This is a genomic window from Mesorhizobium sp. CA7 (genome assembly GCF_020165015.1).
Lineage (GTDB): Bacteria > Pseudomonadota > Alphaproteobacteria > Rhizobiales > Rhizobiaceae > Mesorhizobium.
Genome location: NZ_JAIUHH010000021.1, coordinates 1 through 56,907 on the forward strand (window position 1 = coordinate 1; position 56,907 = coordinate 56,907).

The window sequence follows — 56,907 nt, forward strand, 5'->3', positions numbered from 1 at the left end:
GGCGCCTTTCCTCTACCCCGTCGATCGGGGGAGAGGTGGCTCGGCGAAGCCGAGACGGAGTGGGGGTCGACCAGCGCATGCGAGGAACCCAAGCAAACTCTCACATCCCCGTAAGGTCGCTCATCAGGCCCGATGCCACCGACAGTCGCGACACGGTGATGTCGCCGCCTTCGGTCAGCGCCTGCAGCCGCTCGCGGATGCGCGCGACGCGGTCGCCGCCGGCTTCCAGCCAAGCCGCGACCGGATCCGCCGCCGTGCCGTGCGCGGTGAGCGCCGCCACCGCGATGCCGCGCCGCGCCACGCCGATCGTGTCGGCCGCGCGCGACAGCGCCAACTGGTCGTAATAGTCCGGCGGCATGATCGAGCGTGCGGCTTCCTCGACGCGCGGGATGCGGAAGGCATCGCTGACGGCGAAGAAGGCCTTGGCCGCGCTGACGATGTCGGCATTGGCCGTGCGCGCGGTGAGCGCGACGTCGGGGATCAGTTCGGCCACTTCGGCCAGAGCGAGCTGCCCGGCGAGCTTCTCCGGCGCGCCGCTCTTCGACAGGCCGTGCCGCCGTTCCTCGACGCGCTCGCGCGAGAAGGCCGGCAGCAGCGAGAGAAGCTTCGGTTCAAGCGCCTTGCGCGCCTCCTGCAATTCGGCGATGCGCTGGCCCAGCGGCGCGGAGCCGGCTTCGTGCTTCAGGTACCAGCCGCTGGTCACAAAGATAAGCCGGCTGATCGCTTGATAGAGATCGAGCTGGACCTGCCCGTCGATATGGTTGTCGAGCCCGTCGATCTCGCGATAGAGCGCGGGCAGCGCGAAGCCGTCGCGGACCATGGCGAAGATGCGCACCACATCGGCCGCCGTGCGGCCTGTGGCTTCCTGCAGCCGGTTGGCGAAGGACGGTCCGCCGCGATTGACCAGGTCGTTGGCGAGCACGCGCGCGATGATCTCGCGCCGCAGCCGGTGTTCGCGGATCTCACCGGCGAATTTCCTCGCCATGCGTTCCGGGAAATAGCCCATCAGGTCGCGGTCGAAATGCTGATCGTCGGGCACGTCGCTGGCGACGATATCGGAGAACAGCACGATCTTGGCATAGGCGAGCAGCACGCCAAGCTCGGCCCGGGTCAGCGGCTCGCCGCGCGCCTCGCGTTCGGCAAGCGCCGCCGGCGAAGGCAGCGTCTCGACCGCCCGGTCGAGCAGGCCGCGCGCTTCCAGCGCCGACATGAAGCGCGCCTGGTGCGCGATGTCGGCGAGCCCCCGCTTGCGCGCCAGCGAAAGCGCCAGCGTCTGCTGATAGTTGTTGGCGAGCACCAGCGCGCCCACCTCGTCGGTCATCTCGGCGAGTAGCTTGTTGCGCGCCGGCCTCGCCAGCGAGCCTTTGCGCATCGCCGACGCCAGCGCGATCTTGATGTTGACCTCGACGTCGGAACAGTTGACGCCACCCGAATTGTCGATGGCATCCGAGTTGCAGCGGCCGCCATTCATGCCGAACTCGATGCGCGCCCGTTGCGTGACGCCGAGATTGGCGCCCTCGCCGATGACTTTGGCCCGGACATCAAGCGCCGTGACGCGGACGGCGTCGTTGGCGCGGTCGCCAACATCGGCGTTGCTTTCGCCTGAAGCCCGCACATAAGTGCCGATGCCGCCGAACCACAAAAGGTCGACCGGCGCCTTGAGGATGGCGTTCATGATCTCGACCGGCGTAGCCGTGGTCTTGGCGAGGCCGATCGCGGTGGCCGCGGCCTGCGGCAGCGTGATCGATTTCTGGTTGCGCGAGACGATGACGCCGCCTTCCGACAGTTTCGACTTGTCATAGTCCTGCCAGGACGAGCGCGGCAGCGCGAACATGCGCTGCCGCTCGGCCATCGAGGCGGCCATGTCTGGATCGGGATCGATGAAGATGTCGCGATGGTCGAAGGCGGCGATCAGCCTGGTGGCCGGCGACAACAGCATGCCGTTGCCGAACACGTCGCCCGACATGTCGCCGACGCCGACCACGGTGAAGGGCGAGGTCTGGATGTCGCGGTTCATCTCGCGGAAATGCCGCTTCACCGCTTCCCAGGCGCCCTTGGCGGTGATGCCCATCTTCTTGTGGTCGTAGCCGGCCGAGCCGCCGCTGGCGAAGGCGTCGTCCAGCCAGAAATGGTGTTTTTCGGAAATGGCATTCGCGGTGTCTGAGAAGGTCGCCGTGCCCTTGTCGGCGGCGACGACGAAATAGGGATCGTCCTGGTCGCGCCGCACCACGCCGGCCGGCGGGATAACGCCGTCGACGCCGATATTGTCGGTGATCGAAAGCAGGCTGGAGACGAAGTTCTTGTAGGCCGAGGTGCCTGCTTCGAAGATGGCATCGCGCCCGGCGCTCATCGGCAGCTTCTTGGGATAGAAGCCGCCCTTGGCGCCGACCGGCACGATGACGGCGTTCTTGACCTGCTGCGCCTTGACCAGCCCCAGCACCTCGGTGCGGTAATCCTGGGCGCGGTCCGACCAGCGCAGGCCGCCGCGCGCCACCGGGCCGAAGCGCAGATGCACGCCTTCCACCTCGGATCCGTAGACGAAGATCTCGCGCCATGGCCTCGGCGCCGGCAGTCCCTCGACCGCCTGCGAATCGAGCTTGATCGCCAGCGACTGCCCTTTTTGTTTCGTATCGGTTACGAAATGATTGGTGCGAAGCGAGGCTTCGATGAGGTTGAGATAGCGGCGGATGATGGTGTCGTCGTCGATATTGGGCACCTCCTCCAGCGCGTCCTTGATCTTGGCCTTGAGGTGCTTGGCCGCAACCGCGCCTTCGCCTTCGGCCGCCGGGCCGAGCCGGGCGACGAACAGCGCGTGCAGGCCGCGCGCGATCTCGGGATAGCGATTGAGTGCGGCGGCGATGAAATCCTGGCTCTGCGGAATGCCGGCCTGCTGCAGATAGCGGCCATAGGCGCGCAGGATGGCGATCTCGCCAGACCACAGGCCGGCGGTCTGGGCCAGGCCGTTATAGCTGTCATTGTCGACATCGCCGCGCCAGACCGACAGGAAGGCGTCTTCGAACAACGCGCCGCCATCGGAGATGTCTATACGCGCGCCATAGCTGTTCTCCAGCTCCATGTCGTGGATGAAGACTTTGCCGGAGCCGGTGTCGGCGACCTCGAAGGTGCGCTCGCTAATGACGCGGAAGCCGATATTTTCGAGCACCGGCACGCGCCGCGACAGCGCGACAGGGCTGCCGAAATGATAGATCTTCAAAGCCGCCTGGTGCGGCTTCTGGTCGGCATGGCGGTAATAGTCGATGGCGATCGGATTGTCGGCCCCGATCTTCGCGATGCGGCCGGCGTCGGCCAGCGCCACGGCGGCCGAGAAGCTGTCGCGATAGCTTTCGGGGAAACGCGCCGCGATCGCCTTCAGCGCCGGGTCGCTGCCGGCGGCTTCCGCGGCTTCGGCGAGCGCGTCCTCCCAAGTGCGCACGATGTCGCGAATCGCCGCCTCGATCGCCGATTGCTCGACCTTCGGGGTCTTGCCGCCGGAACGGCCGATGATGAAATGCACGCGCGCCAGCCCGCCTTCCGGGAAGGCCGGGTAATAGGCCGACAGACGGCCCTCGAACACCGTCTTGAGATAGGTGCCGACCTTCTCGCGCACGACGCTGTCGTAGCGGTCGCGCGGTACGAAGACGATGATCGAGACGAAGCGGTCGAACTGGTCGACGCGTACCAGCGCCCGCACGCGCGGCCGCTCGATCAGCCCGAGTATGGCGCTGGCGTGCTTGCGCAGGATGGGAATGGGAACCTGGAACAGCTCGTCGCGCGGATAGCTTTCCAGGATGTTGATCAGCGCCTTGCCGGAATGATCGTGCGGATCGAAGCCGGATTTCGAGATCACGGTCTCGGCCTTGGAGCGCAGATAGGGGATCTTCATCACCGAGCGCGTGTAGGCGGTCGAGGTGAACAGGCCGACGATGCGCAGCTCGCCCGCGAGCGCCCCCTTCGACGTGTAGGTCTTGATGCCGATGTAATCGAGATAGATGCGGCGATGCACCGACGACTTGGCATTGGCCTTGGTGACGATCAGCGGCTCCGGCCCGTGCAGGAAGGCGCGGATTTCCGGCGTCGTCGTCACCGCCTCGGTGCCGCGCCTCAACACCAGCACATCCGGATCCGACAGGATGCCCAGGCCGGGTTTGTCGGCGCGCTCCAGCGAGCCGCTTTCCTCGCCGCCGGTATATTTGAACTCGCGCATGCCGAGGAAGGTGAAATTGTCGTCGCGCAGCCATTCGAGGAAGGCAATCGCCTCGGCGACGCTCTTCTTGTCGAGCGGCACCGCCGAATAGCGGAATTCGGAAATCGCCTGGTCGAGGCGGGCGAGCATCCGCTTCCAGTCGACGACGGCCGCCCGGACCTGCGAAAGCACCTTGTGCAGCCGCCCGGTGAGGCTCTTGGCCTGCTCGGCGGTCAGCCGCGGGATATGCACATGGACGACGCTCAGCCGGTCGTCATCCTCCTTGCCGCCGTCGCCAAGCACCTCGACCACACCGGTCTTGCCGTGGCGGACGGTGACGATCGGATGGGTGACCAAGGTCGGCTCACCGCTTGTCTCGGTGATTTCGCCGAGGATGGAATCGAACAGGAACGGCATGTTGTCGTTGACGACGGTGATGACCGTGACCGGCCGGCCGTCGCACGCAACGCCTGAATCGGCTTCGACGGCAACGACGCTTTCACCTTTCCTGTGGCTGGCGACCGCTTGGGCGGCGAGCTCGCCGGCGCGCTCGAGGTCGGCCGCGTCATAGGCCGCGATATCCTCGGCGGGCGCACGTGCCAGCAGATAGTCGGCAAGCCTTGCAGGTTTCTCCTCCGCTTTCGCGGCGGCTTTCTTCCTCGGCTTGGATTTCACGCTGGCCATGACGCTTAGTCCCTCCCGTTATATGCTTTTGCGACTATGGTAGCCAGATGAGCGCTGTTTGGCGACAAAGGTTTGACGACGCTTTAAAAAATTCGAACCGACGCCATCACAGCGCGAGGAGAACAACCATGACCGGCAAAGTAACCGCGCTCGACCTTGTCCAGGCGGAGCTCGGCGAGGCGACAAAAGCCTATTTCGCCAAATGCGAGGAGAAGCTCGGCCTCGTGCCCAACGTGCTTCTCGCCTACGCCTTCGACGAGAAGAAGCTGCGCGCCTTCACCGACATGTATAACGACCTGATGCTGGGCGAGTCCGGTCTGTCGAAGCTCGAGCGCGAGATGATCGCCGTGGTCGTCTCCTCGATCAACCACTGCTTCTATTGCCTGACCGCGCATGGCGCGGCGGTACGCCAGCTGTCGGGCGAACCGGCCTTCGGCGAGATGATGGTGATGAATTTTCGCGCCGCCGATCTGTCGGACCGGCAGCGCGCCATGCTCGAATTCGCTGTGAAGCTGACCGAGGAGCCGGCTAAAATCGTCGAGGCCGATCGCGCCGCCTTGCGCCAGGCCGGCTTCACCGACCACGACATCTGGGACATCGCCTCGACCGCCGCCTTCTTCAACATGTCGAACCGGGTGGCAGCAGCAGTCGACATGCGGCCCAACCCCGAATACCACGCCATGGCAAGGTGAGCTCGTTACAGTAGACTCAACTTAACATCGATTGCCTGTTTTTCGTTTTGGTCCGATGATCAGGATTGCGGCAAGGCCGCATATCGGATTGCAGCATCACTGCATATCGCAAGCGGCGTGGCCGCATGCCGGTTCGACGCCGCCGACAAGGGAGGAGAACATGGCGAAATTTCTCTATGTCTATCACGGTTCCGGCAAGATGCCGACCGACGACGCCGAACGCAAAGCGGCTATGGATGCCTGGACGGGCTGGTACGACAAGCTCGGCTCGGCCGTGGTCGACGGCGGCAATCCGGTTGGCATGTCGAAGACGGTGCTGCCCGGCGGCAAGATCGAGAACAATGGCGGCAGCAATCCGACCGCCGGCTACACCATCGTCGAAGCCAAGGATATCGACGATGCCGTCGCCAAAGCCAAGGACTGCCCGATCCTGATGGACCCGGCTTTCACCGTCGAGATCGCGCCGATCATTGAAATGATGTGAGGCCGGCGCTCTATCGCGCGGCGATAGCGGCGGCGGCGCCCGCCATCGTCGTCGCGCTGACGCGGTTGGCGATCTTCATGGCGCGCTTGCTCTTCAGCAGCCGGCGCGCCTGGGAGGCGGCCAACACCCAGGCGAGATCGATGACGATCAACACGAGCGCCATGGTCAGCGTCAGCTCGACCCAGCCGACAACGCTGACCGAGGCAAGATCGATGATGGTCGGCAGCAGCGCCAGATAGAACATCATGATCTTGGGATTGCCGAGCGTCACCGCCATGCCGGCAAGGAAAAGTTTCAGGGGCGAGTCCTCGCGCGGCATCTCGCCCTCCTTCGCCTCGACCGGCGCCGTCCACATCTTGAACGCGAGATAAGCAAGGTAGGCGACGCCAACCCATTTCACGACGACGAAGGCGTAATGGAAGGTCTGCGCCACGACGGCAAGCCCGAACACCGCCAGCGAAAGCCAGATGGCCTCGCCGATCCACATCGCCAGCAGGAAGGGAAAGACGTCGCGGAACCCTTTCGAGATCACCCGCGCCACCAAGGCTGCGATCGACGGGCCGGGCGAGCCGGCGGCAACGAAGAGCGCGGCGGCGAAGATCAGCAACGAGGCGAGATGCATGGGGTCGCTCCCTATAAGAGATAAAGAACGATACCCGATCGTACTAGATTTGGCACGCCCAACAAGGCGCGAACGTTGATCAAGGCGACAACAACTGCCAGCGCCGGCGCCGCCCCTCATCTGGCTGCCGCCATCTTCTCCCCGTTGAACGGGGCGAACGGGCTGTCGTCGCCGATTTCGCCTCACCAACATTGCAGAAAGAGCGCCGGAGTTCGCGCGAGATTCCCTTCTCCCCGTTCACGGGGAGAAGGTGCCGGCAGGCGGATGAGGGGCAGCGCCGACGCCTAAATTGAAACGAAAGCAGCCGCCTGCCGCTGAAACAAAAGAGGGAGCACCCGCTCCCTCTTGTACCTTCTCTGAAAATTTACGCCGCGCCCATCACCTTGGCGGCCTTCTCGAAACGCTTGCGCTCGTTCGGGTCGAGATGGAGCTTGCGCAGGCGGATGGTCTTCGGCGTCACCTCGACCAGCTCGTCGTCCTGGATCCAGGCAAGTGCCCGCTCCAGGGTCATGCGGATCGGCGGCGTCAGCTTCACCGCTTCGTCCTTGCCGGCGGCGCGGATGTTGGTGAGTTTCTTGCCCTTGAGCACGTTCACTTCGAGGTCGTTGTCGCGCGAATGGACGCCGATGATCATGCCTTGGTAGACCTTGACGCCCGGATCGATGATCATCGGGCCGCGGTCTTCCAGGTTCCACATCGCATAGGCGACCGATTCGCCCTGCTCGTTGGAGATCAGCACGCCATTGGTGCGGCCGGGCAGCTCGCCCTTATACGGCTCATAGGCAAAGAACAGCCGGTTCATCACGGCGGTGCCGCGCGTGTCGGTCAACAATTCGGACTGATAGCCGATCAGGCCGCGCGTCGGGGCATGGAAAACCAGGCGCTGGCGGTTACCGCCGGACGGACGCAGCTCGACCATCTCGGCCTTGCGCTCCGACATCTTCTGCACGACGACGCCGGCATGCTCCTCGTCGACGTCGATGACAACTTCCTCGACCGGCTCCAGCAGTTGGCCGTCCTCGCCCTTCTGCATGACGACGCGCGGACGCGACACGGCAAGCTCGAAACCTTCGCGGCGCATCGTCTCGATCAGCACGGCGAGCTGCAATTCGCCGCGGCCGGACACGAAGAAGGAATCCTTCTCCGCCGATTCCTCGATCTTCAGCGCGACATTGCCTTCGGCCTCGCGCAGCAGCCGGTCGCGGATGACGCGGCTGGTAACCTTGTCACCCTCCGTGCCGGCAAGCGGCGAGTCGTTGACGAGGAAGGACATGGTCACGGTCGGCGGGTCGATCGGCTGCGCATGCAGCGGCTCGCTCACCGCCGGATCGCAGAAGGTGTCGGCGACGGTGCCTTTCGACAGGCCGGCGATGGCCACGATGTCGCCCGCCTGCGCTTCCTCGATCGGCTGGCGCTCGAGGCCGCGGAAGGCGAGGATCTTGGAAACGCGGCCGGTCTCGATCTGCGTGCCGTCATGGTGCAGCACCTTGACCGCCTGGTTGGCCTTCAGCGTGCCGGACTCGATGCGGCCCGTGATGATGCGGCCGAGGAACGGGTTGGCCTCGAGGATAGTGCCGATCATGCGGAACGGGCCGGGATGCACCGTCGGCGCCGGCACGTGTTTGACGACGAGATCGAACAGCGGGGCGAGACCCTGGTCCTTCGGACCCTCGGGGTTTTCCGAAACCCAGCCGTCGCGGCCCGAACCGTAGAGGATCGGGAAGTCGAGCTGCTCGTCGGTGGCGTCGAGCGCGGCGAACAGGTCGAACACCTCGTTGACCACTTCGATATGGCGGGCATCCGGACGGTCGATCTTGTTGATGACCACGATTGGGCGCAAGCCGACCTTGAGCGCCTTGCCGACGACGAATTTGGTCTGCGGCATCGGCCCTTCGGCGGCGTCGACGAGCACGATCGCCGAATCCACCATCGACAGGATGCGCTCGACCTCGCCGCCAAAATCGGCGTGTCCAGGCGTGTCGACGATGTTGATGCGGGTGCCATGCCAGTCGACCGAGGTCGCCTTGGCCAGGATGGTGATACCGCGTTCCTTTTCGAGGTCGTTGGAATCCATGGCGCGCTCGGCGACGCGCTGGTTGTCGCGGAAGGCGCCGGACTGTTTCAGGAGTTGGTCGACGAGGGTGGTCTTGCCATGGTCGACATGCGCGATAATCGCGATATTGCGGAGGTTCATTGTCTGGTCTCGGGAGCGTTGCAGGCAGCAGGCCCAGAGGCGCCGCCTTTTTCGGTTGCGCGGCTCATACAAGGTTTTTCGCAATTGCGAAAGGGGAGGCCCGACCCCAAATACATGGTCACTGATTCTTAAACGTCTTGGTGTGAAATGATTCCGTTAACCAAGGCGGAACCTTTGAGGGGCCGGACAGTTCCATGTTCATGACCGATCAGATGTCCAGATTGCGTCCGGTTTTCGTGTGGGCGGCGCTTGGCGTGCTCGTCGCGGCCGGTGCCGCGCAGTCGGCGGCTGCGCTTCGGCAGGCCGACCCGATCGTACCGCCCGACGCCAGGACCGCGCAGCAGATGTTCGCCGACGCCCCCGACGGCGTCGACCCGATCGTCACCGGCCCGGTCAGCGCCGCCTTCAAGCAGCGCCAGAAGGATGCCAACTGCGACACCGCAGTCTGGCCCAACGTTCCCCGGGCTTGCTATCCGGATTGACGGTCGCGGCAGCAATACGACAAGCGTAGCGTTCCGGCACACCCCTCTCTGCCCTGCCGGGCATCTCCCCCGCAAGGGGGGAGATCGGATGTCGTGTCGGCTTTCGCCAACCTCCAGCGCTGAAAGACGAGCAGCAGGGTCGAAGCTGCCAATCTCCCCCCTTGCGGGGGAGATGTCCGGCAGGACAGAGGGGGGTGCCTCGCGCCGACCTTACGCCGACCGGACCGGATCCAACGTAACCTTGTAAAGCTCGTTGTCGTCGCGATCCATCAGGCGCACGGTGAGCTGTTCGGTCGCGCCGGAAATGTCGACCAGACCGAAGAACTGCAGCCCGGCCGACGGCGGCAGGTTCTGACCCTGTTCGGCGGTTGGCGCCTTGATGAACTTCAGCTCCGGCCCGAAGGTCATGTCGAGGTCGTTGGGGCCGAAGGTGCCGGCGTGGATCGGGCCGGAGACGAATTCCCAGAACGGATTGAAATCTTGGAACTGCGCCTTGTCGGGATTGTAGTAATGCGCCGCGGTGTAGTGGACGTCGGCGGTCAGCCACACCGTGTTGGTGATGCCGGCATTCTTGATGAAGCGCAGCACGTCGGCGAATTCCAGCTCGCGGCCCTTCGGCGCGCCATTGTCGCCGTTGGCGACCGCCTCGGCACCGGCCTTCTTCGCCGCGTCGTTCCAGACGACTAGGCCAAGCGGCATGTCGGCGGCGATGACCTTCCACGTTGCCTTGGAATTCGCCAGCTCGCGCTTCAGCCACTTGGACTGCTCCTCGCCGATCATGCGCGACTTCGGCGTCAGCGTCTCTTCCATGTCGGGACCGTTCGGGCCGCGATAGGAACGCATGTCGAGGAAGAACACGTCGAGCAGCGGCCCATGCGAGACCTTGCGATAGACGCGGCCCGGCTCCGACGGCTCGTAGCGGATGGTCGTCATTTCATGGAAGGCGCGAGCCGCCCTGGCCGCCAGCACATGGATCGACTTTTCCTTGTAGCGGTCGTCGGCGGTCAGGTCCTTCGAATCCGACCAATTGTTGAGCACCTCGTGGTCGTCCCACTGGTAGAAGGTCGGGCAGATGGCCGACAGGCCAAGCACGTGGTTGTCCATCATGTTGTACTTCCACTGGTCGCGGTATTCGTCCAGAGTCTCGGCGACCTTGCGCTTGCCGTTGATCATGACGACGTTCTTCCACTTGCCGCCGCCGGGCAGGTCGACCTCGTCCTTCATGGCGCCGTCGGCATAGATGGTGTCGCCGGAATGAAGGAAGAAGTCCGGCGTGTGCTTGGCGATGGTCGAATAGGTCTTCATGCCGGTCTCGTCGATGCCCCAGCCCTGGCCGGCGGTGTCGCCCGACCAGGCGAAGCGCACGTCGCGCTTGGACGACGGCGCGGTACGGAAACGGCCGACGATCGGCTCGGACACGGCATTGATGTCGGAAAGATCGGCAGCGACCATGCGGTAGAAGATGTCCTGGTCCGAGGCGAGATCGGTGAGCAGCCGTTTCACCGTGTAGTCGCTGGCCGGCGAGGTATCGAGCGCAGCCAGCCGCGTCGCATTGGCGAAGCTTTCGGTCGTCGACACTTCATACATCACGCGCGCCGGTCGGTCGGTGCGGGTCCAGACCACGCCCGAGGTGGCATCGACATCGCCGGACTGGACGCCATGCGTGAAGGCCGGACGCTGGCTGGCGCGGGAATAATAGGGCAGCGCCAGACCGGAGGCGCCGACAAGGCCGAAGGCGCTGGCCGAAGTGACGAAAGCGCGGCGGGTGAGCGAAAGCTTGTTCATGGCTGTCTCCGGGATGGCATTGAGCGGGACCGCCAAGCTCTCGCTTCAATGTTTCAGGCGCATATCGGAACCATGAAGTTTTGATAACAGTCGACATCTTCCTTCTCCCCTTGTGGGAGAAGGTGGATCGGCGCGATAGCGCCGAGACGGATGAGGGGTGTTCCAGCGGAGTGAGGCGTCGGTGTTCCCTGGAGCACCCCTCATCCGGCCGCTTCGCGGCCACCTTCTCCCACAAGGGGAGAAGGGAAAGTCGCGCCTAAGCCGCCTGCGGCTCCGGCCCGAAGGCCGGCCTGCTCGTGTTGATCAACAGCGAGATACAAGCCGCCGCGATGCCGGTCATCCCCGCGATCAGGAAGGCCAGCTCGTAATTGCCCTGCAGCTCGCGCATCGTGCCGCCGAAGGCCGCGGCCGCGGCGGCGCCCACCTGGTGGCCGGCGACGATCCAGCCAAACACGATCGGTCCGCTGCGGTCGCCGAACGCCTCGTTGGCAAGCCTCAGCGTCGGCGGCACGGTGGCGATCCAGTCGAGTCCGTAGAGCACGGCGAAGATGACCAGGCTGGTCGCCGAGAAGCCGGAATAGGGCAGGTAGATCAGCGACAGACCGCGCACCGCGTAATAGACGCCGAGCAGCTTGCGCGGATCGAAACGGTCGGTGAGCCAGCCGGAGAGCGTGGTGCCGATCAGATCGAAAATGCCCATCATCGACAACAGCCCGGCCGCCTGCACCTCGCCGATGCCCATATCGCCGCAGAAGGCGATGAGATGCGTGCCGACGAGGCCATTGGTGGTGAAGCCGCAGACGAAGAAGGTGGCGAACAGATACCAGAACACCCGCGTGCCCGCCGCGCGGCGCAGCGTGTTCAGCGTATGTGCCAGGAAGTTGCCCTGCGATGCCGGCGACACCGGCGGCACGTCGTCGGCATCGGCGCCGTAACGAACCTGGCCGATCGAAGCGGGACGCTCCGGCACCAGCAGCAAGACGAAAGGTATCAGCGCGGCGGTGGCCAGCGCCACGGCGATCGCCACCGGCTTCCAGCCGCCGCTCTGCGCCAGCGAGGCGATGAGCGGCAGGAAGACCAGCATGCCGGTGGCGCTTGAGGCCGACATCAGCCCCATCATCAGGCCGCGATTGGTCTTGAACCAGCGGTTGACGATAGTGGCGCCGAGCACGCTCGCCACCGCGCCCGAACCGATGCCGGAAAACACGCCCCAGGTGATGAAAAGATGCCAGGGCTCGGTCATGAACAGGCTGAGCGCAGTCGATCCCGACATCACCGCCAGCGCGCCGAGCAGCGTGCGGCGCAACCCGATGCGTTCCATCAGCGCGGCGGCGAACGGTCCGGTCAAGCCGTAGAGCAGGATGCCGACGCTGGCGGCCCAGGACGTTACGTCGCGATGCCAGCCGAAGCTTTCCTCCAGCGGCACCATCATCACCGAGGGCGCCGAACGGAGCCCGGCCGCGATCAGCAGGCACAGGAAAATGACGGCAACGACGACGAATGCGTAGCGCTGGCCAAACGGACGGGACTGGATTATCATGTTACTGACCGGTACGTTGAAATGGAGTGAGGTCATACATACGTACCGGTCAGTAACATTGTCAAGCGAGTTGTTTGAATGCCATCCGACAATAAAATTGAAGCGTCGGTCAGCGAGCCCCCTGCTCCGAGGGCGGCGGACAAGATCCTGGACGTGGCGCGCGACCTCTTTTACCGCGAGGGCATAAGGGCGATCGGCGTCGACGAGATCGTCAGGCGCGCCGGCGTCACAAAGCCGAGCCTGTACCGCAGCTTCCCATCCAAGGATGAGCTTGCCGCCTCCTATCTGCGCAAATACGACCTCGAATTCTGGGAACGCTTCGACGAAGCGGTCGACGCGCATCCGGGCGATCCGCGCGCCCAGATCATCGCCTTCCTAACCCGCGTAGGCAAACGCACGCAAAAGCCGGACTATCGCGGCTGCGGCATGACCAACGCTGCGGTGGAATATCCCGAGCGCGGCCATCCCGCACGGGTGGTGAGCGAGAACAACAAAGTCGAATTGCGCCGCCGCCTGCGCGCCATGGCCGCCGCAATGGGCGCCGCCGATTCCGATACGCTGGGTGACGGCCTGCTGCTGCTCATCGAAGGCGCTTATATCAGCGGTCAGCTGTTTGGCGTTGGCGGACCGGCAGCGGCGGTTGCCCGCAACGCCGACCTCTTGATCGAAGCCAGTTTGAAGAAATAGCGATTGACGTTACGCTCGGGCAGCTCGAACGGAGTTGTCAGCGATGCGCGCTCTTCTGGTCCCGCTTGCCCTCGCCGGTTTCTGCCAGGCGGCCCAGGCCGGCGACATCTCCAGCGCCTATACCGAGCTCGACTCGAAGAAGGACTGCGTGACCTATGCGCAGGCCGCGGAAGGCGACGGCGACTGGGCGAGCTTCGCTTGCTCCGGCTACCGCGGCTACCCGGTGCTGATCAGCTACGACGACGCGCGCGAATCCGTCTATTACGGCTTTCCGTCCGACGACATGACCGCGGTCTGGGAGAGCTTCACCGCCTTCAACGGCTCCGGACCGAAGGTGGAATGGCGCATCGAGACCAATGGCGACGTCGCAATCCCCTTCGCCGCCATCCACCGCCGCTCCGTCAGCAACCCTGAGGACGAAAAGAAATCGACCGAGGTGCTGGTCGTCGCCAAGGTCGCGCAACCGGAAGAGCACCAAGGCTGCACGATCGGCCTGGTATTAGCCACCGGCAACCCGCAGGCCAACGACCAGGCGCGCAAGCTCGCCGACGACAAGGCAAAGACCTTCGCCTGCGGCAAGGACAAGCGCGAGGTGATCGGCGACGTGCCGCCCTTCGGCCGCGTGGACAACTAACCGGGCCTCGCCAACAATTGGGCCAGGGCCGGATCGGGTTCCCATTCACCTCGCTGCCTAGTAAACCCTTGCGCGGTTGCAGCCGGTCTCGGGAGGTTCCGCTTGTCCAGTTCTGTCAGCGTCACGAACGAGAACGGCGTGGCGGTGGTCACCATCGACAACCCGCCGGTCAATGCGCTGAGCTTTCATGTCCGCAAGCCGCTTTACGAGGCGCTCACCGCTTTGCGCGACGATCCCGCCGCGAAGACGATCGTCATCGCCTGCGCCGGCCGCACCTTTGTCGCCGGCGCCGACATCACCGAATTCGGCAAGCCGGTCGAGCAACCGGAACTGCGCGCCATCGTTGCCTTGCTGGAAACCATCGCCAAGCCGACGGTGGCCGCCATCCATGGCACGGCGCTCGGCGGCGGGCTGGAACTGGCGTTGGGTTGCCATTTTCGCGTCGCGGACGCCGGCGCCAAGCTCGGCCTGCCGGAGGTAAAGCTCGGCCTGCTGCCGGGCGGCGGCGGGACCGTACGTTTGCCACGCCTGGTCGGCGCCGCGAAAGCGCTCGGCATGATCGTCTCGGGCAGCCCGATCTCGGCCGGCGAGGCGAAGGCCGTCGGTCTTGCCGATGCGGTTGTCGACACCGATCTATTGGCAGATGCGGTTCGTTTCGCCCGCGAAATGGTTTATCGAGGCGGACCGTTCGTGCCGGTGCGTGACCGCAACAACCGCCTTGCCGGAACCGATCTCGGTGCCTTCGACCGCCAAGCCGCCGATCTGGCCAAGAAAGCCCGCGGACTGGACGCGCCGCTTGCCTGCGCCGAAGCCGTGCGTAACGCGATCACCTTGCCGTTCGACGCGGCGCTCGCGGCCGAGCGGGAGCTTTTCCAGCAACTCGTTTCCGGCGACCAGTCGCGCGCGCAGCGGCATTTGTTCTTTGCCGAGCGCGAGGCGGCGAAGGTGCCGGGCAAGGATTTGCGGAAGCGCCGGATCGAACGCGTCGGCATCATCGGCGCCGGCACGATGGGCGGCGGCATCGCCATGGCCTTTGCCAATGGCGGTCTGCCGGTGACTTTGCTCGAGACAAGCGAGGAAGCGCTGCGGCGCGGTCTGGCGACGATCGAGAAGAACTACACCGTCTCCGTCAGCCGCGGCTCGTTGAGCGAAGAGGCGAAGCAGAAGCGGCTCGGACTTTTCAAGGGCAGCACCGACTACGCCGATCTCGTCGATTGCGATTTGATCATCGAGGCCGTGTTCGAGGACATGGCGGTGAAGAAGGACGTGTTCGGCAGGCTCGATGCGGTCGCTAGGCCCGGCGCCATCCTCGCCACCAACACCTCCTATCTCGACGTGAACGAAATCGCCGCCTCTACGTCGCGGCCGCAAGACGTGCTCGGCATGCATTTCTTTTCGCCGGCAAACGTCATGAAGCTCCTTGAGATCGTGCGCGCCGAAAAGACCGCGCCTGAGGTTCTGGCGACGGTCACCGACCTTGCGCGGCGCATCGGAAAGATCGCGGTCGTCGTCGGCGTCTGCCACGGTTTCGTCGGCAACCGCATGCTGTCCGCAAGGGGCGCCGAGAATGAAGCGCTGTTGCTTGAAGGTGCAACGCCAAGTCAGGTCGACAAGGCATTCACCGATTTCGGCTGGCCGATGGGGCCGTTCCAGATGGGCGATCTCGCCGGCCTTGACATCGGCTGGCACAACCGCAAGGCCCGCGGCCAGACAGCGGTGATTGCCGATACGCTGTGCGAGCAGGGCCATTTCGGCCAGAAGACCGGGCGCGGCTGGTACCACTATGAGGCTGGCTCGCGTGAGCCGATTGCCGATCCGGAAATCGAGGCGCTGATCCGGGCGAAGGCGGCGGAGCTTGGAATTGCGCGGCGCGAGATCGGCGCCGAGGAGATTCTCGAACGCACGCTTTATCCCTTGGTCAACGAGGGTGCGAAGATATTCGAGGAAGGCATCGCCGCGCGCGCGTCCGATATCGACGTCGTCTGGGTCAATGGCTACGGCTTCCCGATCGGCAAGGGCGGGCCGATGTTCTGGGCCGGGCTTGAAGGTGCGACGAAGATCGTCGGGCGGCTGGAGCATTGGCACCGGCAGACCGGCCGGCCGATATTCGAGCCGGCGCCGGCGTTGAGGCGGTTTGCCGAGACGGGCGCTTGGGAAGTGGGCGACGCCCGGTAATTCGTCATTCCAGGGCGAAGCGAAGCGTAGACCCTGGAATCCATGCCGTTCGATCAGACGAAGATGCCACGGTCCAGAACAGGCATTGGCGCAGCCGTCGCTGGTTCTGCGCCGTTGAGCAGCGTCGAGGTCACGGCATGGATCCTCGGGTCTGCGCTGCGTCGCTAGGCTCCTTGCTCCGCCCCCGTGGATGACGAACGCACAGGCGTCCCCACCAAATTTGACCATGTGGACAAATCTCAGGCGCCGTTCCATAGTCCTGGGCGTCTGACATTCATGGAACGGCCGGCTCGACACGGCTGTCGAACAGAGGGGCACTTCAATGGAAAACGAACGTAGCAAAACGCAACGCGCCGGCCTGTCGCGGCGCAACGTGCTGGAACTCGGCGCACTCGGCCTAGCGGCGGCTGCACTGCCCGGCGCGGCCTTCGCCAAGGACAAGAAGCTGAAGGTGGCGGCGATCTTCGCCACGCCGATCGAGGAGCCATGGGACAACCAGATCCATGTCGCCCTGCAGAAAGCCGAGAAGGAACTGGGCATCGAATACAAATGGTCGGAAAAGGTGCAGACCGCCGACTTCAGCCGCGTGATGCGCGAATATGCTCAAGGGGGTTATCAGCTGGTGCTGGGCGACGCCTTCGCCGCCGAGCGCGAGTCGCGCCGCACGGCCAAACAATTCCCGAAGACCGCGTGGCTGTTCGGCTCCGGCGCCGGTCCGGCCGAGCCCAATTTCGGTGTCTTCGACAACTGGATTCACGAGCCCGCCTATCTCTCCGGCATGATCGCCGGAAAGATGTCGAAATCGGGCACGGTCGGCGCCGTCGCGGCGATGGGCATTCCGGAGGTCAACCGGCTGGTCAATGCCTTCTTTGCCGGTGCCAAGGAGGTCAACCCGAACGTCAAGAAGAAGGTCGCCTTCATCGGCTCCTTCTTCGATCCGCCCAAGGCCAAGGAAGCGGCCGTGGCGCAGATCGATGCCGGCGTCGATGTCATCTATGCCGAGCGGTTCGGCGTCATCGAAGCGGCGGTCGAGAAGAAGATTTTTGCCATCTCCAACATGTCCGACCAGTCCAGCCTCGGGCCGGATACGGTCATCACCGGCCCGGTGTGGGACATGTACCCGACGGTCGAGCAGGCGATTAAGCTGGTCAAGGCCGGCGTCTTCACCGCGCAGGACTATGGCGATTTCTCGCGCATGGCCAAGGGCGGCTCCTATCTGGCGCCTTACCACAAGTTCGACAAGACGCTGCCGGCGGACGTCAAGGACCTGGTCGAGAAGAAGAAGGCCGAGATCCTCGAAGGCAATTTCCGCGTCGACGTCGACGAGAACACGCCGGTTTCGGATTGACGCCAGGGGCGGCGCGAGGCCCCCCTCTCTGTCTGCCCATCCTTCGCAGCAGCTGCGCTGCAGCTCCGGAGGGTGGACCGGATATCTCCCCCTCAAGGGGGGAGATTGGCAGTTCCGTCGACGGTGTTCGATGCTTTCAACGTTGAAAGTTGGCGAAGGCCGCCGTGACATCTGATCTCCCCCCCTTGAGGGGGAGATGGCCGGCAGGCCAGAGGGGGGTGCGCCGGGCACGCCCTTTCAAGTTAAGCCAATCCCGCAGGAGCACCCTTGTCCGCCCCACTCATCGAAATGCGCGGCATCACCAAGAGCTTCGGCGCCGTCAAGGCGAACGAGGCCGTCGACCTCAGCGTCGCGCCCGGCGAGATTCTCGGCCTGCTCGGTGAGAACGGCGCCGGCAAGACGACGCTGATGAACGTGCTGTTCGGCGCCTATGCGCCGGACGCCGGCGAGATCCTGGTCGAAGGCAGGCCGGTCGCCATCCACAATTCCGCCGACGCCTTGGCCGCCGGCATCGGCATGGTGCACCAGCATTTTCACCTCGCGCCGCGCCTTACGGTGCTGGAAAACCTTTTGATCGGCATTGCCGGCAAGTCCGGTCGCATCGACCGTGCTCGCGGGCTTGCCCGCCTGGACGAAATCAGCCGGCAATATGGGCTGAGCCTCGATCCGAACCTGCCGGTGTCGGCGCTGTCCGTCGGCGAGCAGCAGCGGCTGGAAATCATCAAGGCGCTGTTTCGCGGCGCCAGGCTTTTGATCCTCGATGAGCCGACGGCGGTGCTGGCGCCGAGCGAAGTGGACGGCCTGTTCGCCGCCCTGCGCTCGATGGCGGCGCAAGGGCTCGGCATCATCTTCATCTCGCACAAGCTCAACGAAGTCAGGGCGCTCACCCATCGCTGCGTCGTGCTGCGCCACGGCAAGGTCGCCGGCCGCGTCGACGATCCGGCAAGCACCACGTCGGCGGAAATGGCCAAGCTGATGTGCGGCCACGAAATCGTCCCGCCGGTCAAGCAGGCTTCGACGCCCGGCGCCGCCGTGCTGACGCTCGACGGCATATCCACTTCCGCTCATGCCGGCACGCCGCTGCGCGACGTCTCCCTTTTCGTCCGCGCAGGCGAGATCCTCGGGATCGCCGGCGTCTCCGGCAACGGCCAGCGGGCGCTCGCCGACGTCATTTCCGGCATGCTGCCGCCGAAGGCTGGCACCATGATGATAGCCGGCAAAGCGGTGATGCAATTTTCGCCGCGCGAGCTGCAGGCGCTCGGCCTCGGCCGCATCCCGGAAGACCGGATGACCACCGGCCTCGTCACAAACCTGCCTTTAGCCGATTCCATGGTGCTGCCGCGTATCGGCACCGAGGCCTTCAGCCGCAAGGGCCTGCTCAACCCGGCCGCCATCCGCGCCTTCGCCGAGCAACAGATCAAGGCCTATGACATACGCTGCCCCGGACCGATGGTGCGCGCCGGAGCGTTGTCCGGCGGCAATCTGCAGAAGGCGCTTCTTGCGCGCGAGCTCGCCTTCGACCCCAAGGTGCTGATCGTCTCGCAGCCGACGCGCGGCCTCGACATCGGCGCTGCCCGCTTCATCCACGAGAAATTCCTCGCCATGCGCGCCAGGGGCTGCGGCATCATCGTCATCGGCGAGGACCTCGAGGAATTGCTGATGCTCTCGGACCGCATAGCCGTGATGTATGAGGGCCGCATCGCAGGCACGCTTCCCAGCGCGGATGCCACCGTCGCAAGGCTCGGCCTGATGATGACCGGCGCGGAGGGGCACGCCTGATGTTCCGCCTCGAAGCCCGCACCTCGACGCCCGCATGGTTCAACCTCGCGCTGCCGCTGGTCGCCATCGCCGCCACACTGATCCTGTGCAGCGGCCTGATCGCGATTGCAGGCGCCGGCGTCGTCGAGGCCTATGGCGTGATGCTGTCTGCATCCCTCGGCGACAGCTACGCCATCACCGAGACGCTGGTGCGGGCCGCCCCGATGATCTTCACCGGCCTTGCGGTGGCAATCGCCTTCCGCGCCAAATTCTGGAACATCGGCGCCGAGGGCCAGCTGCTCGCTGGCGCGGTGGCAAGCTGCTTTGTCGGCGCCATCCCGATGCCGGGCTATCTCGCTATGCTGCTGATGGCTCTTGTAGGCGCGGCTGCGGGCGCTCTCGTCGCGTTGGTGCCGGCGACATTGCGCGTCAAATTCAAGGTCGACGACGTGGTCAGCTCGCTGCTGCTCAACTCGGTCATCTATTACGCGCTGATGGCGCTGATCGAGGGGCCGTGGAAGGACACCTTCTCCGGCTACCCGATCTCCCCGCCGATCGAGGATTCGGCCAATTTCCCGGTGCTGATCGAAGGCACAAGGCTGCATCTCGGCGTCGTCGTGGCGCTGATCGCAGCACCCCTTTGCTGGTTCCTGATCGCGCGCACCACGCTCGGCTTTAGGATCCGCGTCACCGGCGAGAACCCGGAAGCCGCCCGCTATGGCGGCATCAACGTGCAGCGCGTGCTGCTTTCCACCGCGCTGCTCTCCGGCGCGCTGGCCGGTCTCGCCGGCGTCGGCGAGGTAGGCGGCGTCCACTTCCAGGTGATGAGCGACATCTCGCCGGGCTATGGTTATTCGGGCATCGTCGTCGCCATGCTCGCCCGGCTCAACCCGCTCGGCGTGGTACCGGCGGCGATCTTCCTGGCCGCCGTCATGACCGGCGCCGAGGCGATGTCGCGCGCGACCGGCGTGCCGGCTTTCTTAAGCGATGTCATCCAGGGCACGGCGCTGCTGGCCATGCTGGTGGCGCTGCTTTTCACCGCCTACCGCATCCGCCGCGTGGGAGCGCCATCATGAGCGTGGTGTTCGAGCAGATCTTCCAGGTCGGCTTCCTCGCCGCCATCATCCGCATCGCCACGCCGCTTGCTTTCGCCACGCTTGGCGAAATGTTTTCCGAGCGCGCCGGCGTGCTCAATCTCGGCATAGAAGGCATCATGCTGCTGTCGGCGATGGCCGGATTCACCGCGGCGAGCCTTAGCGGCAATCTGTGGCTGGGCGTACTGGTGGCCGTGCTGGTCGGGGCGCTGATGGGCGCGCTGCATGCGCTGTTCACCGTGGCACTGGGCCTCAGCCAACATGTCTGCGGCATCGGCGTGACGCTGTTCTCATCCGGCCTTGCCTATTTCCTCTACCGGCTGATCTTCGGCCAGCAATCGGTGCCGCCGAGCATCGACGGCTTCAAGCCGGTGCCGATCCCGCTGCTTTCGGACATCCCGATCCTCGGCCCGGCGGTATTCAGCCAGTTCACGCTGGTTTATCTGGCGATCATCGCCATCCCGCTCGCCGCCTTCGTGCTCTACCGCACGCCCTGGGGGCTGTCGGTGCGCATGGTCGGCGAGAATCCGCGCGCGGCGGACTCGGCCGGCGTCAGCGTGATTGCCACGCGCTTCCAGGCGGTGATCCTCGGCGGCGCGCTGATGGGCCTTGCCGGCGCCTTCCTCACCATGGCGCAGTTCAACGCCTTCACCTTTGGCGTCGTATCCGGGCGCGGCTGGGTGGCGATCGCGCTGGTCGTGTTCGGCCGCTGGGATCCCTGGCGCTCGGCGGGCGCGGCGCTGCTCTTCGCCTTCGTCGACGCGCTGCAGCTCAGGATGCAGGCGAGCGGCCTCGGCCACATCCCTTACGAAGCCTTCCTGATGCTGCCCTTCATCTTCACCATCGTCGCCATGGCTTTCATGTCGCGCAACGCGGTCGCGCCATCGGCGCTGCTGAAGCCGTTTCGAAGGGAAGAGCGGTAGGCGGGTGGCGCCCTTTCCTCTCCCTCCGGAGGGAGGAGAGGTGGCGCTGCGAAGCAGCGACGGAGTGGGGGAACCATCTCGCAACCGCCGCAAGCGAAAGGGCACTCGGCGCACAAAACGCGCCAAGGGTCGACCCCCACTCCGTCGAGCGCCTGGCCGTTCTGGAACGAAGAACCTGGAACCGGGTATGCCGCTACCGGGCGAGAATGAAAAACCACAGATTGCATCCTCCCCAAAAATTTGTTCCAGAAACCGCCCAAAAATAACAATCGACAAAGTCTACTAGTTTTATAGATTAACGGTCGCGACGGAGGATCGACCATGTCCTATATTCAGAACGCCCAACGCAAAGGCCAGAGGCTTGCCGCCGACCAGAGCTGGAGGCCCGCCTATGGCGGCACCTTCGCCTATCTCGTCTTCGCGCTTGCCTTCGTGTTCACCGGCGCCGTCATTTTCGGGATCATCCCCTGACTGAGCCGGGGCCAGAGCAATTCCGTCCGGAATTGCGTAAAACAAAGGCCCCGCCCTCCAAAAATCTGAGTTGAGTAATCGGAGCTGAAGAAGGCCGGCGCGCTGTCGCGCGCCGACGAGATGGATTTGACTCGGGGGTTCGGAGCGGGGCGACCCAACGTGATGGAGGAGATGGCAATGCCGATCGAGTTCACGCATGTTCCAGACAAGCCTGCCAATGGCAGCTTTTTCTATGATTTCGCCGAGACGGCGACCAAATTGTCGCTGATCGAGGATTCCGGTTTCCGCAAGCTGGTGGTGGACGATCCGGCCGGCCTGCTCACCAACATGGACATCGCCGCGCAGACACTCGACCGCACCGGCTCGCTGGAGGTGGTGCTGACGCATTGGGCCGGCGTTATCGAGCCGACGGTGGCGGCAGGGCAGCTCGCAGCGCTCGACCGCAGAGGCGGGGGGCGTCTGTCGCTTCGCATGCTGAGCGAGCCGCTTGAAGACAGCGATGCCGAGGCGCGACCGGTCGGCCACAGCGTCGTGTGGCAGCGCATCGACGAATATCTGGTGCTGCTGAAGCGGCTGTGGTCGAACGACAGGCCGTTCGACCATGAGGGCGCCTTCTACAGCGTGCGCGACGGCTTCGTGCCCCGCAAGGGTCCGCACGGCGCCGATCTCGTCATCCGGCTCGGCGGTCAGTCGGGCACCGCGCTGAAGGTCGCCGGCAAGCATGCCGATGTCTTCGAGCTGGCCGCCGGTTCGCCCGACGAGGTGAGGCAATTGATGGAGCGCGCGCGCAGCGCCGCCGCCGAGCACGGCCGCGGCGGCAGGCTGCGCTTCGCGCTTCCGGTGCGCATCCGCCCGGACGGCTGGACGGGCGCCTCGGATCACAAGGCGGTCGAGATTGCCGGGCCGCCGGCGCGGCTCGCCTTGGCGCTGTTGCCCTATGCGGCGCTGGGCGTCGAGGAGTTCATGATCGGCGGCATCGACCGCCTGGGCGAGATCGCCCGCATCGGGCGCGAGACGATCGCGCTGGTCGCGAATTCGCTGGCGCGACGCGAGACGGAGGTCCCGCAGCCGGGCGCGTTTGCCTCGCACCCTTTTCCGCAACGCTGCGCGTCCTAGACTAAGGTCGCTCCGCGTCGGAATAGTCCAGGCCGTCCATCACGTAATCCGCGAACAGGAAGTCGCGGATGCCGGCGATCCGGCCGTTCTCCCAATCGATGAGGATGAAATAGCGCGGCGGTCCGTCCGGACGCTCCGGGCTGGTGACCAGGATAGCGGGCCGGCCTTCGACGAGGCCGGCCGTGAAATGCCAATGCGTCTCGTCGGCATAGCGGCCGAAATAATTGCCGACATATTCCTTGCCGTCGGCTCGCAGGCGGTTGACCAGCTCCAGCTTGACGTCCTCGGCCAGCAGGCCGCGCAAGGTATCGAAGTCCCTGGCGTTGAAGGCGGCCACATAATTGCCGAGGCGCCGCATGTCGTGTTGGTCGAGCGCCGGGCGGGGCGGCGCGATGCGCGGCGCGGCCGCCAGCTTGCGCAGGCTCTCGCGACCCCGCTGCAGCGCGCCCTTGATCGCGGTCTCGGAAGTTTCGAGGATTTCGCCGATCTCTTCCAGGCTGTGTCCAAGCACATCCTTCAGCACGACCGTGCATCGTTGCGCCGGCGGCAGTTGCATCAGTTCGGCCAGGCTCGCCTCGGCGGCAATTCGGGCATCCAGCGCCGAGTTCTGGTCGGCGATCGTGTCGAGCTCGACTTCGCTTTCGCGCCCCCGCAAGCGGGCCCGCTTGCGCAGGAAATCGAGGGCGGCGTTATGCGCGATGCGAAACAACCAAGGCTCGGTCTTGTCGGGCATGTCGCCATTCCTGATCGCCACGAAGCCTTTGGCCAAGGCCTCCTGCACGATGTCTTCGCCGTCGATGACCGATCCGACCATGCGCGACGCGTAGCGGTGCAGCTTGGCTCTCAGCGAAGCGGCCTCGCGCTCGAAGGCGCGAAGCCTGGTTTCGGTTGCCGCAACGGACTGATCGTGCGAACCGGTCACGCGTGCTCAACCTCTTTGTTTGACGCAATTCCGGACAGAAGGTCGGCGAAGGCGCCGAACCTAACCGTTTCACACTTTTCCTGGAATTGCTTCAGTTCTCCACTCCGCCCGTATGGGAATAGGTCGTGTGGCCCATCATGGTCTCGCCGGAGGCGAGCTCGACGATGCTCTTCATGTATTCGCCGAAGCGGGGATCGCCGCGGAAGGCCGCGATGTCGTCCGCCGAACGCCATTGCGAGATGTTGGCCACCTTGCTGCCGTCGACGCCGATCACCACGGATGACGACAGCGAGCCCGGCTGCTTGCTGAAGAAACTCTTCGTGCCCTCGGCAAGCGTGTTGGCGAGTTCCTGCTGCTTGCCCGGCTTGGCGGTGAAGACGTTGATCAAGGTCACTGTGGTCGACATGGCTTGGCTCCGTTTGTCCTGATGGCGGAGGCCGTCTTGGCTCTCGCACCCGTTACGACCCTCAAGACGAAGCCTGAACCGAAAACGGAACGGTACATGCAAAAGTTTTTCGGCAATCAATCAAGTTCACGATCCGGACGCTGCCATGGACCTATATCGAGCGGCCGCCGCGCCCGTGAGTTCAGAAAAATTTATCCTCGCCGTTCCAAAAGCCATCCGCGTTTCGTCTTGGTGAGTGCCGGGTTGCCATCCCGGCATCAACCAAGGGAGAAGCAAATGTCGATCCTGTCATCCATCGCTCGCATCGCGGCCGAATACACCGCGACCCGTGCCCGCTATCGGGCAGCGCGGACGCTTTATCTGCTGCCTCTCGACATCCGCAAGGATATCGGCTGGCCGGAACCCGGCGATCCGCGCGATCCCGAAATCCTCAGCTCGCCACGCTCGCGAGCCGTGATAGCGCGCTGATGACGGCCGCCGAGTCCGCCAGCGCGCCGAAGACGCCGTCCTCGACCGTCACCATACGCAGTGCGGCTTCATGCGCATACCGGTCGCCGCTGGCGCAGGCGTCCGAAATCGTCAGGCACTGGAAGTTGCGGTCGCAGGCCTCGCGCAACGTGGTGTGCACGCACACATCCGTCGTGCAGCCGGTGAACAGCAGATGCGTGATGCCGCGCGCCCGCAGAATGAGCTCGAGATCCGTGTGGGTGAAGGCGCTGTTGCAGGTCTTGTCGATGATGATGTCTCCAGGCGCGACCTCGATGTCGGAAACGATCTGGAAACCTGGGCCGGAGCGCAGCAGGACATCGGTGCCGTCGAGCCCTGCCCGCTTGCGTCGCCATCTTTCGTAAGGCGTTATGTCGGCCATGTCGGCGCGGTAGCCTTGCCTGGTGTGGATGATGGTGAGGCCGGCGGCGCGGGCCGCGGCAATCAGCCGGTTGACCGCCGGCAGGATGGCTCGCAGCGGCGACGGATCGTAGCCCTTCCTGGCGAAGTAGCCGGTCGGCGAGAGGAAATCCTCCTGCAGGTCGATCACCAGCAGTGCCGTATGCTGCGGCTCCAGCTTGCCGTCATAGGGAAAGTCGAAAGGTATCGCCGTGATCATCGGCCGCCTGCTCTTCTTGCTCCATGCGCATCGTGCCCGGCAACCGTCTTGCGGTCCAGGCCCGCAGCGTGCTCAGGCGGGCATAGGCACATTATGAATTGTGGATCAGCATAGTCATCTTTATAGTTGACTCGCAAACTCATGTTTCATAGTCAACCGGCACGGCTCGCCCTGCGCCTGTCTGTATGGCGGCCGCCGCATTGCAATGATGAAGCGAGGACGAGCCTTGTCCCGAAACAGCCTCTTGGCGGCGCTGGCCGCGTCGCTCATTCTTTCGGCTGGTGTCGCCGCGGCGCAGGGACGATCGCCTGCGCCGGTCGAGCAGGCGCCGGCCGCTCCAACCCTGCAGACGCCCCCGGCGCAGGCGCCCGCCGCCACGTCGGTCGCTCCAGGCATTCGGCCGGCTGCGAACGGCACCACGAGCGAAGAGCCTTCCATCTCGCTGACGCTGCCGCATGACCTGTCGCCCTGGGGCATGTTCATGAATGCCGACATCGTCGTGAAGGCGGTCATGGTCGGGCTGGCCTTCGCTTCTCTCGTCACCTGGACGATCTGGCTCGCCAAGTCGCTGGAGGTCTTCGCCGGCAAGCTGAGGGCCCGTCGCGCCGCCGATGCGATCGGCAACGCCGCGACGCTGATGCAGGCCGGCCGGGAGCTTGGCCACAGCGGCGGTCCAGGTGCGCTGCTGGTGCGGGCGGCGGAAGAGGAACGGGCGCTGTCGGCCGGCGCGCTCGATCATGCCTCCGGCGACGGCCTGAAGGAACGCGTCGCCTCCAGGCTTGCGCGCATCGAGGCGGCGGCGGCGCGGCGCATGTCGCGCGGTACCGGCCTGCTCGCCACCATCGGCTCGACGGCGCCCTTCGTCGGCCTGTTCGGCACCGTCTGGGGCATTATGAACGCCTTTATCGGCATCTCGCAGGCGCAGACCACCAACCTCGCCGTCGTCGCGCCCGGCATCGCCGAGGCGTTGCTTGCCACCGCCATGGGCCTCGTCGCGGCCATTCCGGCGGTCGTCATCTATAATGTCTTCGCGCGTTCGATGGCCGGCTACAGGCAGATCCTCGCCGACGCTTCCGCCGGCGTCGAGCGGCTGGTCAGTCGCGACCTCGATTTCCGCACCGTCCCGCCGGCGACGGCCATGGCGGCGGAGTAGCGGCGATGGCGGCACGCATTCGCGAGATCTCCGGCGACGATCTCGAGGAAAGCCACGACATCAATGTCACGCCGTTCATCGATGTCATCCTCGTGCTCCTGATCATCTTCATGGTCGCCGCACCGCTCGCGACCGTCGACATCGATGTCGACCTGCCCGGATCGACGGCTGCGCCGGCGCCGCGGCCCGAGACACCGTTATTCCTTACGCTGAAAAGCGATCTGTCACTGGCGATCGGCAATGACAGCGTGCTCCGCCCGGCCTTCGCCGGGGCGCTCGACAACCGCACCAAGGGCGACAAGCAGACGCGCATCTTCCTGCGCGCCGACAGGACGGTCGGCTATGGCGACCTGATGGAGGTGATGAACCTGCTGCGTAGCGCCGGCTATCTCAAGGTCGCGCTGGTGGGGCTCGAAACTGCATCGGGCAGTACTGGCGGACCGGCCGAGTCTGGAGCTCCGGCAACTGGTGTAAACTCGGCGCCGGCTCCGGGTGACGGTTCAGCGCCATGACGGTCGCCGCGCTTTCCCGCATTTCGCAGCCGCGCTTCGGCGCGCGTGAAGCCGGCCTGTGGACGAGCGCCGCCGCGATCATTCTGGCCGCGCATGTGGCGGTTGCCTATGCGGTGCAGAATCTGAGCTTCGCCGAGATGCAGGATGGCGGTCCGCCGCCAGCGCTGGCGGTCGAGATGGCGCCGCTGGCCATCGCCCCCGCCGTGCCGGAAGAGGCGGCGATGCCGGACACGGTGACACCGGAGCCGCCCGATGCGGCGGAGGAGACGGAAACGCCCATCGACGCGAAATCGGTGATCGACCCGGCGCCGGTGGCCGAGCAGACCGAGCCCGTCGCTGAACAGCCCCTCGATACCGACGACACGCAGGAGGCCAAACAGGTCGCTCCCGCCGAACAGGCCGTTGCTGCCCTGAGCGAGCGGCCGCCGCTGGACGAGGTCGTGCCCGATCCTGTCGAGGCGATCGCGCCGGACGTCGTCATTCCCCTGCCGCAACCGAAACCTGTGGAAGCCGAGGTGAAGGTGCAAAAGCCGGTCGAAGCTAGGAAGAAGGCTGAGAAGAAACCGGTCGAAAAGCCGAAAGAACGCGTCAGGAAGGAAAAGGCTCCACCGCCAAAGGCGACGACCACCGCCAGCATCGACACCAAGGCGGCGGCGAAGGCGGCAGCGCCCCGGTCCTCGGATGCGGCGCCGCGCTCCAGCGTCGGCCCGTCGCGCTGGAATTCCAGCCTGGCGGCGTGGATCAGACGGCACACCCGCTATCCGAGCGCGGCGCGCTCCAGGCGGGCCGAGGGCACGCCGAGCGTGACCTTCACGGTCGACACCTCCGGCAGGGTGGTCTCGGCCCGGCTGGCGCGATCCTCGGGCGATGGCGATCTCGACCGTGCGGCGCTCGGCGCATTGCAGGGCGCCTCGGTGCCGGCGCCGCCGGCGGAGCTCGGCGCACGCGTCACCCGCACCGCGCCTTTCGTCTTCAGCCTGCGGGACTAGGCCGGTGCGCCGGATGGTGGTAGGCGGCTCACTGGTTCGGCTCAATTCCAACGGCCGAGGCATCCTGCCGACGGAAACCTTATGACGACATTCACGCGCCGCGCCCTTCTCAAAACCACAGCTGCCGCAGGCCTGGCCGGCATCGGCGCCGCGACTGTCGGCAGATTGGCCGGCTTTGCAGCCGCCAAGCCTGCCCCGCTGATCCTGAAGACCGCAAGCATCGAGGCGCGGCTGATGGAGGGTGCGCCGACGAAGAATGTGCTGACCTATGGGGAAGCAGGTCCGCCGCCGGTCGTCAGGATGAGGAAGGGCGAGCCGTTTGCCGCGCGCCTGATCAACGGCATCGACGATCCGACGACCATCCACTGGCATGGCATCCGCGTTCCTAACAAGATGGACGGCGTGCCGTTCCTGGTGCAGCCCTATGCCTATCAGGGCGACCATTTCGACTATGAATTCACGCCGCCCGACGCCGGCACCTTCTGGTACCACCCGCATTGCAACACGCTGATCCAGATGGGTCACGGCCTGACCGGCGTGATCGTGGTCGAGAACCCGAAGGACCCGGTCTTCGATGTCGAGATAGTCGTCAACCTGCGCGACTGGCGGCTCGGCGACGACGCCCAGTTCATCGAGCCGTTCAGGCCGCGCGACGCGGCCAAGGCCGGCACCTTCGGCACGGTGCGCACCGCCAATTGGCAGGGCCAGCCGCAATTCGATGCGCCGGCCGGCGGGTTGGTGCGGCTGCGCGCCGCCATCACCGACGTCACCCGCATCTATGCCTTCCGCGTCGACGGCGCCGAAGCTGTGGTCATCGCGCTCGACGGCAATCCGGTGCCGCAGCGTTTTACGCCGGATGCCTTGCAGCTGGGGCCCGGCCAGCGGCTGGAGCTTGCCATCCGCATGCCCGACGAGGAGGACGCGATCGTCAGCCTGCGCGACGTCAGAGGCACCAAGCCGAAAATCCTGGCGACGCTGCGTTCGGTCGGCAAATCGCTCAGGCACGACCTGCGCGATCTCGGCCGGCTCGAACCCAACCCGGTGCCGGAGCTGGACCTGACAAGCGCCAAGCGGATTCCGCTGGCGCTGAGCGCGACGGCCGAGAACGTCGCGGCCGACGGCATTTGCGGCTCGCTCGGCTACAGTTTCTGGGCAATCAACAAAGTGCCGTGGCCGGGCGACACGCCGGACCCGACCGCGCCGCTCGCCGAACTGAAGCTCGGCCGCAGCTACATCATCGACATGGAGACCCTCACCCCGCACGCGCACCCGATCCATTTGCACGGCATGAGCTTCAAGGTGCTGTCGTCATCGACCAAGGCAGTCCAGCCCCTTATCTCCGACACTTATCTCATCCAGCCCGACGAGAAGGTGCAGTTGGGCTTCGTCGCCGACAATCCCGGCGACTGGCTGCTGCATTGCCACATCATCGAGCACCAGAAGACCGGCATGACGAGCTACTTCCGGGTGGTGTAAGCGCATCGGCGTGGAGATGCGTCGGCATTCCGCGGGTTGACGCGTTTGGCCGATTGCCTAGGTAGGGAGGAGGGCGCTGGGGCGGCACACAACTCCGACCGACGGCATGACATCCTTGCATATTCGAAAACTTGCCTTTGTTGCGGCAGGTATCTCCATCCTGTCGTCCTGCGTCATCCCCGACGATACGTCGAGCATCGCCAAGGTCGACGCCACCACGGCCGCTGCCCGCAAGGAGATGGTCGGTCTCAGCGAGGCCGATGTCCGCATGTGCGCCGGCTTTCCGACCGCGACGGCCGACACGGGGCCTTCCGGTCAGATTTGGACCTACCAGCGCACCGTGCAACGCGGCAACCTCAGCATCGCGGTGCCGACGATGGCCGTGGGCGCGATTCCCGCGGTCGGAGGGTCGGTCAACGTCGCCCCCGGCGGCTATTGCAATACGCAAATACGCATGCTCAACGGCCACGTCGCAGAGGTAGCCTATGCCGGCGACAATAACTTGCCGAACAGCCGTGACGCGCTATGCGTCAGCACCGTGGACGCCTGCGTGGCCTATGCGCGCCAACGCAATCACAAAGCAACACCAGTCTCCAGGTGAGTGGGACGAGGCCGGTCCGAGACTCCGCTTGTGTCAGCGTCCTCCGGGGTGAATGGCGCCGGGCTCCTTTTCGGAGGCGTCCGGCGAAACATGCGGGCCCATGTCCCTGCGGGTTTCGGGCGGCGGGACATCCATCAGGTTTCTGACCTTGGCATTGTTGTGCGCGTGGATGATGGCGCGGCTGAAATGGAGCAGGGTTCCGAGCACTGACATTGGCACTTCCTCCATTGAAATGGCTGATATGTCGGCGGCGGATGCCGGAAAATGCGCCTGGTCTGTTTCACGGGAATGGCTCGGAAACCGGCTGATCGTTTCCAAACCCTCGGGTCTGGAAACACTTGCCTGCAAATGGCTTCGATCGCGGCGAAAGAGCCGACGGTCCCTGGAGTAGTGCGAAATTCGTCGGCGCGAAGCCCGTGTTTCGGCAGGATTCAGTCGGGCGCCAGAAGCATGTATGTTTAACGATACTGATTCTTCCGATCATTTTGGCGGGTCGATGTGAGAAAAATCGTCGCTGCACTCACCGTAGCTGTTGTTCTTTGCGCCGGGCTGCTTTTCCTTGTGCCCGCTCTTGTTTCAATCGACTGGGTTCGTGCCGAATTGAGCCGGCAACTGTCATCCGCAACCGGAATGACAATTCGGCTGGACGGACCTGTCAGACTATCGCTGCTGCCCAAGCTGGCGGTGGTCGCGGACGATATCTCGCTCTCGACCGGTACGGGCGAGATCGTGATATCCGCTCCGCGGTTCTCGACTTCGATAACGCTGTCGTCCCTATGGTCGAAAAAGCTTGAGATACAGTCCGTCGCGCTGGCGGATCCGACAATCGCGCTCAAGGCTTCGGCAAACGCGGCGTCACCTCCGGAACCGAAGGATGTACAGGCCGATCCGTTCGCGGCGATTGTCGAGACGCTCGAGCGGCTGGCGATCTATCAACTGACGATAACGAACGGCACCCTCACCTCAGGCGCGTCGACCGGCAATTCCGCTGAGGTGACAGCAATCGACGCCGATCTGAGGGCTCCGGACCTCGACCGAGAGGTCTCGTTTTCGTTGGCCGGCACCAGCGGCGGCCGTCGCGTTGAAATGAGCGGGAGCCTTTCCGCCTTGAGGCCGATCCTGAAACGGCTGCCGGCCCAGATCGCCATCGAGGCGCGTCTCGATCCGGCGCCGGTTGCCAAATTCTCTTCATTGCATGCGAGTGGAGAGATCCAGCTCAACGGGAACGGCAGTTATCAGATCAAGGGCGGAAAGTTCGATGTCGGCGACCAGAGCTTCCAGATGGACGCGCTCTTTCAGCCCGGGGCGCGGCATCGCTTCTTCGCCGACCTGGCGGCAAAGCGCGTCGATATCGACGCCTTGAGCGATATTGGAAAGGATCGTTCCAGCGCGGGCAAGGCTTCGGCCGGCTCCGGCGAGCCCGACCTCGCGATGCTCTCTGCGTTCGATGCCGATATCAGCGTTGCCATCGATGAATTGGTCGGCGGCAAGATACGGGCTTCCGATGTCCAGCTCGCCGCGACGCTGCGCGATGGACATCTTGAGGCAAGGCTGGAGCACTTCGGCCTTGATGCGGGAAACCTCACAGCGACAGCCTCGACGAATGTCGGTGAAACGCCGCCGACCGTACGCGGCAATATTGCGAGTTCAGGGCTGGATATCGGCTCTATAGCGAAGCTGGCCGGGCAATCCGTGCCGTTGTCCGGCAAGCTGACCGCCGATATGGGGTTCGCTTTTCGCGGACTCACCGCAGAGCGCATACGCAGCAGCGTCAATCTGCAGGGAACGGTCGGGATCAGGCAGGGCAAGCTTCCACTCGCAGCACTTGCCGAGGCCCGGACGGCCGACGACATCACCGGGCTCAATCTTGACGCGAAGGTTCACGATGTCGGCAAACCGGTCGATTTGACGGGCAAGCTCGTCTGGCGGGGACAGGCCGTGACGTTCAAGTCCCAGCTCGCGCCTGCATCCTTTCTGGCCAGCGGCTCCGTTGCCGATGCGTCCGGGCCGATCAGCCTTTCGGTTTCCTCCAAATACCTCGAAGGCAGCATAAGCGGCGCTGCCGGGGGTGGCGGCACGTTCAAGGGTCAGATTTCGGTCACATCGGCCTCGGTCGACAAGCTCATGCAATGGCTGGGGCAGAGTGCTTCCCACGGTCTGCGAGACTTTGCCTTCAAAGGTGACGTGGACGCCGGGCCAGGACAGCTTTCCTTTCAGAAAACCTCTGTTGCCTTGAACGGGGTCAAGGCGTCGGGCCAGGGCTCGATGAAACTTGGGGCGCCCCTCAACATCCGGACGTCGCTCAATTTCGCGAAGCTTGACTTCGCGGCGTTCGCCGGCGGCGGCGAGACTGCCACAGGCGGAAAGCAGAAGCCGAACGGCGCCACCGACGCGCCGATCGATCTCTCCTTCCTCAAGGGAATTGACGCCAAGGTGGATATCCAGGCCGACAAGCTCGGCTATGGAAAGGTCTTCGCCGGGCCGGTGGCCACCACTCTGGTGGTTGCTGATGGCAAGGCGCACCTGAACGTGCCGCAAAGTCCCTTCTACGGCGGCACGATTGCCGCGGAGATGACAGCCGACGGCTCGAAGGACACCGCTTCCCTGACCCTGAACACTGCGATCGCCGGCGCGGCCGCGGCTCCCTTGCTCCATGACGCGGCGGATTTCGATCGCATCGAAGGAACGCTCAATGCGACCGTCGCGGTTTCAGGCTCGGGAAAGACTACGAAATCGCTTGCCCGCTCCCTTGGCGGCAAGGCGTCGGCAAAATTCGGCGACGGCGCCTTCCGGGGCATCGACATAGCCGAGGTCTACAACAACCTGGTTGGGCTGCTTTCCAGCGGCTTCAAGCAGGATCAGACCAAGAAGACGGCGTTCACCGAACTCGGCGCCTCTTTTGCCATCGAGAACGGCGTCGCGCAGACGACGGACATCAGCCTGCTGGGTCCGCTGGTGCGAATGGACGGCTCGGGCAAGATAGACTTCGCCGACCAGACGCTCGACGTCCGTCTCAACCCCCGCGTCGTTGCCTCGCTTGCCGGGCAGGGAGGCGACATTGCCGTGAAGGGCATCGGGGTGCCGATCGTGGTCCAAGGCCCGCTGTTTGCGCCTCGGGCCTATCCGGACCTGAGCGCGTTGGCCAAAGACCCGCAGGGCGCGCTGGACATGTTGGGCCGCCTTGGGCTGCCAACCGGGAAGTTGAATCTCGACAAGCTGATCCCGGGCCAGACGGGCTCGAACGGCGATGGCTCCGGCAAGGGAGCGGCGGATCTGATCGGCGATCTTCTGCGCAACGCCGCACCCCGGCCCAAAGCCCTGCCCGCGGCTCCGGAACCCGCCGTGGCGCCAGACACCGGCAATACGGATAATGCGCCGCCGCCAGGTTCGAACGCCGGCGGCGAGGCCGAAGCAGAGATCACCGCGCCGGCGGCCGAACCCGCTTCCGCCGACCCGCAGGCCGCCCCTGCTTCGCCCGAAGCGCCAAAGAAAGGGGAAATCGACACGCTTCTCGATCAGTTGGCCAATTAGCAGTGCAGGGTGGCCTCCGCTCGCGGGGATGATGTGAAAGACAGCGGCCGCTATGGTTGCGTCAGCCTGACGCCGGCGCAGTACATGATCTAACGCTTATATGTGCGGCCGCAAATCAAAGTGATCTCGGCCGCCGCAAATCGTCCCCAATCAGGACGTTCTTCCGGCCTTAGTCTGGAGACGTGGAGAGGCCGATGAAATTGTCTGTTCTTGCCCTTGCCGGGACCATGCTGGCGGTGATGCCAGCGGTCGATGCGGCGCCGATGATTGGCATGCCGGCCATAAGCGGCCTGGTGCAGCAGGCGCATGTCACATGCGCCTACCTGACCGAGGACGGCTACTGCGTGCGGCCGCACAAGAAGCATAAATACTGGAAGCGCCACCACTACGACCGGCCTGCCTACCGCACCGATGAGCGTCAGCTACCGGACGAGGATTACTGGCGCTATCAGCGTCCGCGGCCGATCATCCGGGTCGTTCCCGACTATCCGCAGGACGAAGACAATTGGGATGACTGGGACGATTGAGGCGAGCCGCCCTTCATTGGCAAGCGGGATGCCTGCAGGCCCGCTATTCATCAGAGCGGACACCCCGCCATTGGTCTGGCAGGTCGGCGGAGAGGTCGATGAAACTCGCCGCCTGGCCTGCCCGGCGCGATCTTTGCGCGCCCGGGCGGCGCCCGAACCGGCCCGTCCCGGAATAACGGACGGAGCCGGGGCTCCTACCTCTTCAGCGCGATGCTCATGCCGCTGAGGTCGGCGTTGACCTGCAGGCCCACCTGCCGGCCGGTGAGCTCGAGCTGGGCGCCCTTGTCATTGGTCATCACGATCACCTGGGCGCCTCTGCCGAGCGCGCCGCCACCGCCGGCTGCGCCGTAGACGCCCGTCACATCGCTGGCGCGTCGGATGTGGCGCACCCTGCCCTGAAAATAGGTCTTGGATGCGCCGAAGGCCAGGCCGCCCGAGATGCCGCCGATCGAGATCGGATACCGTTTGCCGTGGAAGGTCAGCGTGCCTTCCCCGCCAGAGCCGCCGATGAAGAAGGCCGCCTTGTAGACGGAGAAGCGGATCGTACCGCTGTCGGCATGCGCGGCGCTGGCAAAGCTGACGCCTGCTGCGGCGATTGCCGCAACCGCGACTGAACGGAACCTGGACGAAATCTTCATGATGGGGACCTCCTCAAGCATCGCCGCTTGCCCAGCCGGCCGGGCACATCAGCTTCAAAAGTATAGCTGAACCGTCTTGCCCCACCATTGGTTCCAAGCACGCGGCCCGAAATCCGGCGGCCACAAAATTCTGAACGAGGAAGGCAACCGCGCGCGAGAGGCACATGCGTGTGCTGGCTGGTGGAGCTGAGGGGGATCGAACCCCTGACCTCATCATTGCGAACGATGCGCTCTCCCAGCTGAGCTACAGCCCCGTTCCAGCGGATCGGCTTGTATCGGTCGCGGCCGTTTCATGTCAAGGCGAAAGACCGGCAGGCGACGAGCACGCTGACTAGTAGGCCTTGCCCGCCAGTCAAGCCCGCGGGCCTTGCCCGCACGCCAGGCAATGGCTACATGTCGGCGACAATTTGGAGACCGGCATGATCGCCCTTATTCAGACCATCGTCATGGCGCTTGATATCTACTGGTGGATCATCATCGCCTCGGCGATCTTTTCCTGGCTCTACGCCTTCAATGTCGTCAATTCGCGCAACCAGTTCGTCGGCAGCGTGGGCAACATGCTCTACCGGCTGACCGATCCGGCATTGCGCCCGATCCGCCGCTTCATGCCCGATCTCGGCGGCATCGACATTTCGCCGATCATCCTGCTTCTGATTATCTTCTTCATCCGGCAGTTCCTGGTCACCACCGTCTGGTCCTGGGTCGTGACCGGCGGCTGATGAGCACGCCGTTGCGGCTGCGCGAGAACGGCATCGACCTCTTCGTGCGTCTGACGCCGAAAGCGGCGCTCGACCGGATCGACGGCGTCGAGACCGCTGCCGACGGGCGCAGTCATCTTAAGGCCCGCGTCCGCGCCGTGCCGGAGAACGGCGCCGCCAATACAGCGCTGGAACGGCTGCTGGCCAAGGCGCTGGGTGTGCCGGTGTCGGCCGTTTCGGTGGTCGCAGGCGGCACATCGCGGCTGAAGACGCTGCGGGTCGTGGGGGAAGGGGCCGAGCTGGCGAAAAGCGTCGAGGCTCTTTCTAAGCATCGAAGATCTGAGACGCAGGCGGGACGGCGCCCCCCTCTGTCCTGCCGGACATCTCCCTCGCTTGGCTACGCTATGCACACATCTTCTGTGACTGGCGCGACTGATCAGGTCGAGGCTTGATTGCCAGGTGGTTCCCCCAATCCGTCGCTGCTTCGCAGCGCCACCTTTCCCCCCTCCGGAGGGAAAGGAAGGGAGCGTTGCTGGACGGGCGTTGACGGCAAAAGGCTTGGCGCCTTTCCTCTACCCCGTCGATCGGGGGAGAGGTGGCTCGGCGAAGCCGAGACGGAGTGGGGGTCGACCAGCGCTACATGAGGGGCGCGGAAGCTGCCAATCGGGAAGATGCCCGGCAGGGTAGAGGGGGGCGCGAAGGATCGCCAACTTCGGCAACCGCTCAATCGCCCAGCGGCAGTCTCGGATCGTCGACCTTCAGCGTGTTCACGCTCTGCTTGATGCGGCGCAGATTCTCCAGCACTTTCGGCCCGCGCGCTTCCGCCACCGTGGTGGCGATCATGTCGAGGATGGCAAGCAGCGCGTAGCGCGACGAGGTCGGCTTGTAGATGTTGCCGTCCTCGACGGACTGCAGAAGGATGACCGTGTCGGCGACCTTGGCCAGGGCCGAATCCGGCGCGGTGATGGCAACGGTCGCCGCACCATATTGCTGCGCAACCTCGACCGCCTCGATCACCGAGCGCGCATAGCCCGAGACGGAGAAGGCAAGCAGCGTCGTCTCGGGCGTCGCGACGGCGGCATACATGCGCTGCAGCTGGCCGTCGGTCTGGGCGAGCGCCGACAAGCCGAGCCGGAACAGCCGGTTCTGCATCTCGGTCGCCATCATCGAGGAGATGCCGCCTGAGCCGATGCACAGCACATTGCCGGAGCTCGCAATCCGGGCGGCGACGTCCATCACCGTCGTCATGTCGAGGTTTTCGCTGGCGCGCTGGATGGCGGCGATCGCCGCCTCGGTGATCGCCGAGGCGATGCGCTGCTCGCGCGCGTCGCGGCTGAGCGGCTCCGGCGACAGATACTGGCCGCCGATGGCGATCGCCTGCGCCAGGTAGAACTTGAAATCGCGAAGACCCTCGCAGCCGAGATTGCGGCAGAAGCGGGTGACGGTCGGCTCGCTGACGCCGACGCGCGCGGCGATCTCCGAGATCGCGGCCTTCGAGGCGAAATCAAGATCGGAAAGCACCAAGCCCGCCAACCGGCGGTCCGACTTGGTGCCGTCCTGCGATATCAATTGCAGGCGCGTGATGATGTCGGCCGGGGTCTTCATCGTCTTCTCACAGCGGCAGGCCCGTCGCCTTGTCGAAGAGGTGGATGTTGCGCGGGTCGACGCTCACCGGCAGCCGGTCGCCGGGCTTCACCTGAAGCCGGTCGCGGAACACCGCGCGCACCGTGTCGTCGCCGACCGAGCCATAGACATGCGTTTCCGAGCCGGTCGGCTCGACGACGTCGACCTTGATGGCGAGGGCATCGTCGCCGGCGCCGACGAGGAAGTGCTCGGGCCGGATGCCGGCCTCGACCGTGTCCCTGCCGGACGCGGCCTTGCCCGGGAGCGCCAGACGGCCGCCGCCCGTCGTCTCGAACCAGGACTTGGCTCCGGCGGTCTTCAGCGCGCCGGAGACGAAGCTCATCGAAGGCGAGCCGATGAAGGCGGCGACGAACTTGTTGGCCGGCCGGTCGTAGAGCTCCAGCGGCTGCCCGACCTGCTGGATGCGGCCGCGATCCATCACCACGATGCGGTCGGCCATGGTCATGGCCTCGATCTGGTCGTGGGTGACATAGACGATGGTCGATTTCAGCCGCTGGTGCAGCGCCTTGATCTCGGTGCGCATCTGCACGCGCAGCTGCGCGTCGAGATTTGAAAGCGGCTCGTCGAACAGGAAGACCGAAGGCTCGCGCACGATGGCGCGGCCCATGGCGACGCGCTGGCGCTGGCCGCCCGACAATTGCCTTGGATAGCGGTCGAGATAGGAAAAGAGGTTGAGCACGCCCGACGCCTTCTTGACCTTGTCCTCGATCGCGGCGCGCGTCTCGCCGCGGATCTTCGGGCCGAAGCCGATATTCTCCGACGCCTTCAAATGCGGGAACAGCGCGTAAGACTGGAACACCATGGCGATGTTGCGTTTCTGCGGCGGCAGCTCGTTGGCGCGCGTGCCGCCGATGAGGAGATCGCCTGAGGTGATCGTCTCCAGACCTGCCAGCATGCGCAGCAAGGTCGACTTGCCGCAGCCGGAGGGGCCAACCAGCACGACGAACTCGCCGGTCCGGATGTCGAGATTGATATCTTCGAGGATTTTGTGCTGGCCGAAGGATTTCGACAGGTTGCGGAACTGGACGTCGGTCATGCTCACGCTCCCAATATGTCGTCGATGAAAGGCAGGTAGCCGGCTGTCAGCCCGGCATCCACGGGCACCACGGCACCTGTTATGCCGGAAGCGCGGTCCGAGGCAAGGAAAGCCACGGCTTCCGCCACTTCGGAAGCGTTGACGATGCGGCCAAGCGGATAGAGCCGCTTCAGCCGGCCTAAGATCTCGGGGTCCTTGGCCAGGCGATGGTCCCAGGCGGCGGTGCGGATCGAGCCCGGACAGACGACATTGGCCCGCAACCCGCTGCGGCCGAGCTCGACGGCGATGGATTTGGCGTAGGCGTTGATGCCGGCCTTGGCCGCCGCATAGGCCGGATTGCCGAAATGCGAAATCGCGTTGACGGAGGAGATGAAGACGACGCTGCCCGACCCGCGCTTGGACATCGCCTTGATGAGCGGATCGGCGAAGGTCATCACGCCGGTCAAATTGAGGGCGAGCTCCTCTTCGATCTTGTCCGCCGTCAGCGCCTTCAAGGTCTCGGCGCGCGTCCAGCCGGCATTGTTGATCAGGATGTCGGGAACGCCGTCCTTGTCGAGCAGCGCGGGTATCGCCGCTTCGATCGAGGCCCGGTCGAGCAGGTTGAAGACATGGCGCGACGCGATATGCGGGCTGGCCAGAGCTTCCACCGACTGGTCGCAGCCGACGACGCGCGCGCCGCGCTCGGCTATGAGCTCGACGATCGCCGAACCGAGGCCGCCGCCGGCGCCGGTGACGACAACGGTTCTGCCCTCGAAATCGGCCTTTGATACCACGATGCGCGCTCCTCCGCCGTGCCAGACAGCGACGGAACGCTATCAACAAAATGTAATTTAGCAACATGATAAACTGCTTGCATTGGGCATAACCCTCGATAATGTAGGAAAGTAACATAAATCCTGCGCCTCTAAGGCCAGGCGCGAATGCGCATCAATGGGAGAGATCAGATGAGCCTTGCGAAATGGACTATCGGCCTGTTGGCCGGAATGAGCATGCTGGCTTTTGCAGCACCCGCCGATGCCGGCGAGGTGCGCGTCACCGTCGCCGAATACAGCGCCAAGACCGGTCCCTATTTCGAAGAGGTGAAGAAGGAGTTCGAGGCGGCCAATCCCGGCATCACCATCAAGTATGAAGTGGTGCCCTGGGACGTGCTCCTGCAGAAGCTCACCACCGACATCACCGCCGGCACCAATGCCGATCTTTCGATCATCGGCACGCGCTGGCTGATCGATTTCGTGCAGCAGGGTGTCGCCGAGCCGCTCGACAGCTACATCAAGCCGGAGTTCAAGGACCGCTTCATCGACACCTTCCTGCAGCCCTCGATCATGGACGGCCACACCTACGGCCTGCCGATCGCGGCTTCGGCCCGCGCCATGTATTACAACAAGGAGCTGTTCGAGAAGGCAGGCATCGCCAAGCCGCCGGCCACCTGGAGCGAACTGCAGGAGGACGCGCGCAAGATCAAGGCTCAAGGCGCCTTCGGCTACGGCCTGCAAGGCAAGGAGATCGAGACCGACGTCTATTACTACTATGCGATGTGGTCCTTCGGCACCGAGATCCTCAACAAGGACGGCACATCCGGTTTGAGCACGCCCGGCGCGCTTGAAGCCGCCAAGCTTTACAAGTCGATGATCGACGAGGGCCTGACGGAACCGGGTGTCACCTCCAACAACCGTGAGGACGTGCAGAACCTGTTCAAGCAGGGCAAGGTCGGCATGATGATCACCGCGCCGTTCCTGTCCAACCAGATCAAGGAAGAGGCGCCGAAGCTGAAATACGGCGTCGCCGCCATCCCCGCCGGACCGACCGGTGCGCGCGGCACCTATGGCGTCACCGATAGCATCATCATGTTCAAGAACTCCAAGAACAAGGATGAGGCCTGGAAGCTGCTCGACTTCCTGTTCACCAAGGAGCAGCGCGCCAAGTTCACGCAAGGCGAGGGCTTCCTACCGGTGAACAAGGAGGAGGCGAAGATGGACTATTACGTCAACAATGCCGACCTCGCCGCCTTCACCGCGCTTCTGCCCGACGCCCGCTTCGCGCCGGTCATCCCGGGCTGGGAAGAGATCGCCCAGATCACGTCGGACGCCATGCAGAAGATCTATCTCGGCAGCGCCACGCCGGAAGCCGCCCTGAAGGACGCCGCCGACAAGGCGAACGCCGTCCTGAAGAAGAAATAGGGCGTATCTCCCTGCGCCCGTGGCGCGCTCCACCCGTCGGAGCGCGCCACACCTTTTTGGAAGGTGTTCTACGTCGGCGCCGCCCCTCATTGCCCTGCCGGGCATTTCTCCCCGTATAGTGACGGGGAGAAAGAGCTGTCCGCAATGCAGGCGCCTTTCCTGCCGCGACTGACGAAATCGCCGGCGACAGCAGGCAGATGAGGGGCAGCGCAGACGTCGGCGAGGAATTCAAAGGACGTGTCTTGAGCACCAATGCCACTGCCACTGCTGCCTACCCGCAACATGGTGCCATCGAGCCGATGCAAAATCGTTTCGTGCCTTATCTGCTGACGCTGCCCAGCCTGCTCCTGGCGGCGGTCGTCATCTTCTGGCCGGTCTGGGACCTGATCCAGATAGCGACGCATGACGTGAACCGCTTTGGCCAGCTTCGCGAGTTCAGCGGCCTGGCCAATTTCTCGGCGCTCGCCGCCGATCCCGATTTTGTCGCCGCGCTCTGGCGCACCGCGCTGTGGACGGTGCTGGTCGTCGGCGGCGCGCTGCTTTTGTCGATTCCGGTGGCGATCATCCTCAACACCGACTTCTACGGCCGCGGCCTTGCCCGCGTTGTCATCATGTTGCCCTGGGCGGTGTCGCTGACCATGACCGCGGTGGTCTGGCGCTGGGCCCTCAACGGCGAGAGCGGCATGCTGAATTCGGCGCTGATGAAGCTCGGCCTGATCAGCCAGAACATCCAGTGGCTGGCCAGCGCCGAGACCGCTTTCCCGATGCAGGTGCTGATCGGCATATTGGTGACCGTGCCGTTCACCACCACGATCTTCCTCGGCGGCCTGTCCTCGATCCCCGACGATCTCTATGAGGCGGCCGCGCTCGAGGGCGCGACGCATTTCCAGCAGTTCCGCGAGATCACCTTTCCGCTCCTGAAACCCTTCATCAACATCGCGATCGTGCTCAACACCATCTATGTCTTCAACTCCTTCCCGATCATCTGGGTGATGACACAAGGGGGGCCGGCAAACTCGACCGACATATTGGTGACCCATCTCTACAAGCTCGCCTTCCGCATCGGCAAGCTGGGCGAGGCTTCCGCCGTGTCGCTGGTGATGTTCGCGATCCTGCTCGTCTTCACCATGATCTATGTGCGCCTCGCCATGCGGGAGCAGCGCGCATGAACGGCAAGTTGAAACGCACCATCATCGCCTGGGTTCTGCTGGCCCCATTGATCGTGGTGACGATCTTCCCCTTCGCCGTCATGTTTCTCACCGCCGTCAAGCCGCGCACCGAGGTGCTGACGCCCACCTGGTGGCCGAGCGAATTCCGCTGGTCGAATTTCGCCGACATGTGGGTGGCGACCGGCTTCGGCCAGGCGCTGCTCAACTCGCTCTATGTCTCGGCGCTGGCGACGATCGGCGCGATCCTGATCTCGGTACCGGCGGCCTACGCCATGTCGCGCTTCCGCTTTGCCGGCTATGGCGCCTTCCGCCAGTTCCTTTTGATCTCGCAGATGATATCGCCGATCGTACTAGTGCTTGGGCTGTTCCGGCTGATGGCGGCCTGGGGCCTGGTCGAGAGCACCACCGCGCTCGGCTTCATCTACATGGCCTTCAACGTGGCCTTCACCGTCTGGATGCTGCAGAGCTATTTCGACACCATCCCGCGCGACCTGGAGGAGGCCGCCTGGATGGAAGGCGCCGGGCGCTGGCTCACCCTGCGCAAAGTGTTCCTGCCGCTTTGCCTGCCGGCGATCGCGGTGACGGCGATCTTCACCTTCATCAATGCCTGGAACGAGTTCGTCGTGGCGCTTACCATGCTGCGTAGCCAGGAGAGCTACACGCTGCCGATCCAGGTTTTCTCGCTGGTCGCCGGCCGCTATACGATCGAATGGCACCATGTCATGGCGGCCACGCTGCTGGCGACACTGCCGGTGGCGATCCTCTTCATCTGGCTGCAGCGCTACCTCGTCCGCGGATTGGCGCTCGGCGCGGTCAAGTAGCTTCCATTTATACGGAGCCCTCATGCGCATCTTCACCGCCTCGCTGGCGACGGAAACCAACACCTTCTCGCCGGTGCCGACAGACCGGGCTTCCTTCGAGATGGCCTTCTATGCCAGCCCCGGAAAACATCCGGAGACGCCGACGCTCTGCTCCTCGCCGATCGTGGCGTTGCGCAAGCGCGCCGCGAAAGAAGGGTTGACCGTCATCGAAGGTACCGCCACCTGGGCGGAGCCCGGCGGCCTGGTGCAACGCCAGACCTATGAAGCGCTGCGTGACGAGATCCTTGGCCAGCTAAGGGAGGCATTGCCGGTCGATGCCGTCATCCTCGGCCTGCATGGCGCCATGGTGGCGCAAGGCTATGACGATTGCGAAGGCGATCTCCTGGAGCGCGTGCGCGCCATCGTCGGCCCGAAAGTGGTGATTGCCTCGGAGTTCGATCCGCACAGCCATTTGACGCCGAAACGCGTCGCAGCTTGCGACATCATGGCCTACTTCCTCGAATTCCCGCACACCGATTTCTACGAGCGCGGCGAGCATGTCGTCGAGCTCGGCCTTGCCGCGGCGCGCGGCGAGATCAAGCCGGTGATCTCGACCTTCGACTGCCGCATGATCCAGGTGCTGCCGACCAGCCGCGAGCCGATGCGTTCCTTCGTTGACAACATCAAGGCGCTGCATGGCAAGGACGGCGTGCTGTCGGTCTCGGTCATCCACGGCTTCATGGCGGCCGACGTGCCCGAAATGGGCACGCGCATCCTGGTCGTGACCGACAATGACAAGGCAAAGGGCGACAAGCTCGCCGAAACGCTCGGGCGCGAGCTCTATGACCTGCGCGAGAAGACCGCCATGGCGATGCTTTCCGCCTCGGCCGGCATCGAGCGGGCGTTAGCCGTGCGCGCCGAGCGCCAGGACAAGCCGGCGGTCATCGCCGACATCTGGGACAATCCGGGCGGCGGCGTGCCGGGCGACGGCACCATTGTGCTGCGCGAGCTGCTTTCGCGTGGTGTGACCAAGGTCGGCGTGGCGACGATCTGGGACCCGATCGCCGTGACCTTCTGCCATGCGGCCGGCGAAGGCGCGGTCATCGACCTGCGCTTCGGCGGCAAGGCCGGCCCTCAGGCCGGCGAGCCGATCGACGCCCGCGTCAGGGTGCTGAAGACAACCAACGAAGGTTGGCAGAGCTTCGGGCCGAGCCGCGTGACGCTGGGGCCATCGGCGGTGGTGCGCATCGAAGGCACCGAGGTCGACGTCATCTTGAACACCAACCGCACCCAGACCTTCGAGCCCGATATCTTTTCCAACATCGGCATCGATCCGTTGTCGAAGGACGTCCTCTTGATCAAATCGACGAATCATTTCTACGCCGGCTTCGCGCCGATCGCCGCCGAGATCATCTATGTCGCCGCGCCGAGTTCCTACCCGAGCAATCCGGCGGTGACGGATTACAGGAAGCTGACGCGGCCGATCTGGCCGAGAGTGGCTGATCCTTGGCGCGCTTCCCCTTCTCCCCTTGTGGGAGAAGGTGGCCGCGAAGCGGCCGGATGAGGGGTGTTCCAGCGGAGTGAGGCGCTGGCGTTCCCTGGAGCACCCCTCATCCGTCTCGGTGCTGCGCGCCGATCCACCTTCTCCCACAGGGGGAGAAGGGAAAGATGCGTCACACCAATCCCCGCTTCACCATCATCGCCTCAGGCGACGGCATCTTCCCGCGGAAGGTCGTATAAAGCTCCTCCGGATCCTTCGACCCACCCGCGGCATAGATGTTCTTCCGCAGCCGCTCGGCGAGTTCCGGATTGAAGGCATCGCCCGTCTCCTCGAAAGCCGAGAAGGCGTCGGCGTCGAGCACTTCCGACCACATATAGGAATAATAGCCGGCTGAATATCCGTCGCCGGCGAAGACATGGCCGAAATGCGGGGTGCGGTGTCGCATCGCGATCGTGTCGGGCATGTGCAGCTTTTCCAGCGTTTCAGCCTCGTATCGAAGCGGCTCGGCGGGCGCGTCAGGTCGCGCATGATAGGCCATGTCGATCAGCGCCGAAGCGGTGAACTCGACCGTGGCGAAACCGGCGCCGAAGGTGCGGGCGGCGAGCATCTTGTCGAGCAGCGCCTTCGGCATCGGCTTGCCGGTCTTGACGTGCAGCGCATGCTTTTCCAGCACCTGCGGCACGGTCAGCCAGTGCTCGTAGAGCTGCGAGGGCAGTTCGACGAAGTCGCGGCTGACCGAAGTGCCGGAGACCGACGGCCAGGTGACGTCGGTCAGCATCCCGTGCAGCGCATGGCCGAACTCGTGGAACAGCGTCTTGGCCTCATCGACCGACAGCAGCGCCGCCTCGCCGGCCGGCGGCTTGGCGAAATTCATGATGTTGTAGATCACCGGCTTTGCGCCCGGGCCAAGCTTATAGCCCGACCGCAGCGCGCTCATCCAGGCGCCGGAGCGTTTTGAGGGCCGCGCGAAATAATCGGCGAGAAACAGGCCGCGCTCGCTGCCGTCGGCATTCTTCACCACGAAGACGCGCGCGTCGGGATGCCAGGCTGTTATGCCCTTCTTTTCCTCGAAAATGATACCGAACAGGCGTGTCGCCACATCGAAGCAGGCTTCGATGACGCGTTCGAGCTGCAGGTAAGGCTTCAGCTCCGCTTCGTCGAAGGCGAATTTCTCGGCGCGCAGCTTCTCCTGGTAGAAGCGCCAGTCCCAGGCCGCGAACTTCTCGTTGCTGCCCGCTTCCGCGGCCAGCCGCTCCAGCTCCTTCTGGTCGGCGGCCGCTTTTTCCAGGGCTTTCTCCCACACAGGATCGAGCAGCTCGTGCACGGCCTCCGGCGTCTTCGCCATCGTGTCGTCAAGCTTCAGCGCCGCGAAGGAGCCGTAGCCCAGCAGCTTCGCCTTCTCGGCGCGCAGCTTCAGCATGTCGCGCACAACATCGGTGTTGTCGGAGGCGCCGCCATTCTGGCCGCGCATGATGAAGGCTTTGAACGCGATCTCGCGCAGGTCGCGGCGCTCCGAGAAGGTCGAGAACGGCTCGTAGATCGATCGCGACAGCGTCACCGCATAGCGGCCCTTCTGGCCGCGCATCTCGGCCGCTTCCGCCATGGCGCTCTTCAAAAAGTCCGGCAGGCCGGCAAGGTCGGCCTCATCGAGGAACAGCGACCAGTCACGCTCGTCGGCGAGCACGTTCTGGCCGAATTTGGTGCCGAGCGAGGAGAGTTCCTCGTTGATTGCCGCGAGCCGCTTCTTGCCGTCGGCATCAAGCTTGGCGCCCGAGCGGACAAAGCCCTTCCAGGTCTTTTCCAGGACACGCAGCGTCTCGGCATCAAGCTTGAGACTGTCGCGCCGTTGGTAGAGATCGTCGATACGGGCAAATAGTTTTTCGTTCATCGAGATCGCCGAGAAATGCCGCGACATCTTTGGCGAAACCTCGCGCTCCATCGCCTGGATCGTGTCGTTGGTATGAGCGCCGGAGCGGCACCAGAAGATCGACGAGACACGGTCGAGCGCCTCGCCGGCAAGCTCGAGCGCGGCAAGCGTGTTCTCGACGGTCGGCATCTCGCTGTTGCCGGCGATCGCGTCGATCTCGGCCTGATGCGCCGCCAGCGCCGCGTCGAAGACCGGCCCGAAATCATTGTCGCCGATTCGCGAGAAATCCGGCAGGCCTAGCGGCCCTTGCCAGACGGTCAGCGGATGGGCGGCGAGATCGAGGGTTTTTGACATGGGCAAATCCAACTGGGGAGTTCGGTGAATTGGGAGCGGCAGGCTGCCCCGGATGTAGGACGATGCTACGCAGCGCGCAACAAGGGTCGCTCCAGGCTTCGCCTTAGACCATTCAAGGGACAAGGCGGTTCGCCGTTTTCCCTGAAACGGTGAAATGCGCTGGTCCATCGCAAACGCTGGAGATTGGCTGAAGCCTCTCAACCTCGTCATCCACGGGCGGAGCGACGCGAAGCGGAGCGCAGACCCGAGGATCCATTCCGTGACCTTGGCCGAGGAACGCAGCGGAGCAGAATTCTGCACTGTGGCAACGCTCGGAAGTCACGGAATGGATTCTAGGGTCTGCGCGCGTCGCTTCGCTCCTTGCTCCGCCCTAGAATGACGACCTGACAAGCGCGTCAGCCAATCTTCAAGCATGCCGCCTACCAACGCAAACACTAATAGCCGCTGCAATCCTGCGCCACCGCCGTCTGCGTGCTGACGACGATGCGCCCGCCAGCGATGGTAAAAGTCTCGCGCATCAGCATGTCGTTGCTGGGAAAGTCGTAGCAGGCGAGCACCGTGGTCTCGCCATTCTCGCTCTTTTCAATGCGATGACGGATCGCGGCGCCCGTCACCGCGCCCTGCCATTCGTCGATCGAGGCGATGAAATCCTGCTTGGTCTGCACGACGCCGATGTCGTCCAGCTTCATGCGCACGTCGTCGGCAAGCAATCCGGACAATTCGGTCCTGTCGGCGGCCAGCAGCGCCGAATACCAGCGATCGATGATGGCGCCGTCATCGGCGCTGGCGCGGGCGACCGTGGACATGAACAGCGCCGCCGCGAGAAAGAACCTCCACCGGCTCCGGTGCATTATCCCTCCGTCACAACTCAGGCCGCTCGAAATCGCCGGTTTCCTTGTTCATCACCCACAGCTCCCCGGTCGAGATGTCGAACCATGCGCCGTAGAGCGAGAGCTTGCCCTTGCCTTCGAGGATCGAGACGCAGGGAAAGGTCCTGAGATTGGCGATCGAATAGCGGACTGAAATACGCTCCAGCGCCGTCTGACGCTCGGTCGCCGTCATCATGGTACTGGAGGCCACGGTCTCGGCGGCCGGCGCGATCAGGCTCATCCATTTGCCGATGAAGTCGCCGGGCGACAGGGGCGAGGAATTGGTGTCGAGCGCGGCACGGATGCCGCCGCAGCGGCCGTGGCCCATCACCACGATGTTCCTCACCTTCAGGCTCTGCACGGCGAATTCGAGCGCGGCCGATGTCGAGTGATATTCGCCGTCCGGCTCATAGGGCGGCACCAGATTGGCGACATTGCGCAGCACGAAGAGCTCGCCCGGCCCGGCGTCGAAGATCGCTTCCGGCGCCGAGCGCGAATCGCAGCACGCGACGATCATCGTTTCCGGCGCCTGGCCTTCGCGCGCCAGCGAGCGATAGCGGTCGCTTTCCGAGGGATAGCGGCCGGCCATGAAGTTGCGATAGCCGGCGAGGAGGTGCTCAGGGAGGTGAGGCATGGGCGGCGTCTGGCCCTTTCCGGGTTGGATGCGGCACGAATGTCGGTGTTCGAGCTATGTCTGCCTGAAGTCTGGCAAAGCCTCTAGCGGCAAAAGTCGGTCGCGAGCAATGCCGAATTGCGGATGAGCCCGTCGCAATCGCGATGCGGCATTCATGGCTTCGTCAGGCCCAGATAGCAACGGGAATGCCGAAACGATCGGTCAATGGCGGATCTGGAGAAGGTTTTGCCTCGCCGTTGGCGATGCGCCCGGCAATCAGCATCATGGCCGCGGCATCGAGGAAGTCGTCGCTCGCCGCGCCACGTGGCGGCGCCTGGTCGAGAAAGGTTTTGCTGTAGCCATGCCGACAAAGCAGCGCCTTGCGCTCCTCCATGCCGGCCGGGTTGACCGCTCCCTTGATCTTCTTCGGCAGCGCCATCGCCGTGCCGCCATTCAGCCGGCAGAACGCCACTTCCGGATGCGATTCGAAGATGCGGCGGCACAACTCCGGGCGCGAGATCAACAGCTGATCGATCTCGCGGATCTTGGCAAAGATGCCGAAGGCCTGGATGGAAACGCCGCGCGGCGGATCCGACGTTGCCAATGCCGTCGCGCTTGCCTTTCGATGCGCCGCATACCAGGCTTCGATCGTGGTGAAGTCGCTGGTGTCGGCATAGAGCGCCGCCCGCGAGGGGATGGCGAACACGCTCGATTGCCGCGCCCCGAGCAGCGGCCGCACCAGCGCTTCCGGCCCGCGGCCTCCCTTGCGCGAAAAATCCGGCAGGCCGATCGGCATGTCGACTGCGATCGTGGCATCGGGCAGCGCGTCGAGCAGCGCCTGGAAGCTTGGGAAGACCGAGACCGATGGCACGGCGTCCGCTTGGCGGTGGACAGCGATCCAGCCGGCCTTGCAGCCGTCGACGCCTGCGAGCTTCACGCCCGCTTGTCCCGCCCGGGATGCAGGAGATGGCGCAACTGCACCATCGCCATGGGGTGCGACAGGCTCTGCGCGTCGGTTTCGAGCTGCAGCTCGTCGCCGCCGCGCTTCGCGGTGCGAGCGAGGATCTCGTAGACGGCGGCGGTGGTCGATTGCAGCGCCTTGACCGGCGGCTGGCCGGACAGAACGCGCGCCAGATAGACGGCCGCAGTCAGGTCGCCAAGCCCGTTCGGCGGCTTCTCGATCACGCGGTGCTCGGCAAGCAGCGCCTGGCTGCCGTCGAGCAGGAAATTGCCGGTGCCGCCCGCCATCATCGCGGGCGCCGAGGTCACCAGCATGGTCGAAGGCCCGGCATGAAGTGCCGCCGCCGTCACCGCCTTGATGTCGGGCAGCGGCGCGCCCGCCATCCATTCTAGCTCATAGCGGTTCGGCGTGGCGATATCCGCGATCGGCATCAATTTGTCGCGCATGGCGACGGCCGTCGGCTCGGGCACGTAGAGCCCGCCCGAATCGCCCATCACCGGGTCGCAGATGTAAAGCGCGTTCGGCGTCTTTTCCTTGACGGCGGCGACCAGCGAGGCGACCGCGTCAGCCTGGCCGGCCTCGCCGAGATAGCCCGACAGCACGGCCCGCACCTCGCCCAACCAGGGCGCGCGCTCGAGATCGGCCATCAGCGCCTTGAACTGATCGAGCGGCGGAACGATGCGCGTGGCCCGGCTGTGGCCCGGATGCCAGGGCAGGATGACGGTCGGCACCGCCCAGACCGGGAAGCCCAGCGTCTCCAGCGCGAAGACGGCGGCGCGGTTGCCGACCGAGCCGCGGGCGACATGGCTGGAGATGACGATGACCGCGCGCGGCGCGTCGATTTTTTCTGCACTCATGGAAATCTGTTCCTAGCCGCCACCCGTTGCGGCATACACCAGCCAGGCCAATAGCCCAATGGCAATGAGGAAGCCGAGCGTTCGGCCAATGCGGGTACCCCAATATTCGATGGGATCGGTGCGGTCGGTGTCGCCGGCGGTCACGCGGTCGCGCGCGTCCTTCGCCGTGCGGACGATGAACGACGCGCCGCCCGGCGCTGTCTCGCGCGCCACGCGTTCGAGGATGCGGCGCGATTCGGTCTCGTCATCCTGGCGCTCGGCCATGGCAATTGCCCTTTCCTGCCCGGACCTTAGAGCAATTCCAGGAAAAGTGCGAAGCGTTTAGGCTCGGCTTACTTCGCCGCAGCCTTCCGACCGGAATTGCGTCAGACAAGAAGATGAAATCCTGTTCGCTCGACTATTCACAGGGGCTCTCGCCCGAGCCGGAGCAGGCGTCATCGGCCGGACATTTTCTTACGCGTGGATTGTGGTAATGCTTCGCGCGCAACTTCTGTCGAGGGACCAATCATGATTGCCGAGCGCCTCTCACTAGCCTCCCCCTTCCGCAGCCTTGCCGCCTTCCTGATGATGGCTTTCGTGCTGCCGCTGCTTGCCGGCTGCGGCTACAACACCATCCCGACGGCGGAAGAGAACGCCCATGCGGCCTGGAGCGAGGTGCTCAACCAGTATCAGCGTCGTTCCGACCTGATCCCGAATCTGGTCGAGACGGTGAAGGGCTATGCCTCGCATGAAAAGGATACGCTCGACGCGGTCGTCCAGGCGCGCGCCAAGGCAACGCAGATCACGGTGACGCCCGACACGCTGAAGGATCCCGAGGCGCTGAAGAAGTTCCAGGATGCCCAGGCCGGGCTGACCAGCGCACTGTCGCGGCTGATCGCGGTGTCGGAAGCCTATCCCGACCTCAAGGCGAACCAGAATTTTCTCGCGCTGCAAGCGCAGCTGGAAGGCACCGAGAACCGCATCGCCGTGGCGCGGCGCGACTACATCCAGGCGGTCAGGGACTATAATCTGACGCTGAAGACCTTCCCGTCCGTGCTGTGGGCGACCTTCTGGTTCCGCGGCAACGAGCCGTTCGCGAACTTCACCGTCGAGGAAGACAAGATGCAGGTGCCGAAGGTCGATTTCGGCACGAGCACGAAGCAGGGCGGGTGAGCGGCTCGACGGTCGTCGGAATGTAATTCTGCGAAAAGACGGACCGCTGGCGTGTTGATACCCCCCTCTGTCCTGCCGGACATCTCCCCCTCAAGGGGGGAGATTGGCAGTTTCGACAACCTCGCCCCCTCTTCAACGCTGAAGATTGGCGAAGGTCGGCGTGACGTCCAATCTCCCCCCAAGAGGGGGAGATGTCCGGCAGGACAGAGGGGGGCGCGACAGAACGCATACCCCGCGGTTCTTGGCCTGCTTCTCTCGTTTTTCCTTCTCCCCCTCGCCGCCCTCGCCGCCGACCTGCCCGCTCTCACCGGCCGCGTCGTCGACAATGCCGGCATCATCGATGCCGGCACGCGCGCGTCCCTCACGCAAAAACTCGCCGACTTCGAGACAAAAGGCTCCGACCAGATCGTCGTCGCCACCATACCCAGCCTCGGCGGCGAGGAGATCGAGCCTTACGCCAACCGGCTGTTCCGCTTCTGGAAGCTCGGCCAGGCCAAGGAAAATAACGGCGTGCTGCTCTTGGTCGCGCCCAACGACCGCAAGATGCGCATCGAGGTCGGCTACGGGCTGGAAGGCACGCTGACCGACCTGCACACCAAGCTGATCATCGAGAACGACATGGTGCCGGCCTTCCGCGCCGGCGATTTCTCCGGCGGCATCACCAAGGCCGTCGACGACATGATCATGGTCCTGGAGGGCAATCCGGAGGAGCTGGAAGCGCGCGGCAAGCGCAACGAGCAGGCGCCGTTCAATTCAGACGACCTGTTCTTCGCCATCTTCATCACCATCTGGGCGCTGATCTTCTTCGGCGGCATCGCGATGACGGTGCTTCCGCCGATCTTCGGCCAGAAGATCGGACCCGGCCGCTATCGCTGGCTGGGCATGACTTTCGATCAGAACCGGCGCTCTTCCTCGGGCGGCTGGTCGTCCGGGGGCGGAGGCTGGTCCTCGGGCGGCGGTGGCTGGTCCTCGGGCGGCGGCGGCGGCGGATTTTCAGGCGGCGGCGGCTCGTCCGGCGGCGGCGGCTCTTCGGGAAGCTGGTGAGGCATCATGGCAACGCGACCGATCAGCGCCGAGGACCATGACCGCATCGCCGAAGCGATCCGCACCGCCGAGTTGAAGACCGACGGCGAGATCTACTGCGTCGTCGCTCGGGCCAGCGACGGCTACTTCTTTCCGGCCGCGTTCACGACGACGATCGGCGTGTTCGTCGCCAGCCTTGCCGTCGCCTATGGGCTGGAGGCATGGTGGCTGTCCATACGGCTGCCGCATTTCGTGCTGGCGCAAGCGCTGGCGCTGGCCTCGGTGCTCGTTTTGCTCTGGTTCCTGCCCACTTTGCGCATTCATTTCGTGCCGAGAAGGCTGCGCTATCAGGCGGCGCACGCCAATGCGATGAAGCAGTTCCTGGCCCGCAACGTCCACCGCACGAGCGCGCGCACCGGCGTGCTCATCTTCGTCTCCGTTGCCGAGCGCTATGCCGAGGTCGTCGCCGATTCCGGTATCGACGCCAAGGTCGGCCAGCATGTCTGGGACGGCGTGGTGGGCGATCTGACCAGACATGCCGGTGACGACCGGCTGGCCGACGGCTTCGTCAAGGCCATCGGTACGGTCGGCGCGGTGCTCGCCGAGCATTTCCCGGTCACCGAAGGCGACGCCAACGAACTCGACGATCATCTCGTCGAAATCTGACTAGTTCCCGTATTGGGATCTTGACCGGTCGGCTCTGTTGCGTCGGCAGGCGACACGCCTTGGAGATTGGCCGAAACGCCCATCGCGATCGTCATTCTAGGGCGGAGCAGGAGCGGAGCTCCGTCGCGAAGACCCTAGAATCCATGCCGTTACCTTCGCCACAGCGTGCAACGGAGCAGAATTCTGCGCCATGGCAACGCCTTAAGGTCACGGCATGGATTTCTAGGGTCTGCGCCGCGTCGCTTCGCTCCTTGCTCGGCCATAGAATGACGAGGTTGGGCGGCTTCAGCCAATCTCCGGCGTTTGCGCTGATTTTACGGAAATGAACGCCTCGTCGGCGCACCCACCTTTCGCCTGTGCGAAAGCGCGGAGGCGTGTTGGCGGACTCTTTGCAATCGCCCGATGCGGGTTTATGGTTAACCAATCATGAACACGCTGACGATCGACATCCGGAAGGCAGAGCCGCGCGACGCGAGCGCCATCGCCGAGGTGCACCAGCAAGCCTGGCGCGGCGCCTATTCCGGCATCATCCCGCACCGCACGCTGACTTCGATGATCAACCGTCGCGGCGTCGACTGGTGGGCCAACGCGATTCGCCGCGCCGCCACCGTGCTGGTCGTCGAGATCGGCGGAACCGTCGCCGGCTATGCCACGATCGGCAAGAACCGCGCCCGCGAGCTCCGCCAGCAGGGCGAGATCTACGAGCTCTATCTTCGTCCGGAATATCAGGGCATCGGGCTCGGCAGCCGGCTGTTCAAGGCGGCCAAGGCCCGGCTCGCCGACCACGGCCTGCGCGGCCTGGTGGTCTGGGCGCTGGAGGACAATCACAACGCCTTGGCCTTCTACGCCGGCAATGGCGGCCGCGATATCGCCGAAGGCGTTGAAGTCTTCGAGCAGAAGGCGCTCAAGAAAGTGGCTTTCGTCTGGAATGACTGACGTCGCCTAGGTTACAATCCATCACAAACTGTGCGCTTCCATTGGCGTTCAGTGCCATTCGCCGCATTGCACCATGACGTTTCGCCCGCTATCGGTCTTGCAATCGAGAGAGGGATTTAGCCATGCGTATCGAAGCCGTGCCCACAGGAAAGAACCCGCCTGAGGACGTCAACGTCATCATCGAGGTGCCGATCGGCGGCGAGCCGATCAAATATGAAATGGACAAGGAGGCCGGCACCCTGTTCGTCGACCGCTTCCTGCACACCTCGATGCGCTATCCAGGCAATTACGGCTTCGTGCCGCACACGCTGTCGGGCGACGGCGACCCGATCGACGTTCTGGTCTGCAACACCCGCGCGCTGGTGCCGGGCTGCGTCATCAATGTACGGCCGATCGGCGTCTTGATTATGGAAGACAATGCCGGCCAGGACGAGAAGGTGATCGCGGTCCCCTCGCCCAAGCTGACGCTGCGCTACGAGAACGTCACCGAATACACGCATCTGCCCGAGATCACGCGCCAGCAGGTGCAGCACTTCTTCGAGCACTACAAGGATCTCGAGCCCGGCAAATGGGTCAAGATCGAGGGCTGGCACGATTCCAAATATGCCAAGAAGATGATCGTCGACGCGATCGCGCGCGCCAAGACAGCCAAATAAGGCTACCGAACGGCCTTCTCGCCGCCGGCCGCCGTGATCACCCCGACGATGATCAGCCCGGTCAGCACCAGCCGCACGCCGGCGCTGACGCCGAACGTGTTGAGCATGGTGAGCAGGAGCACCAGGAACAGGCCGGCGCCCCAGACCCCGGGCACGTTGGCCTTGCCGCCGGCGACCGAGGTGCCGCCGATGACCACGACCGCGATCGAGGCGAGCAGGTATTCGTTGCCGATATCGACATTGGCGCCGCGGAAATAACCGGCAAGCAGCGCCCCGTCGATGCCGCCGAGCGCGCCGCACAGCGTGTAGGTGAGGAAGCGGATGCGGCCGACATGGACGCCGGCGAGCCATGCGGCGCGGATGTTCTGGCCGATTGCCAGCACCGAGCGGCCGTAGATCATGCGCTGCAGCGCCAGCGCGGCGCCGATGGTGAAGACAACCGTCAGCATCGCCAGCACCGGAATGCCCAGCACCTGCCAGTTGGTGAAGTCGGCAAAGCCCGGCGGCGGCTTGATCTGCAGGCCGCGGCCGTAGCTGATGTCGACCGACTGGATGATGAAGCTCGCCGACAGCGTCGCGATGATCGGCGGGATGCGCAGTGCCCAGATCAGCAGGTAGTTGATCGCGCCGATCGCGGCGCCGCAGGCAAGTGCGGCAAGCAGACCGACGAGGATCATGGCGTCGCTGCCGCCCATCACCTTCATGGCGACCGCGCTTGCCAGCCCGATATTGGCTGGCAGCGACAGGTCGACATTGCCGGGTCCCAGCGTGATAACGAACATCTGGCCGACGCCGACAATGACGGTGAAGACGGCAAGCGACAGCGCCGCCGTGACCATGCCGCCGGCGCCGTAGCCGCCGGTGAAGGCAATCGTTGCCAGCCAGACGACGACCGCGCCGACGAAGGACCAGATCCAGGGTTTTTCAAGCAGTGTCCGCACTGAGGTCATCGCCTACCTCTCCCTGCGGCTGATCAGCACCCGCGCCGCCAGCACGATGATCAGGATCGCGCCATTGGCGGCCACCTGCCAGTCGGGCGGGATGTGCATGAAGGTCAAAAGCGGCGAGGCGGCCAAGGCCAGCGTCAGCGCGCCAAGGACGGCGCCGATCGGCGACACCCTGCCGCCGACGAACTCGCCGCCGCCGAGAATGACGCCGGCGATCGAAAGCAGCGTATAGCCATTGCCGATATTCGCGTCGGCCGACGTGGTGATGCCGATCAGCGCCATGCCGGACAGAACGCCGAACAGGCCGGTCAGCGCGAACAGCACGATCTTGGTTTTGAGCAGTGACCAGCCGGCGCGCCTCAGCGCCGCGGCATTGCCGCCTGAGCCGCGCAGGATGACGCCATAGGACGTGCGCATCAGGCCGAAATGTACGACCGCGGCAATCAGCAGCGCGGCCACGATCGGGAACGGGACGTAAGGCGGCTTAAAGGACATGACCGCCAGCAGCCAGTCGGGCGCCTTGCCGCCGGGCTTGGGCAGGATGAGGATCGCAAGCCCCTGCCAGACGAAGCTCATGCCGAGCGTCACCACGATCGAAGGCAAATTGCGCAGGTGGATCAGCGCGCCGAGCAGGGCATAGACGCCAATCGAGCCCATGAGCACGAGAATGCCGAGGAGCGGCGCGTCCCGCAGCCATGTCGCGGTGACGCAGCCGACGAAGCCGACGAACGTTCCTATCGACAGATCGAGCTCGTTGCCGGCGATGACGAACATCTGCGCGATCGTCGCCAGCGCGATCGGGATCGCCAGGTTGAGCATCAGGTTGAAGCCGAAATAGCTGATGGCGCGCGGGTTGAGCCAGGCAATCGCAATCAGCACCAGCGCCAGCGACAAAGCCGGCAAAAGGCCGCGCAGCATGCGCGCCCGGGCGGCGCTGCCGCGCGGCGAGGCTTTCGGAACGGTGCCGGGAGCGATCGCCGTCATCTCAGGCCGCATCGCCGAACGAGGACTGGATGATCTTTTCCTCCGTCAGCTCGTCGCGCCCAAGATTGGCGACGATCCGGCCATTCTTGAAGACGTAGACATGGTCGCAATTGTCGAGCTCCTCGGTCTCGGTCGTGTACCAGAGGAAGGTGCGGCCCTTGGCGGCCTCCTCGCGCACGAGGTCGTAGACTTCGAGCTTGGTGCCGATATCGACGCCGCGCATCGGGTCGTCCATCAGCACGATCTCTGCGTCGGAGCCGAGCGCGCGGGCAAACAGCGCCTTCTGCTGGTTGCCGCCCGACAGCGAATAGATGTTGTTGTTCATGTCCGGCGTTCGGATGCCGATCTTCTTTTTCCAGAATTCGGCAAGCTCGGCCTCGCGCTGCGGCGAGATCAGCAGACCGTTGCGCAGCCGCGCCAGCGAGCGGATGCCGATATTCTGCGCGATCGACCATTGCGAAAAGATGCCGTCCGACTGGCGGTCGCCGGCGACCAATGCCACCGGCGCGGTGACCTCGATGCCGGTCCTGGCGCGCGAGGCGGCCGAGAAGATCGCCAGCAGAAGATCCGTCTGGCCATGGCCGGCAAGTCCCGCAAGGCCGATGATCTCGCCTGCGCGCGCGACAAGCTCCTTGCCGTCCTGCTGCCTGGCCGGGCGTGCCCGCACCCTGAGCGCTCCTGGCTCGGTCTTGCGGGCCTCGGCGGCGGCTTTGTGATGTCCCTCGGCGCCGCCCATGGCCGCGACCAGCCTGTCGCGGTCGAACGCGCTCGCGGCGTCGGCCGCGACCACCTTGCCGTCGCGCATCACCACGATGCGGTCGGCGTTCTGCAGCACCTCGCCCAGCACATGCGAGATCAGGATGCAGCTGCCTCCGGCCGCCACGAAGCGGCGCACGAATGAAAGCAATTGGCCCGCCGTATGCGCGTCGAGCGACGAGGTCGGCTCGTCGAGGATGACCAGATGCAGCGGCTCGCGGGTCAGCGTGAAGGCGCGCGCCACCTCGACCATCTGGCGCCGCCCGATCGAAAGGTCGCCGGCGATGTCGTCCGCCGAAATGCCGTGGTCCGGGAAGATCTCGTCCAGCTTGGCGCGGATGAGGTCGGCGGCCCGGCGCCGCCAGCCGAAACCGGTGAGCGCGGGATGATTGATGCGGGTATTCTCGGCGACGCTGAGATTGGGGCAGAGCGACAGCTCCTGGAAGACGCAGCGTATGCCAAGCTCGAGCGCGCGCGCCACCGAATAGCTCGCTTCCTGATTGCCGCGC

At 64.6% G+C, this 56,907-nt stretch carries 51 protein-coding genes, 1 tRNA gene and 3 pseudogenes (1 of these 55 only partly in view); 32 read left to right on the forward strand and 23 right to left on the reverse strand.

Annotated elements, in window-relative coordinates; all coding sequences use genetic code 11:
- Positions 1–100: 100 nt before the first annotated feature.
- Positions 101–4,867, reverse strand: coding sequence for an NAD-glutamate dehydrogenase (locus LB552_RS25915; RefSeq protein WP_224610996.1), 4,767 nt, complete (start codon positions 4,865–4,867; stop codon positions 101–103).
- Between the two features lie 128 nt (positions 4,868–4,995).
- Here LB552_RS25915 and LB552_RS25920 point away from each other — a divergent pair, with 128 nt between their 5' ends.
- Both LB552_RS25920 and LB552_RS25925 read left to right on the forward strand, forming a co-directional pair.
- Entirely contained in the window at positions 4,996–5,559 is a 564-nt protein-coding gene (locus LB552_RS25920; protein ID WP_224602046.1) for a peroxidase-related enzyme, read from the forward strand.
- A gap of 160 nt (positions 5,560–5,719) precedes the next feature.
- Entirely contained in the window at positions 5,720–6,043 is a 324-nt protein-coding gene (locus LB552_RS25925) for a YciI family protein (protein WP_095769764.1), read from the forward strand.
- A gap of 10 nt (positions 6,044–6,053) precedes the next feature.
- Here the strand turns inward: LB552_RS25925 and LB552_RS25930 are convergent, their stop codons facing one another.
- Both LB552_RS25930 and typA read right to left on the reverse strand, forming a co-directional pair.
- The gene (locus LB552_RS25930) at positions 6,054–6,665 is read right to left on the reverse strand and encodes a LysE family translocator (protein ID WP_224602044.1); all 612 of its coding nucleotides are present in this window, start codon (positions 6,663–6,665) and stop codon (positions 6,054–6,056) included.
- 364 nt (positions 6,666–7,029) lie between these two features.
- Positions 7,030–8,859, reverse strand: coding sequence for a translational GTPase TypA (gene typA / locus LB552_RS25935; RefSeq protein ID WP_224602042.1), 1,830 nt, complete (start codon positions 8,857–8,859; stop codon positions 7,030–7,032).
- A gap of 194 nt (positions 8,860–9,053) precedes the next feature.
- Here typA and LB552_RS25940 point away from each other — a divergent pair, with 194 nt between their 5' ends.
- On the forward strand, positions 9,054–9,341 hold the full coding sequence (locus LB552_RS25940) for a hypothetical protein (protein WP_224602040.1): 288 nt from the start codon (positions 9,054–9,056) through the stop codon (positions 9,339–9,341).
- A gap of 210 nt (positions 9,342–9,551) precedes the next feature.
- Here the strand turns inward: LB552_RS25940 and LB552_RS25945 are convergent, their stop codons facing one another.
- Both LB552_RS25945 and LB552_RS25950 read right to left on the reverse strand, forming a co-directional pair.
- Positions 9,552–11,126, reverse strand: a complete 1,575-nt coding sequence (locus tag LB552_RS25945; protein WP_224610998.1) for an alkaline phosphatase D family protein — start codon at positions 11,124–11,126, stop codon at positions 9,552–9,554.
- A gap of 256 nt (positions 11,127–11,382) precedes the next feature.
- Positions 11,383–12,666, reverse strand: coding sequence for an MFS transporter (locus LB552_RS25950; RefSeq protein WP_224611000.1), 1,284 nt, complete (start codon positions 12,664–12,666; stop codon positions 11,383–11,385).
- Positions 12,667–12,744: 78 nt separating this feature from the next.
- On the opposite strand from LB552_RS25950, the gene LB552_RS25955 reads away from it, so the two are divergent.
- The 9 genes and pseudogenes from LB552_RS25955 (at position 12,745) to LB552_RS25995 (ending at position 22,872) form a co-directional block, all read left to right on the forward strand.
- Entirely contained in the window at positions 12,745–13,353 is a 609-nt protein-coding gene (locus tag LB552_RS25955; protein ID WP_224611002.1) for a TetR/AcrR family transcriptional regulator, read from the forward strand.
- Positions 13,354–13,396: 43 nt separating this feature from the next.
- On the forward strand, positions 13,397–13,987 hold the full coding sequence (locus LB552_RS25960; RefSeq protein ID WP_224611004.1) for a hypothetical protein: 591 nt from the start codon (positions 13,397–13,399) through the stop codon (positions 13,985–13,987).
- Between the two features lie 102 nt (positions 13,988–14,089).
- Positions 14,090–16,162 carry a 3-hydroxyacyl-CoA dehydrogenase NAD-binding domain-containing protein gene (locus tag LB552_RS25965; RefSeq protein WP_224611006.1) on the forward strand — a complete coding sequence of 691 codons (2,073 nt, stop codon included), beginning with the start codon at positions 14,090–14,092 and terminating at the stop codon, positions 16,160–16,162.
- Positions 16,163–16,484: 322 nt separating this feature from the next.
- Positions 16,485–17,510, forward strand: a complete 1,026-nt coding sequence (locus tag LB552_RS25970) for a BMP family protein (RefSeq protein WP_224611007.1) — start codon at positions 16,485–16,487, stop codon at positions 17,508–17,510.
- Between the two features lie 288 nt (positions 17,511–17,798).
- Positions 17,799–19,049: pseudogene (locus LB552_RS25975) on the forward strand (ABC transporter ATP-binding protein); the annotation flags it as partial.
- Positions 19,050–19,288: 239 nt separating this feature from the next.
- A complete protein-coding gene (locus LB552_RS25980) occupies positions 19,289–20,344 on the forward strand; it encodes an ABC transporter permease (protein WP_224611009.1) in 1,056 nt (351 codons plus the stop codon).
- Positions 20,341–21,285: an ABC transporter permease gene (locus tag LB552_RS25985; protein WP_095770060.1), complete on the forward strand. Its 945-nt coding sequence runs from the start codon at positions 20,341–20,343 to the stop codon at positions 21,283–21,285. The genes LB552_RS25980 and LB552_RS25985 overlap by 4 nt, the downstream gene beginning before the upstream one ends.
- Positions 21,286–21,606: 321 nt before the next feature.
- Entirely contained in the window at positions 21,607–21,756 is a 150-nt protein-coding gene (locus tag LB552_RS25990) for a hypothetical protein (RefSeq protein ID WP_224611010.1), read from the forward strand.
- 177 nt (positions 21,757–21,933) lie between these two features.
- On the forward strand, positions 21,934–22,872 hold the full coding sequence (locus tag LB552_RS25995) for an LLM class flavin-dependent oxidoreductase (RefSeq protein ID WP_224611011.1): 939 nt from the start codon (positions 21,934–21,936) through the stop codon (positions 22,870–22,872).
- 1 nt (position 22,873) lies between these two features.
- On the opposite strand, the gene LB552_RS26000 is transcribed toward LB552_RS25995, so the two are convergent.
- Together LB552_RS26000 and LB552_RS26005 are read right to left on the reverse strand one after the other, a co-directional pair.
- Positions 22,874–23,794: a sigma-70 family RNA polymerase sigma factor gene (locus LB552_RS26000; protein WP_224611012.1), complete on the reverse strand. Its 921-nt coding sequence runs from the start codon at positions 23,792–23,794 to the stop codon at positions 22,874–22,876.
- 91 nt (positions 23,795–23,885) lie between these two features.
- Complete coding sequence (locus LB552_RS26005; RefSeq protein WP_140841901.1) at positions 23,886–24,200, reverse strand: putative quinol monooxygenase; 315 nt, start codon at positions 24,198–24,200, stop codon at positions 23,886–23,888.
- A gap of 276 nt (positions 24,201–24,476) precedes the next feature.
- Between LB552_RS26005 and LB552_RS26010 the strand changes: the two genes are divergently transcribed.
- The gene (locus tag LB552_RS26010) at positions 24,477–24,668 is read left to right on the forward strand and encodes a hypothetical protein (protein ID WP_224611013.1); all 192 of its coding nucleotides are present in this window, start codon (positions 24,477–24,479) and stop codon (positions 24,666–24,668) included.
- On the opposite strand, the gene LB552_RS26015 is transcribed toward LB552_RS26010, so the two are convergent.
- The gene (locus tag LB552_RS26015; protein WP_224611014.1) at positions 24,631–25,305 is read right to left on the reverse strand and encodes a cysteine hydrolase family protein; all 675 of its coding nucleotides are present in this window, start codon (positions 25,303–25,305) and stop codon (positions 24,631–24,633) included. The two genes, LB552_RS26010 and LB552_RS26015, sit on opposite strands and share 38 nt — an antisense overlap.
- 226 nt (positions 25,306–25,531) lie before the next feature.
- Here LB552_RS26015 and exbB point away from each other — a divergent pair, with 226 nt between their 5' ends.
- From exbB to LB552_RS26040, 5 genes are all read left to right on the forward strand, one after another.
- A complete protein-coding gene (exbB, locus tag LB552_RS26020) occupies positions 25,532–26,458 on the forward strand; it encodes a tonB-system energizer ExbB (protein ID WP_224611016.1) in 927 nt (308 codons plus the stop codon).
- A gap of 5 nt (positions 26,459–26,463) precedes the next feature.
- Entirely contained in the window at positions 26,464–26,970 is a 507-nt protein-coding gene (gene exbD, locus LB552_RS26025; protein ID WP_224611018.1) for a TonB system transport protein ExbD, read from the forward strand.
- A complete protein-coding gene (locus LB552_RS26030) occupies positions 26,967–27,959 on the forward strand; it encodes an energy transducer TonB (RefSeq protein WP_224611020.1) in 993 nt (330 codons plus the stop codon). The genes exbD and LB552_RS26030 overlap by 4 nt, the downstream gene beginning before the upstream one ends.
- Before the next feature lie 81 nt (positions 27,960–28,040).
- Complete coding sequence (locus tag LB552_RS26035; RefSeq protein ID WP_224611021.1) at positions 28,041–29,435, forward strand: multicopper oxidase family protein; 1,395 nt, start codon at positions 28,041–28,043, stop codon at positions 29,433–29,435.
- Positions 29,436–29,541: 106 nt separating this feature from the next.
- Entirely contained in the window at positions 29,542–30,036 is a 495-nt protein-coding gene (locus tag LB552_RS26040; RefSeq protein ID WP_224611022.1) for a hypothetical protein, read from the forward strand.
- A gap of 33 nt (positions 30,037–30,069) precedes the next feature.
- On the opposite strand, the gene LB552_RS26045 is transcribed toward LB552_RS26040, so the two are convergent.
- Positions 30,070–30,249: a hypothetical protein gene (locus LB552_RS26045; protein ID WP_095770049.1), complete on the reverse strand. Its 180-nt coding sequence runs from the start codon at positions 30,247–30,249 to the stop codon at positions 30,070–30,072.
- 285 nt (positions 30,250–30,534) lie between these two features.
- Between LB552_RS26045 and LB552_RS29935 the strand changes: the two are divergent.
- The 3 genes and pseudogenes from LB552_RS29935 to LB552_RS26060 form a co-directional block, all read left to right on the forward strand.
- Positions 30,535–30,864 (forward strand): annotated as a pseudogene (locus LB552_RS29935) (AsmA family protein); the annotation flags it as partial.
- Positions 30,865–31,089: 225 nt separating this feature from the next.
- Positions 31,090–33,567 carry an AsmA family protein gene (locus LB552_RS26055; RefSeq protein WP_224611077.1) on the forward strand — a complete coding sequence of 826 codons (2,478 nt, stop codon included), beginning with the start codon at positions 31,090–31,092 and terminating at the stop codon, positions 33,565–33,567.
- Positions 33,568–33,761: 194 nt separating this feature from the next.
- On the forward strand, positions 33,762–34,094 hold the full coding sequence (locus LB552_RS26060; protein ID WP_224611023.1) for a hypothetical protein: 333 nt from the start codon (positions 33,762–33,764) through the stop codon (positions 34,092–34,094).
- A 194-nt stretch (positions 34,095–34,288) separates the two neighbouring features.
- Here LB552_RS26060 and LB552_RS26065 read toward each other — a convergent pair whose 3' ends face one another.
- Together LB552_RS26065 and LB552_RS26070 are read right to left on the reverse strand one after the other, a co-directional pair.
- Complete coding sequence (locus tag LB552_RS26065; RefSeq protein WP_224611024.1) at positions 34,289–34,732, reverse strand: hypothetical protein; 444 nt, start codon at positions 34,730–34,732, stop codon at positions 34,289–34,291.
- Between the two features lie 178 nt (positions 34,733–34,910).
- Positions 34,911–34,986, reverse strand: a tRNA-Ala gene (locus LB552_RS26070).
- A gap of 165 nt (positions 34,987–35,151) precedes the next feature.
- Between LB552_RS26070 and LB552_RS26075 the strand changes: the two genes are divergently transcribed.
- Together LB552_RS26075 and LB552_RS26080 are read left to right on the forward strand one after the other, a co-directional pair.
- Positions 35,152–35,451 carry a YggT family protein gene (locus LB552_RS26075; protein WP_135888880.1) on the forward strand — a complete coding sequence of 100 codons (300 nt, stop codon included), beginning with the start codon at positions 35,152–35,154 and terminating at the stop codon, positions 35,449–35,451.
- A pseudogene (locus LB552_RS26080) lies at positions 35,451–35,753 on the forward strand (DUF167 family protein); the annotation flags it as partial. The gene LB552_RS26075 and the pseudogene LB552_RS26080, both read left to right, overlap by 1 nt.
- A gap of 400 nt (positions 35,754–36,153) precedes the next feature.
- On the opposite strand, the gene LB552_RS26085 reads toward LB552_RS26080, so the two are convergent.
- From LB552_RS26085 to LB552_RS26095, 3 genes are read right to left on the reverse strand one after another with little or no spacing between them, the layout of a single operon-like run.
- A complete protein-coding gene (locus LB552_RS26085) occupies positions 36,154–37,035 on the reverse strand; it encodes a MurR/RpiR family transcriptional regulator (RefSeq protein ID WP_224611026.1) in 882 nt (293 codons plus the stop codon).
- Between the two features lie 7 nt (positions 37,036–37,042).
- The gene (locus LB552_RS26090; protein WP_224611028.1) at positions 37,043–38,110 is read right to left on the reverse strand and encodes an ABC transporter ATP-binding protein; all 1,068 of its coding nucleotides are present in this window, start codon (positions 38,108–38,110) and stop codon (positions 37,043–37,045) included.
- A 2-nt stretch (positions 38,111–38,112) separates the two neighbouring features.
- Entirely contained in the window at positions 38,113–38,883 is a 771-nt protein-coding gene (locus tag LB552_RS26095) for an SDR family NAD(P)-dependent oxidoreductase (protein ID WP_224611030.1), read from the reverse strand.
- Between the two features lie 171 nt (positions 38,884–39,054).
- Between LB552_RS26095 and LB552_RS26100 the strand changes: the two genes are divergently transcribed.
- The 4 genes from LB552_RS26100 to LB552_RS26115 all read left to right on the forward strand — a co-directional run bounded on the left by LB552_RS26100 (position 39,055) and on the right by LB552_RS26115 (position 43,820).
- A complete protein-coding gene (locus tag LB552_RS26100) occupies positions 39,055–40,287 on the forward strand; it encodes an ABC transporter substrate-binding protein (protein ID WP_224611032.1) in 1,233 nt (410 codons plus the stop codon).
- Positions 40,288–40,586: 299 nt separating this feature from the next.
- A complete protein-coding gene (locus LB552_RS26105; protein WP_224611078.1) occupies positions 40,587–41,456 on the forward strand; it encodes a carbohydrate ABC transporter permease in 870 nt (289 codons plus the stop codon).
- On the forward strand, positions 41,453–42,277 hold the full coding sequence (locus LB552_RS26110; RefSeq protein ID WP_224611034.1) for a carbohydrate ABC transporter permease: 825 nt from the start codon (positions 41,453–41,455) through the stop codon (positions 42,275–42,277). The genes LB552_RS26105 and LB552_RS26110 overlap by 4 nt, the downstream gene beginning before the upstream one ends.
- 22 nt (positions 42,278–42,299) lie before the next feature.
- Positions 42,300–43,820 carry a M81 family metallopeptidase gene (locus tag LB552_RS26115; protein WP_224611036.1) on the forward strand — a complete coding sequence of 507 codons (1,521 nt, stop codon included), beginning with the start codon at positions 42,300–42,302 and terminating at the stop codon, positions 43,818–43,820.
- A 109-nt stretch (positions 43,821–43,929) separates the two neighbouring features.
- On the opposite strand, the gene LB552_RS26120 is transcribed toward LB552_RS26115, so the two are convergent.
- The 6 genes from LB552_RS26120 to LB552_RS26145 form a co-directional block, all read right to left on the reverse strand.
- Complete coding sequence (locus LB552_RS26120) at positions 43,930–45,978, reverse strand: M3 family metallopeptidase (protein WP_411966405.1); 2,049 nt, start codon at positions 45,976–45,978, stop codon at positions 43,930–43,932.
- Between the two features lie 434 nt (positions 45,979–46,412).
- Positions 46,413–46,784: a nuclear transport factor 2 family protein gene (locus tag LB552_RS26125; protein WP_224611038.1), complete on the reverse strand. Its 372-nt coding sequence runs from the start codon at positions 46,782–46,784 to the stop codon at positions 46,413–46,415.
- A gap of 55 nt (positions 46,785–46,839) precedes the next feature.
- A complete protein-coding gene (locus LB552_RS26130; protein WP_095769607.1) occupies positions 46,840–47,481 on the reverse strand; it encodes a carbonic anhydrase in 642 nt (213 codons plus the stop codon).
- Positions 47,482–47,644: 163 nt separating this feature from the next.
- Positions 47,645–48,397, reverse strand: a complete 753-nt coding sequence (locus LB552_RS26135; protein WP_224611039.1) for a DUF429 domain-containing protein — start codon at positions 48,395–48,397, stop codon at positions 47,645–47,647.
- Positions 48,394–49,278 (reverse strand): pyridoxal kinase PdxY, encoded by an 885-nt coding sequence (gene pdxY / locus LB552_RS26140; RefSeq protein WP_224611041.1) that lies wholly within the window; start codon positions 49,276–49,278, stop codon positions 48,394–48,396. Before pdxY ends, LB552_RS26135 begins: the two co-directional genes overlap by 4 nt.
- A 12-nt stretch (positions 49,279–49,290) precedes the next feature.
- A complete protein-coding gene (locus LB552_RS26145; protein WP_224611043.1) occupies positions 49,291–49,542 on the reverse strand; it encodes a hypothetical protein in 252 nt (83 codons plus the stop codon).
- A 243-nt stretch (positions 49,543–49,785) separates the two neighbouring features.
- Between LB552_RS26145 and LB552_RS26150 the strand changes: the two genes are divergently transcribed.
- From LB552_RS26150 to ppa, 5 genes are all read left to right on the forward strand, one after another.
- Entirely contained in the window at positions 49,786–50,430 is a 645-nt protein-coding gene (locus tag LB552_RS26150; protein ID WP_224611045.1) for a LemA family protein, read from the forward strand.
- Positions 50,431–50,676: 246 nt separating this feature from the next.
- Complete coding sequence (locus tag LB552_RS26155) at positions 50,677–51,474, forward strand: TPM domain-containing protein (RefSeq protein ID WP_224611080.1); 798 nt, start codon at positions 50,677–50,679, stop codon at positions 51,472–51,474.
- 6 nt (positions 51,475–51,480) lie between these two features.
- Complete coding sequence (locus LB552_RS26160) at positions 51,481–52,119, forward strand: TPM domain-containing protein (protein WP_224611047.1); 639 nt, start codon at positions 51,481–51,483, stop codon at positions 52,117–52,119.
- A 426-nt stretch (positions 52,120–52,545) separates the two neighbouring features.
- On the forward strand, positions 52,546–53,055 hold the full coding sequence (locus LB552_RS26165; protein WP_040991512.1) for a GNAT family N-acetyltransferase: 510 nt from the start codon (positions 52,546–52,548) through the stop codon (positions 53,053–53,055).
- A gap of 122 nt (positions 53,056–53,177) precedes the next feature.
- The gene (ppa, locus tag LB552_RS26170; RefSeq protein WP_095769600.1) at positions 53,178–53,711 is read left to right on the forward strand and encodes an inorganic diphosphatase; all 534 of its coding nucleotides are present in this window, start codon (positions 53,178–53,180) and stop codon (positions 53,709–53,711) included.
- Between the two features lie 2 nt (positions 53,712–53,713).
- Here ppa and LB552_RS26175 read toward each other — a convergent pair whose 3' ends face one another.
- The 3 genes in view from LB552_RS26175 to LB552_RS26185 are tightly spaced (at most 3 nt apart) and all read right to left on the reverse strand, a layout consistent with a single transcriptional unit that may run on beyond the window.
- Complete coding sequence (locus LB552_RS26175) at positions 53,714–54,661, reverse strand: ABC transporter permease (RefSeq protein WP_224611049.1); 948 nt, start codon at positions 54,659–54,661, stop codon at positions 53,714–53,716.
- Between the two features lie 3 nt (positions 54,662–54,664).
- On the reverse strand, positions 54,665–55,642 hold the full coding sequence (locus LB552_RS26180) for an ABC transporter permease (RefSeq protein WP_224611051.1): 978 nt from the start codon (positions 55,640–55,642) through the stop codon (positions 54,665–54,667).
- A 1-nt stretch (position 55,643) separates the two neighbouring features.
- Positions 55,644–56,907 carry the 3' portion of a sugar ABC transporter ATP-binding protein gene (locus LB552_RS26185; RefSeq protein WP_224547163.1) on the reverse strand. Its footprint extends 200 nt past the window's final position, so only the last 1,264 of its 1,464 coding nucleotides appear in the window; its start codon lies beyond the right edge, outside the window; its stop codon occupies positions 55,644–55,646.

Coding starts and splice junctions, on each gene's coding strand:
- LB552_RS25915 (WP_224610996.1), bottom strand. CDS start 4,867: ATGGCCAGCGTGAAATCCAAGCCGAGGAAGAAAGCCGCCGCGAAAGCG.
- LB552_RS25920 (WP_224602046.1), top strand. CDS start 4,996: ATGACCGGCAAAGTAACCGCGCTCGACCTTGTCCAGGCGGAGCTCGGC.
- LB552_RS25925 (WP_095769764.1), top strand. CDS start 5,720: ATGGCGAAATTTCTCTATGTCTATCACGGTTCCGGCAAGATGCCGACC.
- LB552_RS25930 (WP_224602044.1), bottom strand. CDS start 6,665: ATGCATCTCGCCTCGTTGCTGATCTTCGCCGCCGCGCTCTTCGTTGCC.
- typA (WP_224602042.1), bottom strand. CDS start 8,859: ATGAACCTCCGCAATATCGCGATTATCGCGCATGTCGACCATGGCAAG.
- LB552_RS25940 (WP_224602040.1), top strand. CDS start 9,054: ATGTTCATGACCGATCAGATGTCCAGATTGCGTCCGGTTTTCGTGTGG.
- LB552_RS25945 (WP_224610998.1), bottom strand. CDS start 11,126: ATGAACAAGCTTTCGCTCACCCGCCGCGCTTTCGTCACTTCGGCCAGC.
- LB552_RS25950 (WP_224611000.1), bottom strand. CDS start 12,666: ATGATAATCCAGTCCCGTCCGTTTGGCCAGCGCTACGCATTCGTCGTC.
- LB552_RS25955 (WP_224611002.1), top strand. CDS start 12,745: ATGCCATCCGACAATAAAATTGAAGCGTCGGTCAGCGAGCCCCCTGCT.
- LB552_RS25960 (WP_224611004.1), top strand. CDS start 13,397: ATGCGCGCTCTTCTGGTCCCGCTTGCCCTCGCCGGTTTCTGCCAGGCG.
- LB552_RS25970 (WP_224611007.1), top strand. CDS start 16,485: ATGGAAAACGAACGTAGCAAAACGCAACGCGCCGGCCTGTCGCGGCGC.
- LB552_RS25980 (WP_224611009.1), top strand. CDS start 19,289: ATGTTCCGCCTCGAAGCCCGCACCTCGACGCCCGCATGGTTCAACCTC.
- LB552_RS25985 (WP_095770060.1), top strand. CDS start 20,341: ATGAGCGTGGTGTTCGAGCAGATCTTCCAGGTCGGCTTCCTCGCCGCC.
- LB552_RS25990 (WP_224611010.1), top strand. CDS start 21,607: ATGTCCTATATTCAGAACGCCCAACGCAAAGGCCAGAGGCTTGCCGCC.
- LB552_RS25995 (WP_224611011.1), top strand. CDS start 21,934: ATGCCGATCGAGTTCACGCATGTTCCAGACAAGCCTGCCAATGGCAGC.
- LB552_RS26005 (WP_140841901.1), bottom strand. CDS start 24,200: ATGTCGACCACAGTGACCTTGATCAACGTCTTCACCGCCAAGCCGGGC.
- LB552_RS26010 (WP_224611013.1), top strand. CDS start 24,477: ATGTCGATCCTGTCATCCATCGCTCGCATCGCGGCCGAATACACCGCG.
- LB552_RS26015 (WP_224611014.1), bottom strand. CDS start 25,305: ATGATCACGGCGATACCTTTCGACTTTCCCTATGACGGCAAGCTGGAG.
- exbD (WP_224611018.1), top strand. CDS start 26,464: ATGGCGGCACGCATTCGCGAGATCTCCGGCGACGATCTCGAGGAAAGC.
- LB552_RS26030 (WP_224611020.1), top strand. CDS start 26,967: ATGACGGTCGCCGCGCTTTCCCGCATTTCGCAGCCGCGCTTCGGCGCG.
- LB552_RS26035 (WP_224611021.1), top strand. CDS start 28,041: ATGACGACATTCACGCGCCGCGCCCTTCTCAAAACCACAGCTGCCGCA.
- LB552_RS26040 (WP_224611022.1), top strand. CDS start 29,542: ATGACATCCTTGCATATTCGAAAACTTGCCTTTGTTGCGGCAGGTATC.
- LB552_RS26045 (WP_095770049.1), bottom strand. CDS start 30,249: ATGTCAGTGCTCGGAACCCTGCTCCATTTCAGCCGCGCCATCATCCAC.
- LB552_RS26060 (WP_224611023.1), top strand. CDS start 33,762: ATGAAATTGTCTGTTCTTGCCCTTGCCGGGACCATGCTGGCGGTGATG.
- LB552_RS26065 (WP_224611024.1), bottom strand. CDS start 34,732: ATGAAGATTTCGTCCAGGTTCCGTTCAGTCGCGGTTGCGGCAATCGCC.
- LB552_RS26075 (WP_135888880.1), top strand. CDS start 35,152: ATGATCGCCCTTATTCAGACCATCGTCATGGCGCTTGATATCTACTGG.
- LB552_RS26085 (WP_224611026.1), bottom strand. CDS start 37,035: ATGAAGACCCCGGCCGACATCATCACGCGCCTGCAATTGATATCGCAG.
- LB552_RS26090 (WP_224611028.1), bottom strand. CDS start 38,110: ATGACCGACGTCCAGTTCCGCAACCTGTCGAAATCCTTCGGCCAGCAC.
- LB552_RS26100 (WP_224611032.1), top strand. CDS start 39,055: ATGAGCCTTGCGAAATGGACTATCGGCCTGTTGGCCGGAATGAGCATG.
- LB552_RS26105 (WP_224611078.1), top strand. CDS start 40,587: ATGCAAAATCGTTTCGTGCCTTATCTGCTGACGCTGCCCAGCCTGCTC.
- LB552_RS26110 (WP_224611034.1), top strand. CDS start 41,453: ATGAACGGCAAGTTGAAACGCACCATCATCGCCTGGGTTCTGCTGGCC.
- LB552_RS26115 (WP_224611036.1), top strand. CDS start 42,300: ATGCGCATCTTCACCGCCTCGCTGGCGACGGAAACCAACACCTTCTCG.
- LB552_RS26120 (WP_411966405.1), bottom strand. CDS start 45,978: ATGTCAAAAACCCTCGATCTCGCCGCCCATCCGCTGACCGTCTGGCAA.
- LB552_RS26125 (WP_224611038.1), bottom strand. CDS start 46,784: ATGTCCACGGTCGCCCGCGCCAGCGCCGATGACGGCGCCATCATCGAT.
- LB552_RS26130 (WP_095769607.1), bottom strand. CDS start 47,481: ATGCCTCACCTCCCTGAGCACCTCCTCGCCGGCTATCGCAACTTCATG.
- pdxY (WP_224611041.1), bottom strand. CDS start 49,278: ATGAGTGCAGAAAAAATCGACGCGCCGCGCGCGGTCATCGTCATCTCC.
- LB552_RS26145 (WP_224611043.1), bottom strand. CDS start 49,542: ATGGCCGAGCGCCAGGATGACGAGACCGAATCGCGCCGCATCCTCGAA.
- LB552_RS26150 (WP_224611045.1), top strand. CDS start 49,786: ATGATTGCCGAGCGCCTCTCACTAGCCTCCCCCTTCCGCAGCCTTGCC.
- LB552_RS26160 (WP_224611047.1), top strand. CDS start 51,481: ATGGCAACGCGACCGATCAGCGCCGAGGACCATGACCGCATCGCCGAA.
- LB552_RS26165 (WP_040991512.1), top strand. CDS start 52,546: ATGAACACGCTGACGATCGACATCCGGAAGGCAGAGCCGCGCGACGCG.
- ppa (WP_095769600.1), top strand. CDS start 53,178: ATGCGTATCGAAGCCGTGCCCACAGGAAAGAACCCGCCTGAGGACGTC.
- LB552_RS26175 (WP_224611049.1), bottom strand. CDS start 54,661: ATGACCTCAGTGCGGACACTGCTTGAAAAACCCTGGATCTGGTCCTTC.
- LB552_RS26180 (WP_224611051.1), bottom strand. CDS start 55,642: ATGACGGCGATCGCTCCCGGCACCGTTCCGAAAGCCTCGCCGCGCGGC.